We start from the raw sequence: 56,091 nt of genomic DNA on the forward strand, positions 1-56,091 counted from the left end.
CCCGGACCCCCTACCGGACCGATGCCGGTTACCGAGGCGAACTGTTCGTCCACCGCGCCCGCCTGACCGACCTGGTCGACGCCGCGCATCGCGCCGGCTGGGCGGTCGGCACACATGTCGTGGGCGACGCCGCGATCGACCTCGCGCTCGACGTCTACGAGGCCACACGCGCCGGTCTCGCGCTGCCGGACGTGCTCATCCACGCCAGTCTCATCCAGCGCGACCAGATCGACCGCGCGCGGGCGCTGGGAGTGCGGGTCGCCGCGCAGGTTCCGTTCCTGTGGCGCAACCGGGACGCGATCGCCGGGCATCTCGGTGACGAGCGAGCCGACGGCGCGGTGCCGCTACGGGACCTGGTCGACGGACTCGGCCCGGACGGCGTCGCGGCGGGGACCGACTACCCGGTCAACGACCTCGACCCGTGGCAGAACATCCATGCCATGGCGACACGGCACGACATCGGCGGCCGGGCCGTGGGTGCCGCGCAGGCGATCACCCGCCGCGAGGCCGTGGGCCTATACACGACCTCAGGTGCGGCGCACACCGGTGAGTGGGCGAGCAAAGGCAGGATCGCGCCGGGCTTGCTCGCCGATCTCGCCGTCCTCGACACCGATCCGTTCGCCGCCGCCGATCCTCGCTCGACGACGACGCTGATGACCGTGATGGACGGACGGGTCGTCCACGACACCGGCCGGCTCGACTAGGAGGTAGAACCGATGCACCCCAGCCAGATGCCCATCGTGGAGTTGCACAAGGCAGCCGATGGGCTGCGGGAGAGCGGCAAACGGGTCAAGGTGCTCTGGCAGGAGAGCGAGTCGCTCGCGTTCCTCGCCCGCGGCCGCGAGTACCGCAGCGAGTTCCACCTGAACCCGAGCGACGAGGTGATGTTCATGGTGCGAGGGTCGATGGATCTGCACTACCGCAAGCCTGAGGGCGGTTCGGACATCGCGGTGATTCCCGAGGGCGGCACCATCTTCACTCCTACCGGCATCGCGCACTCACCCCGGTTCGAGCCGGACGCCTTCGTGCTGGTGATCGAGCGGCTGCGCCGTCCCGGTGAGCTGGACCGGTTCCGCTGGTTCTGTCCCGGATGCGACGAGTTCCTGCACGAGGAAGCCGTGCATGTCAGTGACTACCGCACGGATCCGGTCGCGGGCGCCTATCAGCGTTTCTACGGCGACGTGGCCGCCAGGACCTGCAAGGCGTGCGGCACGGTCATGCCGGATGAGCGCCTGTGACACCGATCGGGGAGCTGGTCCTCGACGCGCTGCGGGCACACCCGCACAGGGTGGCGTTCGTGCACGCGGGCACCGCGTTGTCCTACCGGGACACCGAAGAGCGGGTGCTCGGGCTGGTCGAGCTGCTGGCGAAGCTGCCACCTGGCGACACCGTGGTGCAGATCCGCCGGAACGATCCGCTGCAGTGGCTCGTGAACGCCGCCTGCTACGTCGCGGGCTGCCGGTCGGCCGCGATTCCACCGGGGACGCTGTCGGAAGCCGGGATCGCCGAGCGGCTCGACCTGATCGGCGCCGCCACCGTGCTGACCGACGTCGACATACCCGCGCCGGGCGGCCCGGTCGCGGTGGCATCCGCGGACACGGTGGTGAGGCTGGCCTTCACCTCCGGCACCACCGGACCGGTCAAGGGCGTGGAGCTCTCGAGCGGCGCGCTGGGCGCGGTCGCGATCATGCTTCGCGACACGCTGCCGTGGCCGGACCACCCGCGCGTGCTGTGCCCGGAGCCGGTGTCGGGCGGGTTCGGCAACATGGTGGCGCCGACCTTGTCGCTGGGCGGGACGTTCATCATCCCCGAGCGGTCCGATGTGGACTCGGTACTGGACGCCGTGATCGAGTACCACCCCACGGTCCTGATGATGATGCCGCCGGTGTTGCGTGCCGTGCTGAACCATCCGCGATCCGGCGGTGTCGACTGGTCGGACGTGACGCTCGTGATCTACAGCGGCGCTTCGCTCACAAGTGACGAGGTGGACCGCGCACATGTGCTCTTCGGCGAGGTGCTGTGCCAGGTGTTCGGGCAGGTGGAGGTGCCGAAGACGATCGCGTGGAGCAGCCCGGCCGACCACGGCGGCGACCGGCGCTCGTCGCTGGGGCGGCCGTTCCCCGGCACCGAGATCCGGATCAGCGGCCCGGACGGCACGCCGCTCCCGGCCGGGCACGCCGGCGAGTTGTGGGTGCGCGGGCCGAACACCGCCTCGTCCTACGCGTTTCCCCCCGGGTCGCCGGTCCACGACGGATGGCTGCGCACGGGAGACGTCTGCCGTTTCGACGACGACGGCTACCTGCATTACGTCGACCGCGTCCAGCACGTGCTGCGGGTCGGCGGCGCCTACGTGTGCCCCGCCGACATCGAGGCGGAGATCCTGGCGCGGACCGGGCGACCCATCGGGGTACTCGCCGCCGGTCCGGAGACGGTGAGGTTCGTCCCGGGCGGGCTGCCTCGCGACGTCATGGGGCGGATCGATCGCAGGAGGCCGGAATGAGCCCGCGCGTCGTGGTCGACGTGCACACCCACGCCTTGCCGATGCCGCTGTTGACCTGGCTGGCGGGCCAGGGGCTCGCCGACGTCGGCGACGGGGTGGTCCGGATCGACCCAGTCGTCTCCGGAATGCCGGAGGACGCCCCGATTCCCCTGCCCGCCGCTCAGTACGACGTCGGCGAGCGGCTCGGCGACCTGGCGCGCACCGGGGTCACCCGGCAGCTCGTGTCCGTGCCGCCGTTCGTGACCTGCGCCGACGCCATGGAGGAGGACACGGTCCTTCCGGTCGTGCGGCGGGCCAACGACGAACTCGTCGCGTTGCTCGGCGGGCACCGGGGCGTGCTCGACCCGCTCGGCTCCGTGCCGCTGGGCACCTCCGCCGCGGTGAGCGAAGCCCGTCGCTGCCTGGAGGAGCTGGGCTGTGCGGGGATCGCGATCGGTACCCGGGGACTCGGCCGGGAGTTGGACGACCCCGTGCACGAACCGTTGTGGGCGTATCTCGCCCGGCGGCGCGCGTTCGTGTTCCTGCACCCCAACAGCGTGCCCGCCGGCGGCCGCCTCGCCGACTACTGGCTGCCGCAGCTCGCCGGCTACCCGATGGAGACCGCGCTCGCCGTCGCGCGCCTGGTCTTCGGCGGCGTCCTCGAACGGCACGACCTGACCCTGTGCCTCGCTCACGGTGGCGGTTGCGTGCCCGCGCTGACCGGCAGGCTGGACCTCGGCTGGTCCCGCAAGGCGGTCGCCCGGACGACTCCCCGTCCGCCGAGCGAGTACCTGCGCCGCCTCTACTACGACACCGCCACCTTCTCGACCCCGCTGCTGGGCAGGCTCATCGAGGACTTCGGAGCCGGGCACGTGCTCGTCGGCACCGACTACCCGTTCGAACTGGCCGACACCGACCCGCTCGGGACGGTCGACGCGCTGAACCTGACGCGGCCGGACGCCCTGAAGATCGAGTCGGGCACGATCACCGGTCTGCTCGGCGGATCGGCCTGACCTCCGCACCTGCGCCGATACCCTCGTAGCCCTTGGCCAGTTCCCGGGAAATCGACAGCGCCGCGAGCCGCAGGGCGGGCTCGACCACGGTCAGCGCCCGCGAGTGCGTGACAGTGTGCGAAACCACCGACAGCCCCGCGACGACCCGGCGATCGGGGCCGAAGATCGGAGCCGCCACCGATACCGTGCCCAGCGACAGCTCCTCCGCGCACCGGGCGATGCCCGTCTCGCGGACCTCGCGCAGTGAACGCATCAGCAGGCCCGGCATCACGATCGTGTGCGGTGTGTACCGCTTCAGGCCGGCGGCCAGCACGGACTCCTGCAGTTCCCGCGACGCGTGCGCCAGCAGCACCTTGCCCACTCCGGTGGCGTGCAGCGGAGAGCGTCCGCCCACCCGGCTGACGACGTCGACCGAGCGGCGGCCCCATACGCGTTCCAGGTAGAGCGCCTCGTCGCCATCGCGGACCGCGAGGTGCACGTTCTCCGCTGTCGCCTCGTACAGGTCCTGCATGAACGGCAAGGACACGTCCCGCAGGGTGCGCGGTGCCGGGCAGAGCGAGCCCAGTTCCCACAGGCGCAGGCCGATCCGGTAGACGCCGTCCCGTTCCTTCTTCAGCGCCCCGAGCTCGACCAGTTCGGCCGCGATCCGGTGCACCGTCGAGACCGGCATGCCGGTCGCCGCGGCCAGTTCGATGAGCCGGAGCGCGGGCCGGTCCTGCGAGAACGCGTTGAGCAGGGCGAAAACCCGGCCGGCCACCGTCCGGCCGGTGCCCGCCTCCTGCGAAACGCTCATGATCGGCACCGGTTCAGTCATGGCCGCCGCCCGGGTTCGCCCGGAGCCGGGGGCCAGGGTCCTGATCGGACGATGCTACCCCCGCCGCCGATCGCCGCAAGCCACGTGCGAACAGCTCATCATCGCTTGTCTCGTTTCTGCTCCCCGATGAGTCTTCTCGATCTTGTCGTCCTGCAACGTCTGTTCCGCCGAACATGCAAGCCAGGATGCCCTCCGGCTGCAGGGCACTGCGCTACGTTGGGCCGCAACCTGCGGTGTTAACTATTGGCGTGATATTATCACGCCCATGGTTCATGACCATGCTGAGCGGATCCGGTCCGCGATGCTCGACCTCTGTGAGCCTCTGCACGACGCCTTCACCTTCGCGGAACAGCGTCGTCAAGTGCTGCTTGCTGACCTCAAAGGCCCGGAGTACGTGTGGTTCGGGACGCACACGGTTCGCGCCTTCGCTCACCACCGTCTTCGACAGCTCGCCGGCGAGCTCGGCGACTGGAAACTGGTCGGCAATCACGCGCGCAACGGCGAGCTGTGGCTTACCGACGACCACTACCGAGTCCGGATGCTGCACAGCCCGAACGGCGGCGTAGTTCCCCCGCCCGGGTCAAATCTCCTGCGGAGGGCCTTCTACAGCAACCCTCCGTTGACTGGCATGATCCCGTTGTTCGGCGATCTAGGCGACAAGCTGCTTGGTCTGTGGCGCATCGACCCGGAGACCGCCGCACCGATCTTCCGGATTGTGCGCACGATCGGAGAGTGGAAGTGGGGCAACCATCAGAAGGCCGACCTGGACTTCCCGCTCCCCGCGACCGCGGACGAGCTGGCTGACCTGTCGTTCGAACCGACGGACGAAGACCTGGGGCTGGACCTGCCCCGTGACGACGAAGAAGAAGAGGGCGATTCCGATGCTGGCGGCTTCACCGGGTGAGCGACTGCGGACCCTGCGGGATCTGCTGGGTCTCACCCAGGAGCAGCTGGAGAACATATCCGGGGTGAAGCAGTCGTGGATTTCCCAGGTGGAGACCTCGGCACGCGACGCAACCGAGGATGGACTGCGGGCAATCGCCGACGCGACTGACACGCCGTTCGGGTTCTTCGCCGTCCAGCCGACGACGGTGCCTCTGGACTCGTTGCGGTTCCGCAAGCGGGCCTCGGCCAGCAAGGTGCTGACTCGCCGGGTAAAGACCTTCTACGCCGAGAGCTACCGCGTCAACGAGGCCTTGGTCGCGGCCGAGAACTATCCGGCACCGCCACTGCCCTACGCTACAGCCGAGGAACTGGCGCGCGAGGACATCGAGGAACTGGCCGCACAGACCCGTGAAGCGCTCCGGCTCGCGCCGGACAAGCCGATCCCGCACCTGACAAGGGCTCTGGAACGATCAGGGGTCGCGGTGGCGCCGTTCGTGCTGACCGACGACCCGGATGAGCAACCGGTCGCAGGCGGCCACTTCGGCGTCTCCTACTGGGGTGGTCTCGGTGAGCCGGCATTGATCGGGTACTTCCCAGGCAGCCAGGGCGACCGAGAGCGGTTCACGCTCGCGCACGAGGTCGGGCATCTCGTGCTCCACACATTCCGGCCCCGGGTCGCGAACGCGGAACGGGAAGCCGACCTCTTCGCGAGTGCCCTGCTGATGCCGCGGGAACGCGCCGAAGAGAACATCTCCGAGCGCGCCACACTGCGGGAGTACGCGCGTTTGAAGGCGACCTGGGGTGTGTCCATGCAGGCCCTGATCCAGCGAGGCTACGGCCTCGACCTCATCGGCGAAACACGCCGCCGGTCGCTGTTCGTGCAGCTGTCCTCGAAGGGCTGGCGCAAGCAGGAACCCGTGAACGTGGGACGGGAAGCCCCGCTGCTGCTGTGGACGCTGCTGAGCCGCAAGTTCGGGCAGCGTCCATACAGGCCTGCGGCCGAGGCGCTCGCGGTCCCGCCGACGATGCTGCGGTCGATCGCGCCGACGCCGGTGGATGCGACACGGCAAACGCGAGACGAGCAGGCGGCGGAGTCGCCAATCGTGGCAGTCCGCCGGATCGGCCAGGCCAAAGGTAGCTAGCGAGCCTCGTCTTTCACGCCACGGTGCTGCTCAGGACGGGCAGCTGAATCCCGCTCGGCGGGCGACGATGGTTGAGGGCGGGATGGTGGCGTCAAGGCCCGGCGCACCGACTCAGCCCACCGTTATCAGAGGCCCTCAACAAGTTGCTGCACGGCGGACGGCCCGCTGAAGTCCTCCGGCACTGCGTCCATCAGCGTTTCGCTCGCAGGCTGGCCGAGCCAGTAGCCGGAGTTGCGCTTCTCGCCGACGACCCGGAACCCGGCGCGTGCATAAGCGGCGATGGCGCTCTTGTTCGGGGAGAGCACTGACAAGTAGACGCAGCGCAGCGCGGTGATGTGGAAGGCGTAGTCCAGCGTGAGCCGGGTCGCGTCGGTGCCCAGGCCCTTGCCGCGGTGGTCGGGGCCGAGCTGAATGACGAACTCGCCGGTGCGGACGTGGTGGTCGATCAGTACTGCGGTCGTGCCGACCGGGGTCGCCGGGGTGGTGGTGATGTCGTAGACGGTGAACCGGAGCTGGTCGTCGGTGCCGCGGGCTTGGTGTTGGAAGCCTTCGCGCCGGTTTTTGAGCGAGTCGGGGGTCTGGCGGCCGTAGCCGACGAGGGTGCCGGGGTCTTGTTCCCACTGCCAGTATTGGTCGACGAGGTCTTCGGTGAACGGGCCGAGCCGGGCCCGCTCTCCGCGGATCCACACGATCGGTTCGGTGTGCTCGCTAATCGCTCTCGCCTCCATCGTCACGGGCCGGGATGGTGTTGAGCACCGCGAACCGCGCTGTGGACGGCGGTTCGGCTACCGGCTGTCGGTCGTCAGTCTCCACCCACGCGTGCAGCCGCACGGGATCGGCCGCCGCGCCGTGGCACCACATCACCCGTTGGCGCGAGGCGGCCAGCAGCACCAGCACAGCCGCCGACTCCTCCAGGCAGGCGACCCGGCCCGGCGCAAGCAGCCCGGCCCGGCGGACGGCGTGAACGGCCCGGCGCGCGTGCTCGATGGTGGCTGGGCGCTTTGCTCGGTGGGAAACCCGGTTCAGCAGCCGGGTCAGCCGAGCCAGGCGCCGGCGGCGATGACCGGCGGTCAGTGTGGCGAGCACGATGGCCAGCGCCACACCGGCGAACACCGTCGTGGTGAGCGGTACGGGCACGGGCTCGGGTCGTCCGGCGGTGAGTTCGTGGGTGCCCCAACTTGGTACCCATTCCGGTCCGACTGTCGGCGTGGGCCACGGTTTGGGTCGCGCCGTCGGCTTGAGCAGCCCGGCGGCGAGGAGTTGCTCGCGCAGTGTCTGCGCCGATGCCGTGTCCAGCGCGGCCGTCTTCTCCGCGTCGCCGGTGACGGCAAGTTCGGCCCACCACCGGGCGGCGGGGCCGATCAGGGTCTCGGCATGGTCGCCGCGGTAGTTCACGATCACCGTGGCGGGTCCGACGTCTACGGCCCGGACATGTGCCGCCGCGGTGAGGTACGGGTGGTTCATGCGGCGCCCGCTCGGGTACCGATGGCCGACCACGCCCCGCGGGGTGCGTCGGCGAGCGCGCGCAGCCACACCTCGGCGGCGATCGCGGGCTCGACAGTGGAAAACGCGACCGGCAACCCAGCGGCGGTCATGGTCAGCGTGCGGCGGAGCGCCGCCGGGTCGACCAGCCCGAGCGCGGCGAGCCGTCCGTCGGCGAGAGCGTGCAGCGCGGGCAGGTTGGCGCGCATCCCGCCGTAGTGGTCAGGATTGAAGTCGCCTTTCGTGGAGCGCGCGGCCAGCTTCGCCGGGAACAGGTCGGAGAGTGCGGCGCCCAGCACGGGTTTGTAGTCGGCCGGGCCAGGCATGGCGTTCAGCTGCACCGATAGGTAGGCGTCGATCACGCGGGAGTCGGTGAACGGGTTCGCCAGCAGCACGCCGGCGTGTTCGGCGAGCTGGATGTCGGCGCGGGCGGACCGGCCGACCTCGGCCATGTTCTCGGCGGTGACGGTGGTGGCGAACGTCCCACCCGGGAGGTCAGCGAGCCGGGCGGCCGCGCCGTGGGCGAGGGCGGCGGCTCGGCTGCGCGCCGCTTGGGTCGCCCACAGGGGCACGGGTTCCGTTGTGTACCAGCCGATGTCCCCGTCAGACCGGGTCATCGGGGCGGTGTCTGCCCGCAGGTCGTTCGCCAAGGTTGTCAGGGTGTCGACGCGGCTGGTGCGGGCGGTCCGGATCGCCGTGGTCAGCAACGGCCAGGTGGGCAGCCGTCGCAACCGTGCCCACCGCATGGTTTCGGTGACGGCGCGGCGGTGGTGGCCTGTGGAGACAAGGTCGGCGAGCATGATCGGCGGCGTGCACAGCAGGCTGTCGCCGCCGTCGCCGGTGAAGTGGCAGTCGGTCCCGAGGGTGTCGCGGATCCAGCGGAGCTGCCCGGCGAACCGGGCGTGCGCGATCGTCGACGGTGCGGGCTCGTCGGTTACCGGGACCTCGTCCAGCGCGGCGTAGGGGGCGTGTTCGCCGGTCAGGGGCATCAGCCGGTGCGCGAGGCCGGGCCGCTGCGCGGCCAGCCACGCGTAGTCCAGGTCCCGACCCGAGTTGCATCCGGCCGGGTGCACGGTCACCCCGGTCACGATCCGGCCGGGCCCGGCCTGCTCGGCCGCCAGCAGCGCCAGAGCAGTGGAGTCGAACCCGCCGGACAAATCGCTGGTCAGCATGGTCGCGGTGGCCAGACGTTCGGCCACGGCCGCCGCCAGCTCGTTACGCAACCGCCGGGGTGGCGAGCCTGCCCGTGGCCGGGGCTGCCACACGCGGTTGACTCGGCTGTTGTCGCCGTCGATGGTCAGCCGGTGTCCCGGCGGGACGAGGGCGATGTCCTCGAACGCGGATCGTTCGGCAAGCAGTACCGGAACCGACGGGGCGAGCAGCCAACCGGCGAGCCGGTCCAGATCCGGCCCCGCGCCGGTGAGCCCGGCGAGGGCGCGGGAGCTGGAGGCCCAGTAGACCCCGCCGTCGGCAGGGGTGGTGTAGATCGGCCAGGCTCCGCCGAGGTCGGTCCAGATCCGGGTGGCCGCGCGGGTGACCTCGACGGTCGTGTAGCTGCCCGGCCAGCGCCAGGCCACGTCATCGGGAACCCCGCCGGTGCCCAGCTGGGCCAGTTCGGCGGCCGCGATGCCGCAGGTGCCGACCACGGCGACGAACCGCGTGCCGGACCAGGTGGTGCGCACCTCGTTGCCGGGCCACGTCCCGACCGTCCAGCACCCGGGCATCGTGGGCCACAGCCGCGCGCCGCCGATCGGTCTGCGTGGCGGCGCCGACGGCGAGGAGAACCCGCCGAACCAGCGCATGGCTTCCTCCTTCCCTGACCGTGGTGGTGATCCGGTGCCCAGCACCCAGGGCGGGCTGGACACCGGATCGGTGGCCTAGTTGTAGGCCCGTCGCTTGTCCTCCGAGCTGCCCTTGCCCTGCCCCAAGGTCACCGCCGACGCCTCACCGAGGCTGACCAGCAACACCGGCGCATCCGTCGGCTGATCCGCATCGGGCTGGTCGTTCACGGTCTCCATGCCTGCCCTCCCTTCCTTGCCTCACACGGCCTTCGCCGCACTCCGTTGTTCCTTGCACACCCCCGCTGGACGGCTGATGGCCGCGCCAGGGTGAACCAGCGGGGCCGTTCGGGAAAGACCCGCGGTAGTGGAATGTCAGGACGAGGTCGGCGTCGCTGACCGGAAGTGGTGCCGCCCCGTGGCTTTGCCGGTCGCGGCGGGGTATTCGGCGGCGTCGGTGATCAGGTGGCGGTGCGCGGTCCGCCAGACCGAACAGCCCGCTCGGCCGAGCAGCCGCCACGACGAGCAGGCGCGGCAGCGGCCGCGGCCGTCGGGTTCGTGCGCCTCCAGCAGTTCCCGCCACGCCCCGGTCATCTGGCTGATGACGGTGTCGGCCAGTGCCGACTTGGACTCGTTGTCGGCCTTGTCCACGATCGTGTCGAGGTAGTCGAGGCGGCCGTAGACCGCTGTCCGCAAGGTGGAGTTCAGGACTTCATCCACGATCGGTTTCCTCATCTGTAATCGGACGGCCACGCCCGCGGGTCCGGCGAAGCGGGTGGTGGCCACAAGAGGGGTGCAGATCCAGCGGGACGACGTCGCCGACCCGCACCGGGGCGGTGTGCACGCGGTAGGCCGCGTCATCGAAGTACTCACACGCGGCCAGAGCCGGCCCACGCACGTCGGGCAGGCGTTCGGCTCGCCGGGCTCCGGCAGATGCCGGGTCAGGTCGTTGATGGCGTCGGCGGCGCGGTCGGCCGGACTGTCCGCCGCCACAACCAGCCCCTCCACCGGCCGGATATCTGTCCCCTCCACCGGCTCACGCCATTCCGGCGGGGCCGGTCGGTGTCTGCAGCGTCGGAAGACGGCGCCGCCCCAGACGGAGATCCGTGACCAGGTCGTCGTAGGCGCGGCCCAGTTCGCCGAGCTGCGCCGAAGCGATCCGCACTTGCGGGTCCCTTGCATCGAGGTGGGCGTCGGCCAGGAGCTGTCCGCGCATCCAGACCGCCACCATCCGATCGATAAGCTGCCCGAGCGACTCGGTGTGCAGCACCCCCGCGCGGCCTTCGGCGAGTTCGGTGGCGGCCCACCGGTCGACTCGGTCGATCAGTGCCGCACAGGCGGCATCGCGGGAACGCGCCGCCCGCGCGGCGGCGGCCACCATCGGATCGTCAGCCTGGGCATCGCTGACGAATCCGGTGAGCGCCGGCGCGCAACCGGTGCTCGGCGGCCAGCGCCGCCGCGGCCTCCAGCACGGGATGCCGGTAGCCGCCAGGCGGGACGGTGGTGAAGGCGCGGACCACAGCGGCCGCGCGCGGCGGAGCGGGCGCGATGCCCGCCGACGTGGCCATCGGGTCAGCGGCCGCGACGGTCACGATCCCGAGCCGTTCGTCCTGGAGGTGGCCGGGACGGGACGTCCGGTCATCTCCCACCTCGTGAAGTGGGCGACGATGCGATCCCACAGGCCCGGTTCGCCGACTTCGGCGACGTGCATCCGGACGCGGTGCGCGCGGTCGTCCCAGCAGGCCAGGACCCGCACGCCTGTCCGGGCTGGGGTGTCGAGGAACAGGTGCTCGTCGATGCGCCACTGGAGCGTGCGGCGCTGGTGCTCCACGGTCGGCATGCCAGTGCGCACGATCGCGGCGGCGGCCTGGTGCTCGATGCCGGGCACGAAGCACGCGGTCACCAGCTGGGCGGTCACCAGCTCGGCGATCAGGTCCGCGCGGTGGTCCATGCGGCGGGTCACCTGCGCGAGGGCGGTAGCGAGGCCGGACAGGGACCTCCTCGGCACGGTCAGGGGCATGGTCATCGCGCGGATACTCCTTCGCTGGAGGTGGCAGCGGCCCCGGACTGGTCGGGGGTCAGCGCCGGGGCCGCTGCCGGTCGGATCGCCCCGGGATGGCGCTCGACGGCGTTGAGATCGCCGGAGCACCACCCTGAGACGGGTACGCACCGCCCAGGTACCGTGTTCGCAATCTGAGTGACATAGGTCATGATGACGACAGTACATCTGACGATCGTCAAAACAGATACTCCGATCGGGTGCGCTCGCGCGTGCGAAAATTCGACGACCGCAAGGGCGCTACCAGGCAGAAGAGGAGCAGTGCGTGGCCACGAACAGCCCGACCGCGCTGAGATGGTGGTTCGCCGTCGCGATGCGGCGCCTGCGCGAAGCCGCCGGGATCAGCCGCGAGGCCGCGGCCTCCGAGATCCAGGGCAGCGTCTCGGCGATCGCGCACATCGAGAACGGCCGCTCGCTCCCGAAACCCCTGGAGCTAAGGAGCTTGCTCGCGCTCTACGGGGTCGCCGGGCAGAACGAGAAATTCCAGGGCCTACGAGAGCGCGCCCGCAAGGGCAAGGACTGGTTCATCGGCTTCGACCAGCACGAAGTTCCCGCTGACTTCGGCCTGTTCCTCGGCATGGAATCCTCCGCCAGCCAGCTGGAGAGCTGGGACGCCCACGTCATCCCCGGCCTGCTGCAAACCCGCGCCTACGCTGAGGCGATCATCCGCGGCAACGACACAGAACTGCCCGACGACGAGGTCGCCAGCCGCGTGGAACTGCGCATGGCACGCCAGCGCATGGTCTTCGAAGAAGGCGAACGCCCGCTCGTCTGGCGGGTGATCGCCCAACCTGCACTGGACTGGCTCGTCGGTGGAGTCGAGGTTATGCGCGAGCAACTGGAACACCTCGCCGTCCTCGCCGCGCGTCCCGGGATCAAATTGCAGGTGCTGCCCACATCGATCGGCGCGCACACTGGTGTCGAAGGAACATTCACGATCCTGTCCGCGCCGCCGGAACTCGAGGACTACCCCGGCTGCGTATACGTGGAGACACTGGTCGAGCCCTACTACTACGAGGAGTTGACGAAGATCAGGGCCTACCGCAACGCCTTGGCCGAACTCCGAGTCAAGGCCAGCGAGCCGGAGAAGACACCGGCGCTGTTCCGTCAGCTAGCAAAGGAACTGTGAGCACCATGAACAACGAGGACGCCGTCGCCGCCCTCGCCGACGCGACCAATTGGCACAAATCCTCCTACAGCAAGGAAAACGGCTGCGTCGCGGTCGGGTCCGTTCCCGGCGTGATCGGGGTCCGCGACACCAAACTCGGTGCCGCCAGCCCGATCCTCGCGTTCGACCCCGCCGAATGGGCCGCGTTCATCCTAGGCGTAAAGGACGGCGAGTTCGACGAGCTGTAACTCAAGCCCGCGACCAAGGAATGCCCTGACCATCGTTGCTGGCCAGGGCATTCTCTCTGTTGAACCCAGCCGATCATGCCCCGCTCCCGCCGCTCGCTGCACATCTCCACGAGGCGCCGTTCACGTGATTGGGCTCGGCAGGCGGCAGTGCCAGCAGAATTCACGACCATGAGCGACGAGAACGAGCTCGGCAATCTCAGTCGCGAGGGCACCGCCCAGCTGGTCGTCACCAGCTTTTCACGCTGCTGCGGTGGCGGCGACCATCTCGCCGTGTGGCCACTGGCCACCCGCTCCAGCGGCTGTGCTGGGCGCAGTTCTGGATCCACGCCAACGAACATGCGATCGTCGGCACCGTCCCGCGCCGGCACCGGCCGAGACTGAGACCCGGCTGGCCCACGAGTTCGCCGAGGAGGTCCCGAGCCATCCGCTGTGGGAGCACTTCGCGTGGGTCTCCAAGCACAACCTGGCACTGCGCCGATCAAGGAATCGGGGCGGCAATGAAACCCGTCCAGTCACAAACAAAGCGAGCACAGGCCGCCCAACTACGGGGCGCCGGTCAGCAGCGCTCGACACCATCGGTACACCCCGATCGGCGGGCGCGGCAGCCCGGGACCAACTTCGAACAGCAGCTCGTCGCCGACGAGCACTGGCATCCCGTCCAGGCCGCGGTGCCCAGAAGGCAAGACTTCAATTCCCCAACCACGCGCGGCAAAGAAACTCCAAGTACATGAGGTATCGCCTCTCCTGAACGAGACACAGAAGGGCGCGAGGAGTTAGAGGACCCGAGGCAGCAAGCCGGGTTTGGAACGAGACCCGTCAACCAAGCGGAGAGAACAGAGCATGAGGGCGGCGACGGCGGTCATCGCGATGGCGAGCACGCGAAGGTCCGGCGGGGAACCGGGGGAGCGGGGAGCGGTCGCCCCGACCACGCCGACGGCGAGGATGGCGCCGACGTAACGGGTCGACTGGAAGAGCCCGGCGACCACCCCGGACATCTGCTCCGGAGCCCGCTCGTACATGAGGCGTTGCAGGCCGAGGTTGCACAGCCCGTACGGGATCCCGAGCACGATCCCGTCGAGCACGATCAGCCACGCCGGGGTCGACGGGCCGAACGTCGCGAGCGCGGACACCCCGACCGGCAGCAGGGCGCCGGCGAACAGCAGGGCCCGGCCGACGCCGAGCCTTCGCGTCACCGGTCCGCCGAGCACGGTCGCCACCACGCTGGTCGCGGCGATCGGCATGACCAGCAGTCCGGCTTGCGCGGCGTCATACCCGAGCGTGGTCTGGAGCCAGGGCGGTAGACCGTAGAACGCGCCGTAATAGGCCAGGTTGAACAGCAGGAACGTGGCGAGTACTGCCACTAGCCCAGGTGTGGCGGCCAGTGCTCGGACGTCGACGAACGGCGTCGCCGCGCGCCGCTCCCACCACAGGAACCCGGTCGTCGCGACGGCGAACAGTGCCGCGGCGGGCCACGAGAAGCCGAGCATCAGATCCAGCAGGCCGACCACGGCCGCCGCGAACAGCAGCACCCCCGCCGGGTCCAGCGCGCGGATCGCCCCGCCGGTCCGCGGCCGCGGCTCGTCCGGCCCGATGGCTCGCCACGCCAGCAGCAGCGCCCCGAGCATCAGCGGCAGGTTCACCCAGAAGACGGCCTGCCATCCGGCCCAGGCGGTGAGCAGCCCGCCCAGTACCGGGCCGACCGCGCCCGCGGTGGTGTTCGCGGTGGCGACGGCCGCGAGCCGCGCGGTCCCGAGTTCCCCGGTGCCGCGGCGGATGACGAGAACCGCGCACGGGAACGCGGCGGCCACACCGGCGGCTTGGAGACCACGGCACAGGATGAGCGCCGGTACCGATCCGGCGGTGGCGGCCGCGGCCGAGGCGACCGCCGCCACCGTGAGCCCGGCGGTGAACAGCCGGCGCGGGCCGATCCGGTCCGCGACCCGGCCGAGCACCGGCTGGCAGACGCACGCGGTCAGGTAGAACACGGTGACCACCCAGGTCGCCGTGCCCAGCGGGAGGCCGAACTCCCGTCCGATCGGGGTCAGTGCGACCGCGACCATCGACGAGTTCAACGGTGCCAGCAGCGTCCCGGTGATCAGTGCGGCGAGTGCGAGCCCGGTCCGGGTCATGCCGTCACGCGCAGCAGCAGTTTGCCTTCGACCTTGCCCGCCGCGAGGTCATCGAGCGCGCGCCGTCCCTCAGCGAGCGGCAGAATGTCGTGCACACGGTGACGCAACCTGCCCGCGCCCGCCCATTCGAAGATCACGCGCAGGTTCGCCTCGTGGGCTTCGCGGGCCCGCCGGACGAACTCCCCGAAGAACACACCCACCACCGACGAGCCCTTGACGAGGGGGATGTTCAGGCCGAGTCGCGGGATGTCGCCGGACGCGAAACCGACCACGAGATACCGGCCCTCCCAGGCCACGGCACGTACTGCCGCCTCGCCCACCGCGCCGCCAACCGGGTCGAAGACCACATCCGCGCCACCGCCGGTCAAGTCCTTGATCGCCGTCTTGGCGTCGGTGTCACCGTAGGAGAACGCCTCGTGCGCGCCGTACCCGCGGGCCGAGTTCGCGCGGTCCACAGTGGACGCTCCGGCGATCACCCTCGCGCCTAAGAGGTTCCCGACATCGACAGCGGCGGAGCCGACACCGCCCGCCGCCCCGAGTACGGCGAGGGTCTCACCCGCTCGTAACCCCGCCCGCTGGACGAGGGCGTGGTACGCCGTCGAGTAGGCCACCAGGATCGCCGCCGCCTGACGGTCGGGGACGTGGTCCGGCAGAACGGTGACGCGGTCGGCTCGGACGACTACGGTCTCGCGCGCGCATCCGTATTCCTCGTTCCCGGTGACCCGGTCGCCGACTCCCACCGACCGCACACCCGCACCCACGGCCACCACGGTGCCCGCGTACTCGCTGCCGGGAGAGAACGGGGGTTCGGGCCGCACCACGTGTCTGCCCGCCACGATGAGCGTGTCGTGGAAGTTCAGCCCGATATGGCTCACCTCGACCACGACCTCACCCGGTCCGGGACGCGGTGACGGCAGGTCGAGCAGTTCGAGCTCGCCGAGACGGGTGCAGACGAGCGCGCGCATCAGTCCTCCCCGCCGAACACCACGCCCGCGGCCCGCAAGCCGTCGATGTCGCCGGCGGAGAACCCGGCGGCCGCCAAAACCTCCGCGGTGTGCTCGCCGAGCCCGGCGGGGGCGGTGCGGATGCCGGGAAGCTCGCCGTCGTACCGGACCGGATGCCGCAGGACCGTGGCCCGCTCACCGTCCACATCGAATTCCCCGAGCAGGCCCTCGGCCGCCACTTGAGGATCGGTGCGCACGTCGTCGTAGCCCGCGACCCGCTCGAACCAGAAACCCTTGGGGCCCAGTCGTTCCGCGACGTCGGCGTAGGTCATTCCGGCGAGCACGCCCGCTACCGCCGAGGTGTACTCGTCGCGTTCGGAACGGCGGGCCTGCTGGTCGTAACCGGTGAGCACGGGCGAGCCGAGCGCGTCGCCGAGGTCGTCCATCGCCCCGTGCACCGCGATCACGATCGAGGCGTCCTTCAACCGGTAGACGCCGTATGGCGCGTCGATCGACCAGCACGCCAGCTCGGCCGGACGCCGCAGGTCTTCGGGTCCGCGATGGCCGGAGAAGTACAGCGCGAGTGATTCGGCCTGCAGGTCGAGGCCGGCGCCGAGCAGGCTCGACTCGACGCGGGTGCCCTTGCCGGTGGTGAGTTTGCGGGCGTAGGCGGCCAGCACCCCCATCGCGAGCAACGCGGCTCCGTGCTGGTCCACGACCGGGGTTCCGGCGGCGGTCGGCCGGTCGCCGGTGACGCCGACGAGTCCGGTCCGCGCCTGCACCAGCAGGTCGACGCCGGGCCGCCCGGCCATCGGGCCCCGCGAGCCCCAGCCGCTCGCGGAGGCGTAGATGATGTCCGGTTTGATCGCCCGGACCGCTTCGTACCCGAGGCCGAGCCGGTCCAGCGCGCCGTCCCGGTAGTTCTCCAGCAGTACGTCCGCCCGCTCGATCAGCGGGCGGAGCACGGCCGCCGCGTCCGGGTGCTTGAGATCGACGGCGATCGAGCGCTTGTTCCGGTTCACCGAAAGGAACGTGACACTGCGCCCGGCGAGGCGGATACCGCCGCTGCCGACCCTGCGCTCCCACGCACCGCCGGGCGGTTCGACGGTCACCACGTCGGCGCCGAGATCCGCGAGGTACTGCGCGGCGGCGGGTCCCTGGACGAAATGCGTGAAGCTCAGCAACGTCATCTCATCGAGCATGCGGTCTCCTCGCGGGGCTTTGGTTCCGTCCGACCCTAGGAACGTCCGCCGCCGATCCCTACGCATCGTTTCCGGTGAATGGAAACCGAGCCGGCCGCCGTGGGTGAGGTTCCGGCAAGGTCGTCCCATGGCACGACTCAGGGTTCCGGGATGTGTGATCGACTGCGCGGTCGTGGGTGACGGGCCCGCGGTCCTGCTGTTGCACGGATGGCCGCAGACCGGGTACGCGTGGCGGCAGGTGGTCCCGTTGCTGGCCACGCGATACACCGTCGTGGTTCCGGACTTGCCCGGTTTCGGTGCCAGTTCGCGGATGACCGGCGGCTACGACAAGCGTTCCGTGGCGGAGGTGCTGCATCGGCTGATGCTCGTCCTGGGCTTTTCGCGGTACCACGTCGTCGGGCACGACGTGGGTGGCCAGGTCGCGTATCCGCTCGCGGCGCTGCATCGGGAGTCGGTGGCGAGCCTGACCTTCGTGGAAGCGGGGATCCCCGGCCTGGGAGACAGTCTGGCCGCGGCGAACCCGCTCACCGGTGGATCGTGGCATTTCGGCTTCAACATGGTGCCCGACCTGCCCGAATTCCTGTTGTCCGGGCGCGAACGCGGCTATCTCGAGTTCATGTTCCGCCGTGACTCGATCGGGCTGTACGTCTCCGACGCGATCAGGGAGGCGGACCTCGACGTGTACGCCCGCGCGCTGGCCGCGCCGGGAGCGGTGCGCGCGACGATGGGGTACTACCGCGCGCTGCCGGACGACATCGAGGACAACCGCGGGTTGTGCGTGGCCGGTCCGGTCACGGCGCCGACCCTCGTCGTGGGTGCGCGGTACGGTGTCGGACTCGGCTGGCTGGACACCGTCGAGGCCGCGGCGCGGGACGTGTCGTCGTGCTGGGTGGAAGAATGCGGCCACTACGTTCCGGAGGAGCGGCCCGCCGAACTGGCGGGGATCCTCATGGAGAGGTGGGCGGCATGAGCGACGTGGTGCTGATTCACGGCGCCTGGCACGGTGCCGGGCATTTCGCGGCTTTGGCGGCCGCGCTGACCGTCCGCGGCCACCGTGTGCTGGCCGTGGACCTGCGTGGCCACGGGACCAGGGCCCGCATCCCGGCGAGTTATCTGGCCAGGGACACCGAGGCCTTGCGCACGGAGCGTTCGCCGCTGGCGGATCTCACGTTGGACGACGTGGCGGCCGATGTCGTGGCCGTCTTACGCCGGTGTGCCCGGCCGGCGGTGCTGGTCGCGCACAGCATGGGCGGCACCGTCGCCACCCGCGTGGCCGAGTCGGCTCCGGACCTGGTGGCGCATCTGGTCTATCTGGCGGCGTTCGTCCCGACGCGCCTCGGCCCGCCGGCCGCCTATCTGGCCTTACCGGAGGCGAAGACCGCGCTGGGCGGAGGCCTCTACCTCGGCGACCCGGCAGCGATCGGCGCGGTGCGCATCGATCCCCGGAGCACCGACTCCGCGTACCGGAACGAGTTGCGCGCCGCGTACTTCTCCGATGTGGACGATGTGGATTTCCGTGCGCTGGCCGCCACGCTCAGCCCGGACCAGCCGCTGTCCTTCCTCACCACCGCGACGGGGGCGACCGAGCGGCGGTGGGGGAGCGTCCCGAGGACCTATCTGCGCACCGCCGCCGACCGCGCATTGCCGGTCGAACTCCAGGACGTGATGATCCGTGACGCCGACGGCCTTGCTCCGGGGACCGCGTTCGACCAAGTGACCATGGACGCCGGGCACGCGGTCTTCGCCGCGCACCCGGACGAGGTGGCCGACGCGATCGAGCGATCAACCCGGCGTCACCGCACCGGACAATCCACCCGGGACGGCGTCGAGTAGCTCCCGGGTGAACGGCGCGGCGGGCGAGGACAACACGTCGCCGGTCGGTCCCGTTTCGACCAGCCGTCCGTTCCTCAGCACCACGAGGTGGTCCGCGGCCGACGCGACCACCGCCAGATCGTGCGAGATGAGCAGATACGCCAGCCCGTGGAGGTCCCGGAGTCGCCGGAGCAACGACAGGATCTGCGCCTGCGTCACGACGTCCAAGGCGGAGACAGGCTCGTCGAGCACGATCAGGTCCGGTCTGGGGGCGAGCGCACGGGCGATCGCCACCCGTTGCCGCTGCCCACCGGACAAGGTGCCCGGTCGTCGCGTGGCGTACGACTCGGGCAGGGCGACGTCGGTGAGCAGCCCGAGCACCCGGCTTCTGCGCTGGGCGCGGCCCATTCCTCGTGCCCGCAACGGTTCCGCGATGATCCGCCCGACGCTCCACAGCGGATCGAGCGAACTGTACGGGTTCTGCGCCACGAACTGCACCCTGCCGTTCCCGAGAGCGGGCGGATCGCCCGCGACCAGGACACGGCCGGCCGTGGGCTCGGCAAGGCCGGTGACCATCCGCGCGATCGTGGACTTGCCCGAGCCGGATTCGCCCACGAGGCCGAGCGCGCCTGCTTCGCCCAGGGCGAAGGACACACCATCGACAGCGACCGTCTCGCCATAGGTTTTGCGCAGCTCGCAGGCTTCCAGCAGCGGTTCGGTGACAGGTCTGGCCGACGCCAGCGGCCGGGGCACCGAGTCGATCAGCAGCCGGGTGTAGGCGTCCTGTGGGTTGCCGAACACCTGGGTGGCCGGGCCCTCCTCGACGATCCGGCCACCGGACATGACGGCCACCCGGTCGGCCCGGTCCGCGGCGACACCGAGGTCGTGGGTGATCAGCAGGACACTCGTCCCGTCAGCCGCCATCGACCGGATCAGGTCCAGGACCGCCTTCTGCACGGTCGTGTCGAGCGCGGATGTCGGCTCGTCGGCGATCACCAGCGCCGGGCGACCGGCGAGCGCCATGCCCAGCAGCACGCGCTGCCGGTACCCGCCGGACAGTTGATGCGGGTGGCAGGCGAGTACCCGGTCCGGGTCGGGAATGCCGGCACGCGCCAGCACCGTGGCAGGGGCGGCCGAGTTCCCGTTGAGCCGCAAGGCTTCCGCCACCTGCGCACGGATGGTCATCAGCGGGTTCAACGCGGTCCCCGGGTCTTGCGGCACGTAGGCGATCCGTCGCCCGCGCAGCCGTCGCCACCGCCGGTCCGTGAGCCGGTCGACCCGCGCTCCGTCGAACGTGATCTCGCCGCGCACATGCGCGGCTGGTGGCAGGAGACCGACGAGGGCCTGAGCCAGCGTCGACTTGCCTGACCCGGACTCGCCGACCACCGCCACGACCTGTCCGGAGTGGATGGACAGGTGGGCGTCGGCGACGGCGGGCGAGCGTCCATAGTGGACGGTGAGGCCGCGGACCGTCAGCAGGGTCATCGGTTCTCCGATCTCAAGGTGTGGCCCAGGTGGTTGACCGCGAGGACCACGGCCACGATGACGAGGCCGGGAAGCGTGGTGAGCCACCACGCGGAGGCGAGGAACTGGCGGCCGGCGGCGATCAGGGAGCCCCACTCCGGATCCGGCGGCGGAGCGCCGAATCCCAGAAAGCCGACCGCGGCGACGGTGAGGATCGCGTTACCCAGTTCGAGTGCCGCCAGCGCGGCGACCGGACCCGCCGCGTTGGGCAGCACGTGCGTCACCAGGGTCGCCCGTCGTCCGGTGCCGGACACCGCGGCCGCTTCCACGTAGCCGGCGCCGCGGACCCGGATGACCTCGGCCCGGGTGATCCTGGCGAACACCGCGGTGGCGGAGACACCCACGGCGATCGCCACCGGGCCGGTACCCGGGCCGAGTACCGCGACCACGATCAGCACGAGCAGGAACGACGGCACCGCGAGCAGTACCTCCACCGCCCGCATGACCATGTCGTCCAGCACGCCCCGGGCGGTGCCCGCCACCAGGCCGAGCACCGAGCCCGCCAGCACCGCGATGCCCACCGCCACCACGGCCGCGGACAGGGACGCCGCCGACCCGTGTGCCACACGCGCCAGCAGATCTCGTCCGAGTTCGTCGGTGCCGAACGGATGTCCCGCGCCGGGTGGCCGCAACCGTTCGGCGAGGTCGTCGGCGAGGGGGTCCGCGGCGGTGAACAGACCCGGTGCCAGCGCCGCGGTCACGGCCACCACCAGGACGGCGGCGGATATCAGCGTCCCCGGCCTGCGCAGCGGGCTCACCATAACCGCTCCCGGACGTCCACCACCGGATGCAGCAGGTCGACGGCCAGGGCGAGCAGGGTGACGAGCGTCGTGGTGACCACGACGAGTCCTTGCAGTACCGGCAGATCCCGTGCCGTCACCGCCGATTCGACCAGCCTGCCGAGCCCGTTGCGGGCGAACACCGTCTCCACCACAACCGATCCGGACAGCAGCCAGCCGACCAGCAGCGACACCATCGTCAGCGCGGGCATCGCCGCGTTGCGCAGCGCGTGCGCCGTCACCACCCTGGCCCGCGACGCACCCTTGGCCCGCGCCGTGTTCACATAGGCCTGGCGCATTTCCGGCAGCAGCCGCGCCGACAGGACTTGAGCCACGAACGCCGACGACGGCACAGCCAGTGTCACCGCGGGCAGGACCAAGGCCTCGAGCCCGTCGCCGCGGGCCGGGAACAGCCGCAGTCCGAACGAGAAGATCTGCAGCAACATCAGGCCGAGCCAGAACGTCGGCACCGACAGCGACAGGCCCGGCACACCGCCGAGCAGACGGCGAAGCCACGGCCTGCCGGTGTGCGCGGCCGCCCAGGCGAGCAGGAATCCCAGCGGGACGGCCACCAGTAACGCGGCACCCGCCAGCGCCAGCGTCCGGGGTGCCGCTTCGGCGATCGTCGCGCCGACGCCGTGTCCTGTCTGGAAGGACGTGCCGAAGTCGCCGCGTAGAGCGTCCAGAAGCCCGTCGAAGTACCGCACGACCGCGGGCCGGTCCAGGCCGTACTCGGCGCGCAGCGCGGCCACACGGGCCTCGTCCACCACGTTCTCCGGACCGATCATGATTCGCACCGGATCGGCGGGTAGCAGGTAGAAGGCCGCGAAGGTCAGGGTGTAGGCCGCCAGCACCACGACGGTGGCCTGCCATGCCCGCTTCAGGATGAACCGGCGCACGGTCATCCCCGGACATCGAGGAGTACGGCCGGTCCACCGACCTCCTGGCCGGTATAGAGAACGACGTTCCCCGGCCGCAGCTTCCCGAGCAGCGCCAGCGCGAGCGCCCGCTGGCCACCGGTCGGGATGAGCCCGCCGTCGGGCACCGTGACCGCGCCGTCCTCCCGTAGCACCGCGCATCCGGACCAGGTCGCGCTGTCCGGTGTGGACTCCTGTGGAGTACCGCCCGGCCGGGCGGCGTACCGGTGTCCGCGCAGCGCCTGTCCGAGGTCCGCCGTCCACTCGTGACCGTCGAAACCCACGGCCAGTGTGAGCGTGCGCGTCCGGCCAGGCCCGGGAGCGCCGGGAACGAGCCTGTCGGACAGGGCGACCACGTCGATGTCTTCGGCCGCCTTCGCCGGTGTGGACAGGGTGGTGGCGCGCTGGTCTTCGCCTGGCACGAAGAACGAGACCTCCTCGGGCACCAGCGTGATCTCGCGACGCGTCAGCAGATACGCCGGTCCGAGCAGCGGGCCGTCCAAGGCGACCGGAGGCAGCACCACCGCGCCACCGTGCTGGAACCCGTACGCGCCGTCGGCCCGTTCACCGGCGACGACTTCGGCGGCGAACCGCACGATCGCCTCGTGCGGGATGCGACGGGTCATGACCTGCACCGCGAACCAGTCGCGAGCTTCCCGCAGCCGGGTCAGCCCGTCGGCATCGGCCAGCACCGGTATCTCGGCCGCGTTGGTGAACGGGATCAGCGCGTCCCGCAGCAGCACGAGCTGCCAGAGCCACTCGTTGTACAGGTTGCGCGCGGGATGCAGTTCCGGTCCGGCGATGAGCCTGCGGACCACGGGCGGGATCCAGGAGTAGCCGACGCAGCTACTGTGGATGTCGGCCGGGCCGGGGCGGCCGGCGGGCGGAGCGTCCCGGACGAGATCCAGGACCAGAGCGGAGACCGCGTCGGCGTTCGCCGCCACTTCCGCCCGCACCTCCTGACCGGCCGGCCCGGCGTCCAGCCGGAGAGTCGCGTAGGGACCCGTGGTGGACAGGCACGCGGCGAGGCCCGAGACGAAGTCGGTCCGGGTTTCCGTGCCGCCACCCGCGGCGGCGACCGCGGCGTCGAGCAGGGTCCGCGCGGCCGTGACGAACGTCGCGGCGTCCACCGCCCGGCCGTCACCGAAGTCATGCCAGCTCATGGCGTCACCTCTGCTTCCTGGAAGATCGGACGGCCCGACGCGTCCAGCCGCACACCGGACACCCGGGACGCGACGCCGATGGAGGAGGACTGCTCGAAGAGCGGGATGCCGTGCCCGGCGGTGAGGATCGCCTTCGCCGCGGTGTCCACGGCGCGTGCCCGCTCGACGGGATCGAGGAGGGTGGCGACCCGCGCGATCGCGGCGTCCACCTCGTCGGGTGTGCTGCGGCGCAACGGGTTCGCGCTCTTCACCGGGTACAGGCTCGCGAGTACCGTCGGGTCGCCGCGGGTCACCGCCCACGACACGAAGTCGTAATCGCCCGAGCTTTGACGCGCGCTGTTGGCGGCGTCGTCCAGTGGGGTGGGACGCAGCTCGATTCCGGCCTCGGACAACTGCCGGGCGATCAGCTGGTAGAGCGCGCCGTACCGTTCGGTGGTCGAGTACACCAAGGTGAAGGACAAGCGCTCGCCGCTCTTGGCCCGTACTCCGTCGGCGCCTGGCCGCCAGCCCGCCGCATCGAGCAGCCGGAACGCCCCTTGCCTGTCGGATGCGAGATCCGCCGACCGGTCCGCGTAACCGGGCGTGGTCCTGGCGAGGACGTCGGTCGCTGGGCCTTCGCCCGCGGACAGCAGCGGTTTGAACGCCGCCCTGTCCAGCGCCGCGCCGACCGCGCGGCGCACGGCGGGATCGCTCAGCGCGGGGCGGGATTCGTTGGGAAGCAACGTGTACACGACTCCGGGCCGCGTGCTGGACAGCAGCCGTGCCCCTCCTCCGCCGAAGGACGGTTCGTCCTGCTGGAGCACCTGCAGATCGGCGTCGAGCTGGCCGGAGACGAGACTGCCGTGCCGTGCGCTCGGGTCGGTGACGATGGCGAAGGCCAACGTCCCGACCCGGGGCGAGCCCTTGTGCGCGGACAGGTCACTCGCCCAGGCGTAGTCCTTTCGAGCGGTCAGCCGGACCTCTTCGTTGAGCGCCACCCGGTCGAGCAAGAACGGACCGGAGCCGGTGAGCGTGCCGGCGCACCGCTTCTCCGGTGTCTGCGCCAGCGCACCGGGTGAGAGGAGACCGAGCGTGACCATCGACGTTGCTTGCAGGAACTGGGCACTCGGGGCGGAGAACCGCACTTCGACGGTGTGCGGTCCGGACGCGGTGGCGCCCGCGTATCCGGCGAGGTAGGTGGCGCCGAGCGGGGAGCGCGCGCCGAGGGCGGCCACATCGTCGAAGTTGGCGACGACGGCGGCGGCGTCCAGTGGTGTGCCGTCGCTGAAAGTCACCCCCTCCCTCAAGGTGAAGACGAATTTCGTGGCCTGCGCCTCGACCGTCCAGGATTTCGCCAGCCAAGGCACGATCTTGCCGGTCGCCGGATCCTGGTCGGTGAGGGAATCCACCAGCTGGCGGGACACCTGCAGGTTCGGAGTCTGTGGCGTCTGGTGCGGATCGAGGCAGCCGACAGGTGCGGAGAGCCCCGCGGTGAGAGTGGCAGCCGTGCCGTTCTCGGCACTGCCGGTGCCGCAGGCGACGAGCATCGCGGCGGCACTGGTGAGAAGAAGCATTTGTCTTAGCACGATCCCGAGTCTGTGTGTTCGGGCAGGCGGAACACCGGTCCCGTTTTCACTCTCCGGAAACCGCTCACGGATTGGGACGGAGGCCGGCGTGCCTTGTTTCGTGTTAACTTCCGCGCCGGGACAGGGAAGGAGCGGACCATGGCTCCTCGAAGTGTCGCGGCGCGCGTGTTGTCGGTACTGGACGCCGTGGAGCGGGCATCCGGGCCGCTGCAGATCACGCAGATCGCCGAACGTACCGGGCTGCCGGTCGCCACGGCGTGGCGCATGGTCCGTGAACTCACCGAATGGGGTGGCCTCGAACAGCAGGCCGACGGCCGCTACCGGCTCGCCACCCGGGTCTGGGCGATCGGCAGTTCCGCCCCGTGCGTGCGCCGGATCCAGCGTTACACCTCACGGCACATCAGAGAGCTGGCGGCGCTGACCGGGCGGACGGCCTACCTGAGCGTGTTCGATCAGGACGAAGCGCTGGTCGTCAGTCTCGCGCAGGCCGGCGGTGGCCAGTCCGATGTGCACGAAGGAAGCAGGCTCCGCGCCGGTGCCTCCTCGGCGACCCTCCTCTACCGCGCGTTCGACGGCCCAGGCACCGACCCTGATCCCGTGCGGAGCACACGGATCTCGGTACATCAGGAGATCACAGGCCGTTCATCGATGTCCGCCGCGATCACCAACCAGGCGGGGGCGGTGGTCGCCGCACTCACGCTCGCCGGGAACCGGGGCGAGGCGTGGCATCAACTGCGCCCCACTCTCGCCGACGCGGCCCAGGCCGTACGGCACAGCATCTACCGCGACGAGTTGTTCGTTTAGGACACGGTGGGTGTACTGGTCCGGGACGCATTATGGCAGCCGAATCGAGACAATTTTCGCTGCGACTTCCCTGGAGTTGTGGTCTACGGACAAGTGACCAATTCTGGTTGATTGAGTCGAGGGTGGTTACGGGTAGGAATGTCAATCAATTCGGAGGTTTATCCCGCTGATGTCCGTTCGGGAACAGCGTGCGAACTGGTCGCGTCGGCCGCGGCGAATGTTGTGGGCTGAGGAGCTCTGTGCGGAAAATTCTTGTGTCAGCCGAGTGGTGGATCTGTCGGCTTGAAATAAAAAGTGTGCTGAACACCCCCTCAGTTGACAGAGTCGCGTTGAGCGCGACTGGGCGGCGCCATAGCACAGAAACATTCAGCTTCGATCAGTACATTGCACTGCTGGCAGGAATCTGGAAGTATCCCTCACGAATCGCAGAGGCTCTGCCCAGCTGACAATTTAAAGAATTTCAAGCGTCCAAATGGGTGGCTTGAAAGGTTGTAGCGTCGGCGGTTGACTTACCGAATGATTTGCCGATAGCCTGTCGGCTCCGCACGATTGATTGCGTCGAGGGTGACGCCTGTGTTATTTCATGACGGGGATTCCTCATGTCTCAAATTGTTGACTTGCTCGCTTTGTCGGGGAAGGTGCGATCGGGGCTCATGCTCGAACATTCGATTGAAATGCCCACGGAAAGAAGTCTTCTGGGAAGGGTCATCTTTGGTGCGAACGGATTTGCGCCAGAGATACTCGACGGTGTGCCGGCGTTAGGTGTTCCGATGATCGCAGGGGCCGAACCGGGGTTCCAGGAGATCTTCACCGCTGTCGGGCCGGTGATGGCGGGCCGGGATGGCGGATTGGCCTATGCCGCAGACGGTCGTCACTTGTTCTGCGCTGTACAGGTGGCTGAACGAGACATCTACAGGGATGCGGCCCGGATAGCCTATGATTCGGCCTTTGAGCTTGCCACCCGGCTCGGCTATCCGAACATCCTGCGCATGTGGAACCTGGTAGGCGGGATCATCGACAGCAACGCCGACGGCACGGAGATCTATCGAGACTTCTGCGTGGGGCGGGCCGAAGCATTTGCTTTATGGACCGGCCGGATCGGTCGGATCCCGGCTGCCACCGGGATCGGCACTCGAGGGCGAGGCGTGTACCTGTATTTCCTTGCAGGACGCGCTGATGCAAACGTGCACCATCTGGAGAATCCCCGGCAGACCCCAGCTTATCATTATCCGGAGCGCTACGGCCCGAAAGCGCCAAGCTTCGCACGAGCGACCCTTGCTGACGGAACATTGTACATTTCGGGCACGGCAAGCATCATCGGTGATGAGACTGTCTGTCAGGGTGACATCGCCGGTCAGCTTGAGGTCACCCTGGACAACATCATGGCATTGATCAGTGCCGAAAACCTGCGTCAGGTGCAGGCAGTCGGCGGTTACGCCCTTCGTGATCTTGATCTGATCAAGGTTTACGTTCGCCATGCCGCCGACCTGCCGCTGGTGCGCTCCCGGTGCGAAGAGGTCTTCGCGCCCGACGCCCGAGTGGTCTACCTGAATGTCGACATCTGTCGGCCTGACTTGCTCGTCGAGATCGAGGGGATAGTGCCGTGAACCTGGCCGGCCACCTCGCCGCACTCGCTCGGGACAACGGCTGGTCTGATCGATTGGCTTACCAGGCGGACGATGCCGCAGTGTCCTACGCCGAGCTGTATTCGGGTTCGGCCTGCTTCGCGGGCGGTCTCGCCGCCCGCGGTGTGACCGCGGGCGACCGCGTCCTGCTGGCGCTTCCCGACAGCGTCGAATTCGTCCAGGCCGTCCTCGGAACGATTCAGCTCGGGGCAGTGGCGATCCCTGTGAACACGTTCATGCACGAGACCGCCGTCCGGCGGGCCGCCGAGATCGCCCTTCCTCACGTGACGATCGCAGAACGAGGAACGCCCGGCCTCGAGCACGTCAGGGCGGTAACCCCAGGACAACTCGGTGCGGCCAGGCCGTTGGCCGACCATGTCGCCACCGACGCGGGCTCAGTCGCCTTTGCTTTTTTCACCTCCGGTACGACCGGAACCCCACGGCTCTGTTACCACACCCACGGTGACCCGGCGGTCTACGATCAAGCCATCGGTCAGGTGATCGGCTTGAAGCCCGCGGACACCACGCTGTCGGCGTCGCGCATGTACTTCGCCTACGGGTTCGGCAATTCCCTGCTCTTCCCGTTGCTTCACGGCAGCTCGACAGTGCTGAGCCAGGAGCGCTTGACCGAATCCGTGGCGCTGAACCTCATCGATCGCCACCAGGTTTCGGTGTTCTACGGGCAGCCCAGTTTCTACGCCAGGCTGCTCCAGCACTCATCCGTGGCGACACTGGATACCTTGCGACTGGCCTTGGTCGCGGGTGAACCGCTGCCCGTCAGCGTCGAGGTCGCGCTGCGCAAGACCCTGGGCGACCGGCTCCTCAACATCTTCGGCACCACCGAAGTCGGACACGCGTTGATCGCCAACACCCCGACTGCTCATCGAGAAACCACGATAGGCCGCATCCTGCCCCCGTACCGCATGCGGGTGGTCGACAAACTGGGCGAGGAGGTTGCTCCCGGAGCTGAAGGGGCCCTGGAAGTACGTGGTCCGACGATCGCGCCAGGGGTCGCGCGCGCGTCCGATACACCGCTGAGGATGCCGGACGACTGGTACGCGACGGGCGATGCGGCAACTGTCGATCGCGACGGCTTCGTGCGACTGCACGGGCGGCTGGACGACATCGAAATCGTCGGGGGACAAAACGTGCATCCTGCCGAGATCGAAGACCTCTTGGTGGGTCACTCCGCCGTCCATGCGGCGGGCGTGTGTTCTGTGCGGCGCGAGACCGGTGTCACCTCGCTCCGGGCGCACATCGAACTGGCTGGCAGCGCCGAGCCCAGCCGGGTGATCGCGGAGCTCGCGGCGCTGGCACGAGAAGAACTGAGCTGGTACGAGATGCCGGAGGACATCATCATCGTCGAATCACTTCCCCGCACCCCGGTCGGCAAGCTGGATCGCCGTGCGCTCAGGACGCTGGCAGCCGGCTGATGAGCACTAGGACCGACGTCAAACTCGACGTCAAGACCGTCGCGGCGATCGCAGTGACGATGCTCCTCTGGGCATCGGCCTTCGTCGCCATCCGCTTCGCCGGCACCCACTACGAGCCTGGAGCACTCGCCCTCGGGAGACTGGTCGTGGGCGCTCTCGCTCTGGGGACGATAGCGACCTGCAAAGGTGTGAAACTCCCGTCACGAAGGGCCTGGCCCGGGATTGCCGGTGCCGGAGTCTTCTGGTTCGGCCTGTACATGGTCGCCTTGAATTGGGGCGAACGTCACACTGACGCTGGAACGGCGTCACTCGTGGTGGGGATCGGCCCCGTCCTCGCCGCGATCCTGGCCGGCGTCGTGTTGAAGGAAAGATTGCCCGGCCGTCTCGTGACCGGTCTCGTCGTGGCATTCATCGGCGCGGCGATCGTCGGGCTCGCCTCACAGCACGGAACGTCCACAGCAGGCGGCGTCGCGCTCTGTTTGCTCGCTGCTGGTGGATACGCCGTGGGTGTCGTGTCTCAGAAACCGGCACTGAACCACGCCACCGCACTACAAGCCACAACTTTCGGTTGCGCGGTGGGTGCGGTCGCATGCCTGCCGTTCACCGGGCAACTCCTCCACGACATAGCGAGCGCACCGGCGTCGGCCACGTGGTCGGTTGTCTACCTGGGGCTGCTGCCCACAGCGCTGGCCTTCTATACCTGGGCTTACGCCCTGTCTCGGACACCGGCAGGAAAGCTCGGTGTTACCACCTACGCGGTTCCGGCGATCGTGATCGTGCTGTCGTGGCTGGTTCTTGACGAGGTCCCCGTGGCATTCGCCGTGCTCGGCGGTGTGCTTTGCCTCGCCGGGGTCGGGATTTCCCGAAGCAAATCCCGGAGGAAAAGTAAATGAGCACCGTTCCACCCGACGAACTGCTGCCCAGCCCGGCGGAATTGTCCGGCGAGTTGACGATATCCGCCCTTGTCGCCGAAGAGATCCGTCGGCATCGTTCGGCGATCGCAGACGTGCTCGCGGGACGAGACGGACGTGCGCTGGTCGTTGTCGGCCCCTGCTCGATCCACGACCCGGCAGCAGCCCTCGACTACGCGTGCCGACTCGCTGAGGCTGCTCGTTCGATGAGCGACCAGCTGCTCATCGTTCTGCGTGCCTATTTGGAGAAACCGCGAACGGCGGTCGGCTGGAAGGGGTTGCTGCACGACCCAGGGCTCGATGGATCCGAAGACATCGCCGGAGGACTGCGGACAGGCCGGGAGTTCCTGATCGCAGCCGCGGCCAGTGGACTGCCGCTGGCCGGCGAGTTCGTCGAGCCAATGCTGGCACCCTACGTCAGCGACGTCCTCAGCTACGGCGCGATCGGAGCGAGGACGGTGGCCGGCCAGTCGCATCGAGAACTCGGCTCGTCAGCGTCGATGCCGATCGGATTCAAGAACGGCCTCGACGGCGACCTGTCTATGGCGACTGCCGCTGTCCTGTGCGCGAGCAGGCCACAGCGACATCCAGCTGTGGGCGACCACGGTGCCGTTGTGGTGCGAAACGCGCCTGGCAACGCATCGGCGCACCTGGTGTTGCGCGGCGCGAGAGGAGGTCCGAACTACGACACGGCATCCGTCGGCGAGGCCGTCAGACAGCTTCGTGCCGTAGGGTGCGTGGAACGTGTCTTGATCGACGCGTCACACGGCAACTCGGGAAAGGACCATCGCCGCCAGCCTGGTGTGGTGGTCGACGTCGCCGGCCGAATCGCGAGAGGTGAACGAGCAATAGCCGGGATCATGCTGGAATCCTTTCTGGTAGAGGGGCGTCACGACCATCCCGCACCCTATGGAGTCAGCGTCACCGACGCCTGTCTCGACCTGACCGATACCATCGCCGTGCTCGAGTCTCTCGCCGACGCAGTGCGTATGAGTCGGCCCGTTCTTCACTGGTGATCTCTGCTGCAGCGGTATTCCCGTTCCCCGCACGGGAATGCCGCGGTAGAGAGAGTTGACGGCGTAGACGACCTGGTCCTGGGTCAGGCGTTGGCGGTCGGCGGTCGCGCGCAAGCGCCGGAGGTGGTGCCAGGTGGCGAAGCTCTGGAGGATCTTGCGCCTTGTCGGGTCCTTGACGCGGGTGACACGGCGTTCGGATGCAATTCCGTGCAGAGTACGCGAAGCGCAGACGCCGTCACAACCCGATGAGTATCAATGACGCGGCCGCGAATCCGAGGCCCAGTAAATGCAGCGATCCGATCCGCTCTCGATCGATGATCACGGCCAAGAGGACGGTCGACACCGGGGACAGCGAGACGATCGGGCCGACCACACTGAGCAGGCCGTGTGAGGTCGCGTAGAGGTAGAAGACGTAGGCCGCGGTATCGAAGATCCCGACCAGGGTGATGAGCGGCATACGCAGAGCAGTTTGGCTCGCTTTACCTCGCGCGCGCAACACGATCACCGCGGCACAGAGGATCGAGCACACTCGCGCTCCTGCCAGAGGCCACAGCCCCGCTGCTGGGCCCGGCAAAGTGAGCAAGAGCAGCTGCAGGCCGAGCGCGCTTCCCGCGCTGAACGCGATGGCCACCGTTCGCATCGAAGCCTTACTCGCGTCGCCGCGGACGACTTTGCTCACCAGCGCCACGGAAACCACGGCGGAAAACGCGCCGATGAGGGCGAGCGGCTCTGGAGCCGTCTGCAAGAAGAGTCCTGCGATCAGGGGGACCAGCGCTGTGACCACCGCGGTGACGGGAGCGACTGTGGCGGCTCCGTCGGTGGCGAGGGCACCGTAGAGCAGAACCGTTCCGAGCAGGCCGAAGCCTCCGGAGACCGCACCGATAACGAGATCAAGTGGTCGCGCGCCACCGGCTGAGGTCATCGCGAGAAATAGGGCGAGGATCGGCGCCGAGATGACCTGCGACAGCAGTACCACCGTGATCGCCGGCGCCGTCCGGGCGGCCCTGCCGCCGAGATAGTCGGCGCCTCCCCAGCCGAAGGCCGCCGCACCTGCCAGTGGAATCGTCACCATGCGACCGATCGCCGATCTCCGGTAGGTCCTGGAACGAAGGTCGCGATCTCGACTCTCGCCGGTGCCGTCTGTGTGAACTTGGACAGGGCTACGATCACGCCGGCGTCCAGGAGGGGAAAGCCGCGATGATGATCATCTTGCGAATCATGTCGAACTCCACTGCGGATTGGATGAGTCCAGGTAGGGGTGGGAAGACTTCGCCTGCTCGCGGGTAGCCATTAAAGGAGAGTCCGGTGATCGGGGAGACCGTCGTGCGCCCCTCGGATGCGGACTGTGGTGGATACCCTCATGAAACGCCGCGTACCAACCGCACGCATAATAGAAAGAACCGGCAAAGGTCTTGCCAAGATCTGCACGTTTATGCGGCCGGTCCTGCCCTTTTGTGTCCTTCTTCGGCAGGCATCGACGTTGGTGGGATCAATTGTGACGGACGATCAGCAGGGCAAGCGAACCGATACTGGTCACCGCGAGGAGGTGGTCCAGCCAGGACCACTCGAATGCGACGCCGCTGGCGAGCATCACCCCGACAGTGGTCACCAGGTACCAGCTCGCTGCCTGCAGGCTGACGCCTATCTCTCCGAGTTTCGTCAGGTAGCGCAGGGTAAGGAGGTAGCAGGCCAGTCCGGCGGTATTGGTCACGACGGACATGGCCACGGCGTCCCAGCGCGGGCCGCCGTTACTCCATATGCGGCCGGCCCATACGAAACCGTAGGCATCGGCCGTCGCGCCGAGGGCGGTGAACGCGGTGATGGCGAGATAGGTCGTGAGCATCGTTTCTCCGCGCCGGGTAGTTGTGGATTTACGAGTGCAAGTTCCTTGCTGAACCACTGTCTCCAACAGTACTTCACAATTAATTGGTATCGGGATCGCCGGGTGGTGGCAAAATGCAGCGAATCGCACAGGTAGCCGGTGCCGGGGTTGCCGGGCTGACCCTGGCCACGGCGCTCGGACGGCGCGGCTGGCGGGTCATCGTCCATGAGCGGTCGGCGAGGTTGAGGGAAATCGGGGCGGGCATCACTTTGGGTCCCACGGGTATCGAGGTTCTCACTCGGGTCGGCGCCCTCGATGACGCCATCGCCGACGCGGCGCGCGTCGGGTACTGGTCCATGTATGACGAACGGGGATGGACCGTGCAGTCTCAGCGAGTGAGGCGTGACATGTACTGCTGTCATCGCCGGTCGTTGCACCGATCGCTGGCGAACAGCGCCCGCGCTGCGGGAGTCGAGATCCGGACGAGTTCGCCGGTGACTGGCGCGACGGGGGACGCGTTGGTGTTCGGTGGCAGAGATCCGGAGGTGCTGGAGGGTGACCTCGTCGTCGGTGCCGACGGTGTCGACTCCGTGGTGCGGCGTTCGCTGGACGGAAACGGGCTTGACGTGACCTGTTTGGATCTCAACGCGTCCAGCCTCCGATACGTGCTTCCGCGCCGGTCCGGCGAATGGATCTCGGATCAGCCCGAATGGCTGCGGGACAGCAGACGGGTGGGAATTCTTCCGTTGGGCGATGCCATGGCGGTCTTCCTGTCCTGCCGCCGGGACGACAAGCGCGCGCGGACCGACCCGCTCGACCATGATCACTGGATCTCCGTGTTCCCCGAGGCCCGCGATGTCATCGAGCGCGCACCGGAGAAGGTGTTGTGGCATAACTTGAAGGAGGTCCGCTGCTCCCGGTGGTCGGTGGGAAGGACGGCGCTCCTCGGTGACGCCGCGTTCGCGATGGCATCGAACTTGGGGCAGGGCGCGGTGTCCGCCATGAGCGCGGCGCTGGCATTGGCCGACGAGGTGACGGACTCGGACGATGTCCAGGCGGCTTTGGCTCGCTGGGAGGCACGTGAGCGTCCCGGGATCGAGTACAACCAAGTGTGGTCGCGGCGCTACAACAGCATGGCGACAGCGTGGCCGAAGTGGCTGTATCCGGTGCGATCGGCCACCTATTGGGTCCTGGGCAAGTCCGATGAACTCAAGGTGCGGTTCGGTGGCGCATGATCACGCGGTCTGTGCGGGCAACAGCCAGCTCTCCGCGGGGCGCCACGTCACCGGCGTGATGGAGCCGATGGCGAGGTCGTCCGCGGCTCGCGCCGCGATGGACACCGTGAACTCGGAACCTTCCCCCAGCCGGGCGCAGATTTCCGTGACGGGGCCTTGAAAAACCAGATCGGTCACGGTCGCGTCCATGGTCACGGAGTCCGTCCTGGGCTGGTCCAGCGTCAAGTCTTCCGGACGCACCAGGATCGCGACCGGACTACCACGCAGGAGGCCTGGCGCTCCGGGCACCATCACCATCCGCCCGGTGGGCAATAGCACGTCGTAACATCGCCCGCCGTCGCGTACCCCGCACACCGTGCCGGCGAACCGGTTGACCTCGCCGACGAACGAAGCCACGAATCCGTTGGCCGGGCGCCGATAGACTTCGCTGGGCGTCGCCACCTGCTGGAGCCGGCCCTCGGACAGGATCGCCACGCGATCGGACAGCATGAAGGCTTCCGCCTGGTCGTGTGTCACCTGGACGAACGTCGTCGCCGTCTCGCGCTGCAGCCTTCGCAGCAGAACCTGCATCTGCTTGCGAAGGGACAGGTCGAGAGCACCAAGCGGTTCGTCCAGCAGCAGCACTTCGGGGCGCAGGACCAGGGAACGAGCGAGAGCGACTCGCTGGCGCTGACCGCCGCTGAGTTCCTGTGGACGCGCGCCGGCGCGCCCCGAAAGTCCTACTTGTTCGAGCATGGCGTCTACCTGGGCCCGAGCCGGCCGGCCCCGGATTCCCCGCTGTCGTAGGCCGAACGCGACGTTCCCGGCGACGTCCAGATGCGGAAAGAGAGCGTAGTCCTGGAAGACGGTGGTGACCGGGCGCCGGTGCGCAGGAAGACCGGTCATATCGGTTCCGCCCAGCCACACCGTACCGCTTGTTTCCGTCAGCAGCCCGGCGATCATCCGGAGGATGCTCGTCTTCCCGCATCCACTAGGGCCCAGCAAGGAGAAATACTCGCCACGGGACACGTCGAGATCGACATCGTCGACCGCGGTCACCGGCCCGAACCGGCGGGTGAGGCCACGGATACCGACCGCGGACGAGATCGGCGGATCAGGAGGCATCGGCCGGGCCTTCCGGTGGCCGGCCACGACGTCCTGGCACGGTCAACCGGCCTTTGCTCAGCAAGAAGATGACCGGAAGAGCGGTCACCAGCATCAGAGCCGTGCCGATCGCATTGATCTCAGGTGAAACGGTGAGCCTGATCTTGCCCAGCAGTAGCACCGGGAGGGTTTCGGCTTCGGTGCCCCCGAGGAATTGCGCGACGACGACGTCGTCCAAGGAGAACGTCAGTACCATCAGCCCCGCGGCCAGGACACTGGGTGCCAGCACCGGCAGGGTTACCCCGCGCAGAATCCTTCCAGGCGGGGCGCCGAGATCGGCTGCGGCGTCCTCCAGCTCGGTGCCCATTGTGGACAGTCGCGCTTGGATCAGGACGGTGGCGTACGCCGAGCAGAACACGGCTTGCCCGATCACGATCGCGGCGATGCCCAGCGGTACGCCGAATTGCTCCGCGCCAAGGAAGAGACCCAATGCGAGAACCACTTCCGGAAGCACGATACGGGCGAAGACGACGCCGTCCAAAAGGCGTCGTGCCCGCGAGGACGCTCGCCGCCACCACAGCGCGTCCGCCAACGCCAGCGAGACCGAAAGAATCGTCGTCGCTGACGCCACGATGAGACTCAGCCAGAGATCCTCGAGTATTCTGGTGTCGTTCATGGCCTCGACCCACCACCGAAACGTCACTCCACCCCAGGAAGCGAGCCGCTCGTCCGCGTTGAACGAATTCACCACGACGAGTGCGATCGGAGCGTAGAGGGCGGTGAGAACGAAGCCGGTCAGTACCGACGCGATCCTCGGGCCACGGCGTCCTGTCATGCGGCGCCTCCGGAACGGACGCTGACCCTGCGTACGACCAGGAGGCTCACTGTCACCAACGTCGTCATCATGACAGTCAAGGCCGAGCCGAGCGGGTAGTCGCCTGCTTCTTGGAACTGGTAAGCGATCACGTTGCCGTACATCAAGGTCTTTCCGCCACCGAGTACCGTTGGAACGACGTACTCGCCCAGCATGGGAATGCTCACGAGCAAGGAACCCGCGAGAATCCCCGGTGCCGCCAAAGGTATTTCGACTCGACGGAGCCGGGACCACGGGCCCGCGCCGAGATCGGAGGCCGCCAGTAGTTGAGCCGGTTCTATCCGTTCCAACGCGACGAACAGTGGCAGCACCATGAGCGGCAAATAGGCATAGACCATGCCGATCACCACCGCGGCCGGGGTGTGGAGCAGGCTCAGCCCATCGGGCGTCAGTCCGAGCAGCCCGAGCGCTTGTGACAGCGGGCCGTGGTCGGCGAGGACCCCCGCCACGGCGTAGGTGCGGACTATGAATCCGGTCCACAAGGGGATGATGACGGCGGCGAGCAGAACGCGTTGCCGGTGCCCACTTGCCCGACTGAGTGTCAGTGCCACCGGGAACCCGATGACCAGGCAGGCGAGCGTGCTCGTGGCCGACATCGCCAAGGAACGGAGGATGGATTGGAGATACAGAGGATCGAGTGCCCGGGCATAGTTCGAAGGGTTCCAGCCGACGTAGGTCCGGTAGTCCGCCAGATCCACCTTTCCGAAGGAGAGCACAAGGAGCAGGGCAAGCGGCGCTACGAAGAACAGCGACGTGAAGGCCGCCGACGGTACGACCAGCAGCAGCCGGCCCGGACGCCGGCTGCCCCGTGTCATACGCCGATCACACGCTGGAACGCGTCCGCGCGCCTGCGTGCGCCGTCCGGTCCGTTGTAGACCGCGAACTGTACCGACGACGCCTTGCCGACGTCGAGACGGAGGCTCGTGTTGTTCTTGATCGAATCCTTGATGAACGGCTCGGCCGATGGAAGCAGGTAGGCCGAGCCGGTGGTGTTGATGAAGTCCGCGTACACCTGCGGTGTGAGATGGTGGTTCATGAACGCGTACACGGTGGGGAGATTCGTGCTGCCCGCCAGAGGGACCCAGCCGTCGACGTATCCCGGCATACCTTCGCTGGGGCCACCCACACGATGGCGGGATTCTTGTCCTGCGCCGACGCGATGTCGTAGTCGTAACTGACGGCGGCCACGGCGTCGCCGGTGATCAGGTCCTTGGAGAAGTCAGTCGGCAGAAAAGCACGGACGTTGCGTTTGAGCTCCAGGAGCGCGTCGACCGCGCCCGCCAGGGACTTCTCGTCGTCCGCGTTGGCGGACTGCCCGGTGCGCAGGAGCGCCATGGAGACCACGTCCTCGGCGTACTTCAGCACGGTGACTTTGCGGGGGTGCGCCGCCGCCAACTGCCACAAGTCGGCCCAGGATTCGGGGCGCTCGTCGATGAGGTCCTTGCGATAACCGAAGCCGACCTTGCCGATGTCGACCGGTACGCCGTAGGGGAACGAGCGCCGGTAGAACTCGGGAATGCCGGAGAGCAGGGGCACCTGGGACGCGTCGAACTTCGCAGCCAAGCCCGCGGCCTGGATCTGTCCCGCGGCGGCACCTCCGGCAAGGGTCAGGTCGTACGACTTGAGATTCTGCCGGATCTGGGTGATGGCCTGTGCGGCGCCGGAGGTCAGCCCCGAGACCTGTTTGACATCCGCGCCGGGGAACGCGGCTCGGAAGCTGGCGATCTCGTCCTTTCCGATCCAGTCCGGATAGTTCATCATCGTGATCGTTCCGCCGACCTTCGCGCCTGCGGGTGACTCGTCGGACTTGCCGCAAGCGGGCAGCGCGCCAGCGGCGGCGAGAAGCAGCGCGACATCCAGGCTGCGGCGCAGGAACTTCCGGCGTGTGGTCGTGGGACCAAGTGTGTTCATGACGGCACCCACCATCTCCGCGCGATCTTCGCGCTGCATCACTTCGGCCCCGCGTAGGCCCGCCGATTCGCCGAAGCGACCGAATACGTTGGCGACTGCGGTGCCTGACCTGTCCGGTAAGCGGGTTGTGATCCTCCTCCACCTCGTGTTCGGCGGTGCCGCGTTTTGCGTCTTGGAGCCGAACAGGAATGGGGGATTGCCTTTTCGGCCCCACGCTGCGGTTGAGTCCGCCAGGCGGTTATTCACCTGCGGGGATAGGCGGTAACTTTGAAGGCTGGTCGCCAGGCAACATGTGTCCCGAGGATACCCACGGTTATAGCGGGTCAGTCGATGTCGAGTCTGTGAACGGCAAGTAACGGTTCGCGGCTCGATCTCGGAAGGCGTCGTGCTTGCCGGTACTGTACGGCTTGGTCTGGTCTGACCGAAATTTCGCGTGGAGTCTCCTCTTGTTTATTCTTGGCATCTGCGAAATTTCGCAGCGGGTGAGGAGTCGTCATGCCGACAGCCATCAAGCGTGTTATGAAACTGCATCCATTCGGGGTTGTCGTGCTTGCGGAAGGAAATGATCACGAACTGGCGGAGGTGTCCGGAATATTCTTGCGTGGCTTGCTTGATCGCCATCCGTTCGTTCTGCTTCGAGGTTTCGAACCTATGGGTAAGGTCGAGATGGAGCAGTGTTGGCGGGATCTCGGTACGGCCTTTTCGTCGCCGAGGGAGTTCGTCGCGCGCGATTGGCCGATGAGCCACCTGTTCGGCCGTGAGCGTGTTCCCCTGCACTGTGACGAGATCCTGACAGGGCGCTCGCCGACCTTCTCGGTGATCCAGTGTTACGGGGCCCAGGAGCCGGGCGGCGGCGGTGAAACCTTTTTGTGCGACTCCAGCCGAGTGCTCGGCAGGGCGACGGCGGAGCAGCGGCGGCGATGGGGTGGGATCACCCTCGAGTATCGAGTTCCAGGGTGTGTCTCCGTGATTTCCCAACCTCTTGTGGCGCTCCATCGAAACGGCAGGACGCCTGTGCTGCGGTACGCTGAGCCGTTTGACCGCGGCGAGCTTGGAGCCCTGTGGTATTCCGGCGTCGGAATGTCCAAGCGGGCTTCCGATGCTCTCGCCTCGGAGTTGAAGGCCGCACTTTTCGCCGCCCCGGTTACCATCTCGCTCACCTGGCGGCTGAATGACATTTTGATTACTGACGATCACCGGACGTTGCACGGCCGTTCCGCACTCGAGGGACCTGAGCCTTACCCGTTCCACTTGCGGCGGACTCAAGTGTTCTATTGAGAGGCAAGGCAAACGTGGCGTGATCGAACCCTGTCGCGCAGGCCGTCTTCACCGACTTGGCGATGAGCTGACCACTCTGGACAGCAGGGTTGTGGACCGACATGCGAGTTCAACCCGATGTGGAGTGTCCACAAAAGACGCATCGCGTCGATTGCGTGCCCGATTGGTGTCACAATGTCCGGTCTCGACCCGCGCTTGACCAGGGATGAAGGCTCCCTTCACGGCATTAGACGCGGCGAAGGGAGCCTTCATCCCACCGCCGACCCACCCGAGAACACGCCACGTTTGACTTACCCCTCAATAGCCTGACTCGGTCAGCCGAACGTCTCCTTGAGCTCTTTCCTGCCGAGGGTGAGGAGCTCGCTGAAGCTGTCGCAGGGTTCGGAGAGGGTGCCGTACTTGACGGCGAGGAGGTAGGCCCGGTACTCGCCGTTGTCCAGGACATCGCTGGTGTCCAGCAGAAAGAGATCTTCACCTTCGGCAACGATCAGGCCGTACTTGAAAACGTCGTCGCTTTCGTCGTCCTCGTCGACCCACCCGTCGTGCACGTCGGTGAACCATTCGATGCCGGCGCAGGAGTGCAGGGACTCGATCCACCCCGCGACGCGACCCCAGCCATTGCTGGTAAGCAGAAAGGCCCGCAGACTTGGCGGCAGGGGAACCCCGAGGCGCTCCTCGGTCTCTTCGATCAACTGCACGTCGGCAGGCTCGTACCCTGCGCGTCCGTCGTTCCGCAGCTGCGCCAGATTACTGTCGTCCGCGAAGCTGAGAATCCAGTCGCGGTACTCGGCCAGATAGGCTCGCCAGTCGTCCGGTGTCCCGGGACACGGAGCGGGTGGCACGCTGTTGTGCTCATCGTCCGTCATCGAACCTCTGCCTTGCTCCTGGGGGAGTGCTCAGACGGGAGGCTCTGAGCGGGGGCTATGGCAATCCAAGGGCAGCGTGAGACGGCCGCCTTGCCACCTCACGGTCACGAAGGCGGCCGTCGTGACTCAACGCCTCGCCGGCCTGGTGAAAGAAGATCAAATCACTCCGGCGCGCATGGCGTACGCCACAGCCTGTGGCCGGTTGCGAAGCTGGAAGCGATTCGTGACGGCGTAGAGAATGTTCTTCACGGTTCGTTCCGAGTACTTCAGCTCCGTGGCGATCTCGGCGGTGTCCAGCCCGTCCGCCATCAACCGGAGCACGGCGATCTCACGTACTTCCAGGCCGCCTCGGTTCAGCCCACCGGCGATGAGTTCCTGGCGTACGAGTTCCGTCTGTTTGAACAACTGGCCGAGAAGGTCCGGCGGGATGTGGGCGCCGCCGTCAGCCGTTGACCGGATGCACTGCATCAGACGATCGTCCGCGGAGGCGGCCCGCGGCAGAATCGCCGTCACCTGGCATTCCACGGCGACGATCAGGTCCACATCCTTGACCTCCTCGACGATCAGCAGGATCGGCTTGGCGAGTTCTGCGGCGGTCTGGCGCAGTAAACCGACACTGCTCGAGGAGAACCTGTCGAGAGCGATGATGACGACTTCGGCTTCGTGCTCGTCGCCCTCGAAGAGCAGGGTGCAGTCCTGCTGGGTCGCGAGGAACGTCTTGAGGCCGATGACCGTCAGGTGATCGGGCCCGCGGACGGCCAGCCGTACACGTCTCATGAGAACCTCCTCTAACTGCTCCTCCTTCGAGTATCGGCAGCGGCTCTTCATGGAGTCTTGATGTGCCTGTCCTGGGTTCGTCGCGGAAGGTGACGAATCGCCCCGTCAATGCCTACGGATGCGACAAGGGTGATCACCCCGCGTGATATTCCCCGTTGAGCATCGCGGTGGACAGTTCTATCCGGGATCGATATCCGGTCCGGGTGAAGAGCCGGCTCAGCCGTCCTTCGACGCTCTTCTCGGTGGTCCGGAACGCCATGGCGAGCTGTTTGTTGCTCAGACCGTCGGCCGCGAGCATCGCCAGCAGTCGTCCGTTCTCCGTGACGGCCTCCTGGCGGCCAGGGATCCTGACATTGTGTACGCGCATCAGGTTGCGCATCCATGCCCGGTACAGCAAGGCGTCAAGCCCGCCGAGGATGTCGTAGGCCTCGTTCAGGAGTTTCGGGTCGCAGACCGCGTGAGTGGTCAGCCGTTCGATCACCACGGCCAGTTCGAACGGCTGACCGCGATCGCGTACCTGATCAAGGCACTCGGCGGCCATGGTCCTGTTCTTCGTGACAGTCGCGCCTACGAGCTTCGCGTACGCCAGAGTGCGACTGGTCGGCATCTTTCCCGCCAGTTGCTCAAGCGCTGAAAGGCATCGTGTCGCCAGCGGCTCGTCGCCCGCACGCAGGGCGAGGTCCGCGAGTTCGGCCCAAGCGGTCTCGGTTCCGGCGAGCAGGCCGTCCGCGGCGGACGAATCGAGGGAGTCCCGGAGGCGTGACGCCGCGCTCGCGGTCTCGCCGAGCGCGCGGTCGAGCAGGGCGTCGGCGGTCACCAGGAGATGACCGAGCAGCGGGGCTTCGCTTCTCGCCGCCGCGAGCAGCTCCCGCGCTGTCGCCAGCTTCCCCTGGGCCACGAGCGCCGAGGCGACGAGCTGGTGCATACCGGCGGAATTCGGGTCGGGACCGCGGCTCACGGGGCGCACCGTCCCGAGCCGGCAAAGCTCGACAGCCTGGCCGAACTGCCCCCGCATCGCGGCGATCATCGCCCGATCACGGAGGCGGAGACTCTCCACCGCGAGCTCCTCGTCGGTGATGAGCTGTTCGGCGCGGCGCAGATCGCCGATCACCAGCAGGGCGGTCAGATGGGAATTCACCTGGTCGGTCCGGTGCCGTCTCTGCTGGCGCAGGGGCCATCGTGTCCGGTCGTCGAGGCTGTGGTCGAACTGCTCGATCTCGCCCGTCCACAGCCTGGCCAAAGTGGACAGCAGGCCGCCGACCATGACTGAGGTTTCACAGCCCGAGCGCCAGCGTCGCGAGTCTTGAGTGAGGATCGTGTCCGCCTCGGCCCAACGATCGAGCATGCCGCAGGCGAGCGCCCTGGTCACGATGTGGTGCGCGTTGTCCCCAGCCCAATTGCGTCGCTGTTCGATCACTTCCTGGAGTGCTTCGGTGTCGCCGAGCCCGCTCAGCGCACAGACCGCCATGATCTGGACTTCCTGGACGGCGTCCGGTGACAAGTGGTCCGCCAGGTCGTTCAGTAGCGTCTGCGCGCCGCGGAGGCTTCGTTCGTGGTCGCCGAGGAGGTGACACAGCGACGTATGGGTCAAGGACACCATCGCCCGTTGCGCCTGGTCCGCCGCGAGGTCCACGGCAGCGCCAAGCCACCGCGCCGCCTGCGCGGTCCGGTCTTCGCCGACTGACACCGCGTGATGCAGCAGGTCGCCCAAGGCCCGCTGGGGTTCGACAAGGTGTCGTGCGTCGGCGACGCGGTCGGCGAGATACCCCGGATCCGCGCTGGTCGCCTGCCCCGTCCAGATGGCGGTGACCGCGCTCGCCGCGATCTGACGACGTTCGAAGGGGCCAAGACACGCTCTGAGCGCTGACGCGACCGCGGGGATGGTGAACCGCCATGATCGGGCTGCTCTGCCATTGTGCAGGACGCCCGCCCCGCGAAGCTCCTTGAGCAGACCCAGTGCTTCGGGCTCGGTCTTGTCCAGTGCCACGGCGACCAGCCGAGGTACCGCCTCGCCGAGCGGAGCGAGAACCGCGACAGCCTTCGCGGCGCGCCAGACTTCGGGACCAAGATCCCGGATCTCCCGCACGTACCGGCTTTGCGGGGACGGGCAAGCCTGTTCGGCTTCTCCCACAAGGTACGCCCGCCGGTCGATCACCGTGATCGCCCCACCGCGCCGAAGTGTCTCGATCGCGTCGTTCAGCGCTCTAGGGATACCCCGGCTGATCCGGCGCAATTCCGAGACCATCTCGGGATCAGGGGTGCCCTGGGTGGCGGCGGTCGCCACCCGGGTGATCTCCGTGGTGGACAGAGGAGGTAGCCGTACGGAGTGGAGCAGTCCGTCACGCCGAAGCTGTCGGACTCTCGCGAGGTGTCCGGCTGCGTCCTCACCGGATATCGGGGTTCGGACGGTACAGATACACCTGACAGAGGTGCCGGCGAGTCTTCTGACCAGCGCTTCGAGGACGGCGGCCGAGTCGGGATCGATCCACTGGGCATCGTCTACCAGGAGGGCCGTGCTCCGGCCGTCGCGCAGAAACGGTGCCGCGGCCGCCGCCGCCGCGCCGCCCGCGACGTCCGGATTGTCGCGAGCTCCGACTACCGGGCCGATCCAAGTCCATGGCATCCCGATCCGGGCTGGTGGTGGCAGTTGAACCACTGGAGCAGAGGCACCGTCCGTGCGCGATTCAGGACTCAGGGTGATCTTCACGGGTAGGATGTCGTGACTCGGCGTGAGTCGCAGGGCCGAGACCTGCCAGTCGTGATTGGCCAGTTCTTCGCCCAGGCGGGCGAGGAAGGTCGTCCGGCCGATTCCGGACGGCCCGGTGATCAGGATCAGGGGCCTGTTCGTTGCCATGACGACGTCGAGAAGAGGTCGCATGTCGGCATGGTCCGCCTTGCCGAGAACGGAATTGTCCGTGGAATGGCATGAGGGTACATTCGGGACCAATTATGTGTCCTCGATGACGCGGTCCCGTATTCGACTGGCTATTGTTGCCTGACGTTGACCTTATGGTCGCCCTGGGGTCTGACCAGGGCTTTCGTGGAATTATAGCGAGCTCACTGCCCTTTTTTGCGCATGGCGTTGCACGAAACTACCTTGCTGTCACTCTGCTCTCGGTGGCGAAATAGAAGCCACACAGGTCGTCGTACGGTCGATCGGTGCCGGCGGGTTCCCGTCACTGCCGCATTGCTCAGTGGCTCCCTCGTACCCAGGCACGGTCGGCCGCTGATTCCGCCGGGGCATGGGCCGGCGGGGACTCGATGCTGGAAAGGGACCGGGATGGCGCGGCAGCGTACTGAATTCGTGGGCCGAGGGGAGGAACTCGACGCCCTGAGGTGTGACAGGGGAGTACCGGCCCTGAAGATGGTGCGTGGCGCCACCGGCAGCGGCAAGTCGGCCCTGCTGAAGCAGGCCTCCGCCGAGTTGACGGCGAGCGGGGTGCTGGTGCTGGAGGTCGCCTGCTCGATCGGGCACCCGGAATGGGACCAGTTCGGTGTCCAGGCGATCCTCGGTGCGGTCCGCGAGAAATTCGAGAGCTTCGACCCCGATCCCAGACTGGCCGACGCGATTTCCGCGGTCAGTCGTTTGTGTGTTCCGACGGCCTACATATCGGCTTGGTCAAGGTTCAGCCTTCTTCACGCTCTGCACGGGCTTTTCTCCAGACTGCGGGCGAACGGGCCCCTCGCTCTCATGATCGATGACGTTGACCGGCTGCCCCAGCCTCTGCCGACGTTGTCGGCGGTGCACCGCGCGGGTCATCTCATAGTCGCTTCCCGCACTGGTGAACCCCAAGGGGAGCCGACCGAGCTGGAGGAGGTGGCGGACCGGACGGTGGACCTCGGACCGCTACCTGCCGACGACCTCGACTCGGTTCTCCGCCTGATCGCGCGGGCTCCCGTCGACGAGACCCTACGAGCGGCGCTGAGGGGGATCTCGGCCCTCTGTACGGAAATCCGGGCACATTGGTGTCCACAATGGCCGACCTGCGGGCCAGGGGACGGCTGGTGCGCGTGCACGCACATCTCTGCCTGCGTGAATCGAACGAGCCCATCGCGCTTGCCGACGATCACCCCCAGCTCGCTGAAGTCGCCGCGCTCGGCGAGCTCGCCCGGGCTTTGGCCGCCCTCTCCTGCGGCGCCGACGGGTTCAGAGTCGATGAGCTGCCGTTGCTGGCCGCCGCCACCGGGCATTCGACGGCAGAGTGTGGGCAGGTGGCCGACCGGCTGGTGCGTGCCGGTGTCCTCGACAACGACCGAGCCGGGTTTCTGAGGTGCCGTTCTCGTGCGCTGGGCAATGCGGTGACCCGGCAGCTGGGCAAGGATGAGATCCAGCGCTTCCACCGGTCCATCGCCGAGCAGCTGCTGGACGCCGGCGACCTGAGCACGCGTTTCACCGCCGCACTGGCAAGCCACGTCGCCGAGGCCGGTTCGTCGATGGCTCCCCGGCCTGAACTCGCCGAACTGCTGAGCGACACGGTATGCACGGCGCTGGATCCGTCTCAGCGCGCCGTATATCTGTACGCGGCGTGGTGGCACTCTGAAGCGGGCGTCGCCCGGACGAGCCTGTGTTCGCAACTGGTTCGCTTGCTCGTCCGGTGCGCCGGTTACGCGCGGTTGGCCGAGTTCGTCGCGGAGGTTGTCGCGGATGAGCGCTCTGGTTCGGCCCTGAGCAGCGACGCGCGGGCCGAGTTGGCCACGGCCGCTGCCCTGGCCGCGATCCATTGCGGCCGGCCGCTGTCCGAACCGGTTCGGACAGCGCTGACGTGCTCCGAAGGCGTGCCGGACCCGATCGGGTTCTGCGACCGCTGGTTCGGTGAGGAAGCGATCGACTGGTGCGACATCTCCTCCGCCTTCGCCCCAGTATGGCTGGGCAAGGGCAGCTCCTCGTCGGCGATGGGCCGGCGGCGTCACCGGCAGGGGGATGTGACTGTCGAGATGGCTTTCGCGGTGCGAAACCTGGTACCGGTCTTCGAGGCGGTTCTCGGTCCGGACTATCAGGTCCCGGATGACGGCCCGGTGGCAGCTTATCACCGGGTTTGCCATGGATATGCCCAAGGTGAGTGGTCGGCCGCGCTCAGCGCCGCACGGGAACTGCGCCTGGTGAACGCCGATCCGGAGAGCCGGCATCGGGCTTCCTTGCTGGCCGCCGAGATGTGTGGTTGGCGAGGAGAAGACCGCCAGGCGTCGGAGTGGCTCGCCTCAGTGCCCGAGGACGCGTTCCCGGTCCTGCGGGGCTGGGCGGCGTCCGGGCTCCGGTACCACGATGGCGACTTGACCGGTGCGATCGAGCAAGGTTGGGAGGCGTACCGGCGCGAGGGGCGCGAAGGGGCGGCGCCGGGTTCCTCTCGTCTGCTACGCCGGCTGGCCGGGATCGCGATGGAGGCCGGGCAGTCGTACTGGAGCCGGCGCCTGCTGGCCGAGGTCGAGGTTCGGCACGACCGGCTGAACACCGCGGAGTCGTTCGAAACCGTGTCGTACGTACGCAGCCTCATAGGGGTCCCGGGTGCGTCCCCGCATGACTCCGAACGGACCGTCCGGCTGCGCGGGAACAGGTTCGAACTGGCGCTCGCCTGCCAGGTCATGGGAAGCACGTCGGATCGGCCGCACTCGTGGCTGCGTGAGGCCTACGACGTCGCGTTGGGTGTCGGCGCGTCGAGGCTGATCGCCAGGACCAAGCGGGCACTCGAGGAGTGCGGCGGCGCCGTCCCGTCGACCCGCGTACGCCAGGACCACCTGACCGAAAACGACCTGCGGATCATCGCCTTGATCAGGATGGGGAAGACCAACCGGCAGATAGCTCTCGAGCTGCGGACGAGTGAGAAGTCCGTGGCGAGGTACCTGACGAGGTTGTACGTCAAGGCAGGTTGCCGGACCCGGCATGGTCTGGCCACCTCCGGTCTGGGCAGCAGCCTCGAACAGGTCGGTGCGTGATGGGCGGGGGCTTGCCGATGATCACCGAGGGGCCGGGCAGGTGAATCAGAACGCCGTAATGGTCAACCAGACACCCGGCCGGGGGCATCGCACGATCGGCGAGGCACTGGCCACCGCGCCTGAGGGCGCTGTGGTGGTCGTGGGCCCGGGACGGTATACGGAGAACCTGGTACTCAGCAGGGCCGTCACGATCACTGCCGAGGAAGGTCCCGGCACCGTGGAGGTCCGTGCCACCAGCGGAGTCACCGTCGTGATGAACACGGAGTCGGCGGCGCTCGCAGGCCTCACGGTAGTGGCGACGGACTCGGACAGCCCGGCCGTTTTCGTCGGCCGGGGGCAGCTCGGTATCACCGAATGTTCGCTCGAGTCCTCGAGTTGGACGGTGGTGTTCGCCCGTGATGAGGGCACCCTGCTGATGCGTGACTGCCAGGTTCGCAACGCCGTGGGCGCGGGCGTCGTGGTGACGGCGCCCGATGGCGGGGTACTCGACTCGTGCCGGATCGAGGAGCTCGGCACTTCCGGTGTCGTGGTCGCCGAGAACGGCATGCTGCGGATACGTTCCTGCGCCATTCGCGCCACCGGCGGCAACGGGATCTGTCTCAACGGCAACGGCCGCCTCACCGCGGAGGACGTCGTCGTGGAGGGGGCCGCCAAACCGGGGGTGGCGGTCGAGCAGGAGTCCGGGCTCTTAGCCACCCGGCTGACTGTCTCGGGCACGAAGACGATCGGGTTCTATCTGGCCAGTTCGCGCGAGGTACGCCTGGAGGACTGCTCGGTGGAGCGTGCGGGTGCCGAGGGGATCTTCGTCGCGGATGGCTGCGCGCCGGACCTGCGGGGTAGCCGGGTTCGCGAGACTCATGGCCGTGGGATGCACTTCGCCGGCCGCGCGGGCGGGACGGTGACCGGATGTGAAGTGTCCGATGTGGACGGGGTCGGGATCGCCGTGACCGAGCGCAGCGTCACCGAGTTCGACCGGACCACCGTGAGTGGGTGTACCGAGTTCGGCGTACTGATCGACCACGGTTCCGACCCGTTCTTCCGCAAACTGCAGGTCCGCGGGTGTGATGGTGCCGCGATAGAAGTGTCCGGCGGAGCGCGCGGACGACTGGAGAACATCGAGATCGACGGCGGAGGCACCGTGGGGCTGGCGGTGTCCGGCGAGGCCAGGCCTTCGGTCAGCGGGCTGAGTGTCCGCGGCACCCCGGACGCCGGGATCACCGTCACCGGGGCGGCTTTGGCGCTGGCTGACACCGAGATCAGTGCTTGTGGTGTCGGGGTGTTCGCGGGCGCGGGTGCCGATTTGTCCTTGCAACGCGGTCGCGTGCACGGCAGCGCGGGCATGGGACTGCTGTTCGCCGAGGGTGCCTCGGGCACGGTCACCGACTCCGAGTTCTCGGGAGGGGCCGCGGACGGAATCCATCTGGACACCGAGGAATCCGTCCGAGTGTCGGGCTGCACGGTCCGGAACAATCACGGCAGCGGCGTGCGGCAGACCCGGCCCGGTACGACGATCGAGGTCATCGACCTGATCAGTGACGGCAATCTGGTGCGCGACGCGTATGGGACCGCCGCGACCGCGAATATCGGTGCGCCGGCACCCGCCGGGACGGTCGAGCGGGCGCGGGCGGTATCCGCCGCCGATCCGCTTGACGACCTCAACAGACTTGTCGGGCTCGCCGGCGTGAAGAGTGAAGTGACTTCCCTGATCAACCTGAACAAGGTGGCCAAACGCCGGATGGACGCGGGCTTGTCCGCCCCGCCGATGGCGCGTCACCTGGTGTTCGCCGGTGCTCCTGGGACGGGGAAGACCACGGTCGCCCGGATCTACGGACAGATTCTCGCGCAGCTCGGTGTGCTGCGAAAGGGACACCTGGTCGAGGTCGCTCGCGCCGATCTGGTCGCCCAGATCATCGGTGGCACCGCGATCAAGACCACTGAGGCGTTCACGACCGCGCTCGGCGGCGTCCTGTTCATCGACGAGGCCTACACGCTGAGCGCGGGCGGCGGTGGCACCGGTCCCGACTTCGGCCGGGAGGCGATCGACACGCTGGTGAAACTGATGGAAGACCATCGGGACGACGTCGTCGTGATCGCGGCGGGCTACTCCGCCGAGATGTCGCAGTTCCTCTCCTCCAACCCGGGGATGGAATCCCGGTTCAGCCGCACCATCGAGTTCGCCAACTACACGGCCGAAGAACTGGTGACGATCGTGCGTACACAATGCGCCAGGCACGACTACCGTCTCGCCGAAGACGCCGAGGGCGCGCTGTTGCGCTACTTCGAGGAGATCCCGAAGGACGGAACCTTCGGCAACGGCCGTACCGCGCGCCGGGTGTTCGAGCGGATGACCGATCGGCAGGCGTCGAGGCTGTCCATGGCCACCAGCACGGCGTCAGCGGATCTCACGTTGCTGACCGCGGAAGATTTCCAGCCCGGCGTATGAACGGGCGGCGGCGACCGGGTCGCCGTATCAGGAACACGAGCAAAGGCGGGAGGAAGATGCGGCAGGGAATCGCGCGGAAGCCGCCCACCGAGCTGGTCGCCGAGCGACGCGGTCCGCATGTGCTGATCCGCCGCCGTGACGAGACCGGTCAGGACCATGGCTTTCTCAGCGGGTCTCCGTCCGCGCCGGAGCAGTTGTTCGTCTTGGCCACAGCCGAATCCCGGCGGCATCCGGAGTTCTCGGCAACGGTTTGCGAGCTGCTGCGTTCGTTGCCCGACGTCCTTTCCGGGGTGAGGTCGGTGTGGCTGGGAGCGACAGGTCTCGTACCGGGCGCCGCGGTCGCCATGGCCAGGGTTCTCGCCTTGGACGTGTGCATCCCGGACGGCGAGTTCGCCGCGGTCGCGGGGGCGGCGATGTACGCGGGTCACGGAATGGGCGGCACCGGGTGGAAACGGTTCAGGGCGGAGGGGCCGGCAGGGCACGCGGGTACGCGGTTTCCCCCGCCTGCGTGGGAATTCTCGATGCCCACGGAGCCGGCGATGGTGGCGGGAGCAGTCGTCCAGCCGATACCGGCGGGAGTGCTGGTTTCGTCTTCCGAAGCGGGGAAGGACGGCTTCGCCTTCGGTGTCGCCGTCGACCAGCGGTTCCCCAAGCTTGTGGTGGGTGGCACTCCGTCACCGGCCGCGGTCGCCGCGGTGCTCGACCGGCTGCCCTCGAAGCCGTTTCTGGTGGTCCCCGCGGCTGCTGAGACCGCTTCGCATCTTTGGCAGGTCGAACTGGCGATGCTGCGTTCTCGTGACGTCATGTTCGGTACCGAGGCAGGCACGGACCTGTTCCGCCCTTTCCCCGCCGTGCTGCGTCAGCCCGCCGGTGGTGGTGACCAAGAAGTGCTCGACATCGCTCCGGCGCCTCCGGGGTGGGTGCGCGATGGGCGCCACAGCTATCGGTTCACCGACGGCGAAGCCGAGGTGCTGGCCGATGTCGTACCCTCCGGGCTGGTGCTGCGGTCGTCGGAGTCCCCGCAGCCGGCCGAACCTGCTCCGTTCGATCCCGCATGCTGGACGATGCACCTGGGGGTTCGGGGCGAAACGGTGGGTTTGCCCGTCCTTGTCGCAGCTGAACGGTTGTTGGACGTGATCGGTCCGGTGCAACGGGCGGTCGTCCGTGTCCGGCTGGCAGGATCGCTCGACGAGCGAGCGAAGGCCGTTTTCTCGCGAACCGTCATCCCGGCGGGTGCCGGTCAGCCCAGGGGCACGGCGACGGCGACCGGCCATGGGACCGCGCCCGAGGTGGATGTTGCCGAACGGCGTGAGATCGAGGCCGCCGAACAGCCCGTGGCCGCACCGGTGGAGATGAGATCGTCTCCGGCGATCTCGATTCCGGTGATACCGGCGATCATGACGATGTCGAGCACCCCGGTGCCTACAGTGTCCAGTTCGCCGAGCCGTTCCGCCGAGCCGTACGTTCCGCTCGACGACATCGAGCAGCAGCCGGAGCAGGCCGTGTCCGGTGATGTCGAGTCAGTGGTTCCCCCGACGTCCGAGCCCCTTGGCAAGGCGGAGCCGGCCCCGGCCGGAAACAGGGTTGTGGAACAGCGTGTCGCCGAGACACTGAGCGAGCCCGGTCAGGACACGCAGCCGTCTGTGCCGCCTGTCGGTGTGCAGGAGTCCACGTCGGAAGCGGCGCCGCTGTCACCGCTGGTGATATCGGATCGTCCGAGTAGTCCCGCCGAACAGTCCCGGTTCACCACCGCCGCCGGAGATGCCTTCGGCGAAGCACTGGCGATGGTGAATTCGGCATTGGCCACGTGGCCGTCGATGCGGCAGGAGAACACACTGGGCGTCAAGGCCGACTATGTCGCCGTGTGCCTGTTCCTCGGCCGTTCCGAGGGGAACATGGCGAGCTTGAACGGAGCGGTGCGGGCGGGACGCGACGGCCCCATCGACGGCCAGGTGCCGTGTGTCGTCTCCGGGATCCGGCGGCTCCCGATCCACCGGCGCGCTGTACTGCGACAAGGGAAAGTGGACGAATCCCTCGAACACCGCAGCGCGGTGGGGACTTTGCTCACCGAGCCGGGTTTCCTCACCGCCAGCATGGACCTCGACGTGACCCTGCCGGGTGCCGACCTGGATGTGCTCATCTGGCCATCTTCGGCACGGCGGACATCGGAACTGCTGATGAACCACCCGATAAACGAGGCGGTTTTCCTGGCGGGGGCCAGGTTCAAGGCCTTGGCGGTGCGGACCATGGAGGATCGCGACGACGATGCGACCGGAGGAGAAGGCGCGGCCGCGCCCAAGGTCGCTGTGCTCTACCGCGAACTCGCGCCCGGTGAGTCACCGACCACTGACGAACTCGACGCCCGCGACCTCGCCGTCCTGGCCAAACTGGACAGGGTTCTGGCCGCCCGGCAAAAGGGTGGCCTCCGGCTCGTGGAGGACCCGGACGCCGTCGCGCGACTCACCACGTCGATGATCGAGTGGAGTGAGCGGTACGCACAACCTGGCAGTGACTTTCGACCGACACTGGCGGCGTCGTGAAATCGCGCCGGACCGCGGCCCTAGTCTGCCTGGCCGCGGTCGGAACGTTCACGTTCCCGCCGTTGCCGTCCGCGCACGCCCAGTCTGTCGTGCCCTCGCCTCCCAATAGCCAGGGCCCACAGCTCCCCGCACAACAGCAAGCGTGCTTGCCGCCACCGAACGGCGCGGACGCCTCGATACCCTGGGCTCAGCAACAGCTCGCGCCGCAACGAGTCTGGCCGCTCACCAAGGGTGGCGGTGTCGTGGTCGGGGTGGTCGACACCGGCGTCGACGCGTCGACCCCGCAGCTTGCCGGTGGCAAGGTGCTTCCCGGCTTCGATGTCACCGCGGCCGCGGGTCGGCCGGCGGATGACGACTGCGTCGGGCACGGCACCTTCCTCGCCGGAATAATCGGCGCCTCTCCCGCATCGGACACCGGTTTCGCCGGGGTCGCACCGGACGTGACGATTCTGCCGGTCCGGGTCGCGTCGTCACTCGTGGAAGGGGCGCCCGGCGCGCTGAACCCGGCCGCGATCGGACGCGGGATCAGGACGGCCGTGGACTCCGGCGCACGGGTCATCAACGTATCGGCCAGCACTTCGGTCCCGGACAAGGAACTCGCGTCCGCCGTGGCTTACGCGGCCGAACGTGACGTCGTTGTCGTCGCATCGGCCGGGAACGGGGCGAAGGACGGCGATCCGGCCACCTATCCGGCGTCGTATCCCACCGTGATCGCCGTCGGTGCCGTCGATTCGGCAGGGCAGCAGGCCCCCTTTTCCCCGACCGGGTCGCATGTGTCTCTGGTCGCCCCTGGCGTAGACGTGACCAGCGTCGGCCCCGGTGGGCCCGGACAGTGGCAGGGAAGCGGGACCAGTTACGCCGCGCCGTTCGTGACCGGCACCGCCGCGCTGGTGCGCGCCTACCACCCCGGCCTGACCGCACCCCAGGTGAAGCGCAGGCTCGAGACGACCGCGAATCATCCGGCCACCGCACTGCCCGACCCGACTCTCGGCTGGGGCACGGTCAATCCGCTGGCAGCGGTGACCGCGGTGGTGCCCGAAGAGGGGGCGAACGGCCAGCCAGTGCTGGTCGGTCCACCCGCGGCGCGTGCGGCCGACATCACTCCGCCGGACGAAGTGGGCCCGATCCTCGTGACCGTCGCCGTCTTGGGCGTGATCGGGACCGCGTTCGTCCTGGTGTGGGTGTGCCGGCTCTGTGGAGCCGGCAACAGGCGAGGCTGGGGTCCCAGCAGGGTGATGCGGGTCGTGTCGCACAACCCCACGCCGAAGGAACGTCGTGATGCACCGGCACGGGGGAAGTCGGCCTGAGAGGGCAAGGCATATTTCCCTCACGCTCACAGCGCGTCGGAAGTCGATTCAGCTCGACTAGCATGAAAGCGAAGGCCGCGGGTTCCCTGAAGTCCATTATTGCGCGCACTTTTGGGCAATCGGCCATCGAGCGTGATCGTTCGCTCGGATGAGGCCTTTGAAAGAAGCGAAATTCGGTTGAACCGAATCGACACCGCACCCGTGTTGAGGGCGTAGGGGAGTTCCGGAGAACCTGGAACCCAGAGGTGCAGGGAGAAGAACGTGCTGAGTAAACGAGTTGTATCGGTCGCCGTCCTCGTCGCTTCGGGAGCGTTGGCGCTCGCGGCTTGCGGCGCCGAGAACGCGGTGCCCGCGGCCGCGCCCCCTTCCGCGTCATCCGCCGGAGCGGCCCCGAACGCGGATGAGAGCCTGTCTTTTCTGTCGGGCACCGCGAAGTCGAACAACGCGGAACCGAAGACCGGCGACTGGGCGACCGGGTCCGACGGGACACTGAATACCGCGAAGCAGGACGTGGCCAAGAAGTGGGTGCAGCTCAGGGCGGCTGAGGCCGGGACGCTCGACCCGGTCGTCGTCAACGGTGCGGGCCTGACTCTCTATCGCTTCGACAAGGACACGGCCAAGCCGTCGAAATCCACGTGCAACGGAGAGTGCGCGAAGACCTGGCCGCCGGTTCTGGTGACCCCGGGAAGCAAGGTTTTCCTCGCCGGTATCAAGAAGGCCGCTGTCGGTACCGTCAAGCGGGACGACGGCTCGCTGCAGATCACGATCGGTGGCTGGCCTGTCTATCGGTTCGCGAAGGACACCAAGCCGGGCCAGACCCAAGGCCAAGGTGTCGGCGGGACCTGGTTCGGGATCGCGCCGACCGGGCAGAAGGCCCCGGAGCGGAACGCCCCTGCCGAGACCGCTCAGCCGGAGCAGCCTGCTCAGCCGGATCTGACGCCCGCGACCAGCGCGACTCTCTTCGACGGGAAGAATTTCAGCGACAATGAGCCGTCGCAAGGCGTCGCCGGTAAGGGATGCCAGAATGTCCCGCGTCCCGCGGTGACGTCATCGATCTCCGTTTCAGGCTCTTTGAAGCTGTGGACCGAGAAGGATTGCAAGGGCAAGTCGGTAGTCGTCAACGGTGATGTCGCGGATTTGGGCAGCATCGGTTTCGACAATGCTCTTCGTTCGGTCTTCTTCAGCTGACCAAGGCTGATGCTCGCGGGGAGGGAATAGTGTGATGAAGCCTCGGCAGGTTTGGGCCACGATGGTGACCTTGTTCGCTTCAGCGCTGTTCCTCTTCGGCTGCGTCACCTCGGTGGGTGGGAACGCGCAGCCGGTGGACCCCAACAAGGTCGCCGGGCTTGACATCACCAACGGTCCCAGTGGTGTCAAACCCGGCGCACCCGACGCCGGTCTCCCCGTGGACGGAGGCGACGGCGGAGAGATCGACCGCCTCGCCGCCAACGCCGTCGCCGATGTCCAGAGGTATTGGCGTGAGCAGTCGCCGGCGGCGTTCAACCGGAAGTTCGAGCCGATAGCCACCCTCGTGTCGTACGACTCGACCGGAAGCGGGCGGACGATCTGCGGCGCGTCGACCGCCGGCCTGGTGAATGCCTTCTACTGCTCGCTCAACGACGTCGTTGCCTGGGACCGGGGCGAACTCCTGCCCATGTTCAAGGAGTCGATCGGCGAGACGGCGGTGCTGGCCGTCCTGGCCCACGAAGTCGGCCACGCTCTCCAGTTCCGCCTCGGCTTGGCACGGGAGACGCCTTCCATCGTGAAGGAACAGCAGGCCGACTGCTACACCGGTGCCTACTTCCGCTGGGTCGCCGAGGGCCGCTCCCCGGCGTTTCAGGTTTCAACCGGGCAGGGACTCAACGAGGTGTTGACAACCCTGTTCCAGATCCGTGATTCCGCGGGAGTGACCTTCAGCGACGACGGTGCGCACGGCAATGCCTTCGATCGGGTTTCCGCGTTCCAGTTCGGGTTCGCCGACGGACCCGCTCGATGTCAACGGATCGACGTCGCGGAGATCGCAAGCCGGAGCACTCAGGGAATCGGCTCCACCGAAGGTGCCGAGGCGGAGGAGCAGAACCTCCGCCTTGACGATCGGCAAGCGATGAAGGACCTGACCGACAGTCTGCTCCGTGCTTTCAAGTTGGCCGCTGCTCCGCCACGGCTCACCGCCGGTGTCGACTGTGGGGCGACTACGGTCGACAGCCTCGCCTCGTACTGTTCCGAGTCGAATCAGATCACTCTCGACCTCGACGGCCTGGTCCGAATCGGAACCCCACCACAGCGTGGCGGGGAAGGCGGCATCGGTGACTTCGCCGCTTTCGCCGAGGTCGCCTCCCGATACACGCTGGCGGTGCAGCAGGAAGGCGGATTCCGGCTCGACGGTCCCGCCGCCGCGCGACGAACGGCGTGTTTGACCGGTTACTGGGCGTCGACGATCGTTGCGGGGAAAGGAAGTACCCTCAGTCTGTCACCTGGGGATCTCGACGAAGCCATCGCCGAGATGCTCGCGCGGGACAGTTTGATAGCGGCCGATGTCCGCGGGGAAGCACTCGCCGCCGGTTTCGCCAGGGTGGAAGCCTTTCGCGTCGGCTTCGCATCCGGGCGGCAGGAAACGTGTGGGAATACCTATCGGTGAAGCCCGCGAACATGGCGCCCAAACCGTCGAAAGGGCCACGCCTCATGGAGATGGAAGACCTATTGTGGCGCTTGACCGACAAGTACGCGCCCGCCCCGCCGGCGTACTCCGTCGCGTCGAGGCCTACGTGGTTCGATCATGCTGGCGATCTTGTCGTGGTGGACAGCCCGGTAACCTGGGAAACCCCGTGGCGCACCGAGGGCGGGTTCACCCACCGGCTCCCCGCGGGCAGCCATCCGGTGTATGTGGGCTGGTGCACCGATGCCCCGCTCGGCGAGGACTCCGGTGCCCTCTGGCCCACTGTCACCTTGGTCGTGATTCCGGTCGCCGATCCCTCTCGGATCGCCGAGGCGGACTGGAACGTCCCGCGCTACCACGACGTCCACTTCATCGAGGACTATGCGGTCCTCTGGGGCGAGGAGGCCATGCGCGCGTCGCTTCCCCACGTGGACGGGATGCCTTCCTTCGTCCGAGACGCGTGCGAGGACATCCGGGCCAGGGGCCCGCGTCACCGGCCGGTCGCCTGGGCGAACGTGATGCTGGATCGGGAAACC

General features: G+C 67.9%; 52 protein-coding genes and 2 pseudogenes (2 of these 54 cut by a window edge). 26 read left to right on the forward strand and 28 right to left on the reverse strand.

Features of this window, described 5'->3' with window-relative positions:
- The 4 genes in view from MJQ72_RS19660 to MJQ72_RS19675 are tightly spaced (at most 12 nt apart) and all read left to right on the forward strand, a layout consistent with a single transcriptional unit that may run on beyond the window.
- On the forward strand, positions 1 to 704 hold the final stretch of the coding sequence (locus MJQ72_RS19660; RefSeq protein WP_240600820.1) for an amidohydrolase. Its footprint begins 862 nt before the window's first position; only the last 704 of its 1,566 coding nucleotides appear in the window; the start codon falls outside the window, past its left edge; the stop codon is at positions 702 to 704.
- A gap of 12 nt (positions 705 to 716) precedes the next feature.
- Entirely contained in the window at positions 717 to 1,238 is a 522-nt protein-coding gene (locus MJQ72_RS19665; protein WP_240600821.1) for a 3-hydroxybutyryl-CoA dehydratase, read from the forward strand.
- Entirely contained in the window at positions 1,235 to 2,500 is a 1,266-nt protein-coding gene (locus MJQ72_RS19670; protein ID WP_240600822.1) for a class I adenylate-forming enzyme family protein, read from the forward strand. Before MJQ72_RS19665 ends, MJQ72_RS19670 begins: the two co-directional genes overlap by 4 nt.
- Positions 2,497 to 3,492: an amidohydrolase family protein gene (locus MJQ72_RS19675; protein ID WP_240600823.1), complete on the forward strand. Its 996-nt coding sequence runs from the start codon at positions 2,497 to 2,499 to the stop codon at positions 3,490 to 3,492. The genes MJQ72_RS19670 and MJQ72_RS19675 overlap by 4 nt, the downstream gene beginning before the upstream one ends.
- On the opposite strand, the gene MJQ72_RS19680 is transcribed toward MJQ72_RS19675, so the two are convergent.
- Positions 3,464 to 4,285, reverse strand: a complete 822-nt coding sequence (locus tag MJQ72_RS19680; protein WP_240600824.1) for an IclR family transcriptional regulator — start codon at positions 4,283 to 4,285, stop codon at positions 3,464 to 3,466. The two genes, MJQ72_RS19675 and MJQ72_RS19680, sit on opposite strands and share 29 nt — an antisense overlap.
- A gap of 286 nt (positions 4,286 to 4,571) precedes the next feature.
- On the opposite strand from MJQ72_RS19680, the gene MJQ72_RS19685 reads away from it, so the two are divergent.
- Positions 4,572 to 5,210, forward strand: coding sequence for a hypothetical protein (locus tag MJQ72_RS19685; protein WP_240600825.1), 639 nt, complete (start codon positions 4,572 to 4,574; stop codon positions 5,208 to 5,210).
- The gene (locus MJQ72_RS19690; RefSeq protein ID WP_240600826.1) at positions 5,158 to 6,333 is read left to right on the forward strand and encodes an ImmA/IrrE family metallo-endopeptidase; all 1,176 of its coding nucleotides are present in this window, start codon (positions 5,158 to 5,160) and stop codon (positions 6,331 to 6,333) included. The genes MJQ72_RS19685 and MJQ72_RS19690 overlap by 53 nt, the downstream gene beginning before the upstream one ends.
- Positions 6,334 to 6,458: 125 nt before the next feature.
- Here the strand turns inward: MJQ72_RS19690 and MJQ72_RS19695 are convergent, their stop codons facing one another.
- The 8 genes from MJQ72_RS19695 to MJQ72_RS19730 form a co-directional block, all read right to left on the reverse strand.
- Complete coding sequence (locus tag MJQ72_RS19695; RefSeq protein ID WP_240600827.1) at positions 6,459 to 7,022, reverse strand: GNAT family N-acetyltransferase; 564 nt, start codon at positions 7,020 to 7,022, stop codon at positions 6,459 to 6,461.
- A 19-nt stretch (positions 7,023 to 7,041) separates the two neighbouring features.
- Positions 7,042 to 7,797 (reverse strand): lasso peptide biosynthesis B2 protein, encoded by a 756-nt coding sequence (locus MJQ72_RS19700; protein WP_240600828.1) that lies wholly within the window; start codon positions 7,795 to 7,797, stop codon positions 7,042 to 7,044.
- Positions 7,794 to 9,617 carry an albusnodin/ikarugamycin family macrolactam cyclase gene (locus tag MJQ72_RS19705; protein ID WP_240600829.1) on the reverse strand — a complete coding sequence of 608 codons (1,824 nt, stop codon included), beginning with the start codon at positions 9,615 to 9,617 and terminating at the stop codon, positions 7,794 to 7,796. Before MJQ72_RS19705 ends, MJQ72_RS19700 begins: the two co-directional genes overlap by 4 nt.
- Before the next feature lie 75 nt (positions 9,618 to 9,692).
- Positions 9,693 to 9,833 (reverse strand): albusnodin family lasso peptide, encoded by a 141-nt coding sequence (locus tag MJQ72_RS19710; RefSeq protein WP_240600830.1) that lies wholly within the window; start codon positions 9,831 to 9,833, stop codon positions 9,693 to 9,695.
- Positions 9,834 to 9,968: 135 nt separating this feature from the next.
- Complete coding sequence (locus MJQ72_RS19715; RefSeq protein WP_240600831.1) at positions 9,969 to 10,313, reverse strand: hypothetical protein; 345 nt, start codon at positions 10,311 to 10,313, stop codon at positions 9,969 to 9,971.
- A 316-nt stretch (positions 10,314 to 10,629) separates the two neighbouring features.
- A complete protein-coding gene (locus tag MJQ72_RS19720) occupies positions 10,630 to 10,974 on the reverse strand; it encodes a DUF4254 domain-containing protein (protein WP_240600832.1) in 345 nt (114 codons plus the stop codon).
- Positions 10,975 to 10,981: 7 nt separating this feature from the next.
- On the reverse strand, positions 10,982 to 11,185 hold the full coding sequence (locus MJQ72_RS19725) for a hypothetical protein (protein WP_240600833.1): 204 nt from the start codon (positions 11,183 to 11,185) through the stop codon (positions 10,982 to 10,984).
- Entirely contained in the window at positions 11,182 to 11,619 is a 438-nt protein-coding gene (locus MJQ72_RS19730) for a hypothetical protein (RefSeq protein WP_240600834.1), read from the reverse strand. The genes MJQ72_RS19725 and MJQ72_RS19730 overlap by 4 nt, the downstream gene beginning before the upstream one ends.
- 298 nt (positions 11,620 to 11,917) lie before the next feature.
- On the opposite strand from MJQ72_RS19730, the gene MJQ72_RS19735 reads away from it, so the two are divergent.
- From MJQ72_RS19735 to MJQ72_RS19745, 3 genes are all read left to right on the forward strand, one after another.
- On the forward strand, positions 11,918 to 12,781 hold the full coding sequence (locus tag MJQ72_RS19735) for a helix-turn-helix transcriptional regulator (protein WP_240600835.1): 864 nt from the start codon (positions 11,918 to 11,920) through the stop codon (positions 12,779 to 12,781).
- Between the two features lie 5 nt (positions 12,782 to 12,786).
- Positions 12,787 to 13,008 (forward strand): DUF397 domain-containing protein, encoded by a 222-nt coding sequence (locus MJQ72_RS19740; RefSeq protein WP_240600836.1) that lies wholly within the window; start codon positions 12,787 to 12,789, stop codon positions 13,006 to 13,008.
- Positions 13,009 to 13,176: 168 nt separating this feature from the next.
- Positions 13,177 to 13,389: a hypothetical protein gene (locus tag MJQ72_RS19745; RefSeq protein WP_240600837.1), complete on the forward strand. Its 213-nt coding sequence runs from the start codon at positions 13,177 to 13,179 to the stop codon at positions 13,387 to 13,389.
- Between the two features lie 392 nt (positions 13,390 to 13,781).
- On the opposite strand, the gene MJQ72_RS19750 is transcribed toward MJQ72_RS19745, so the two are convergent.
- The 3 genes from MJQ72_RS19750 to MJQ72_RS19760 are packed head-to-tail and all read right to left on the reverse strand — an operon-like array spanning position 13,782 to position 17,283.
- Positions 13,782 to 15,137, reverse strand: a complete 1,356-nt coding sequence (locus MJQ72_RS19750) for an MFS transporter (RefSeq protein ID WP_240600838.1) — start codon at positions 15,135 to 15,137, stop codon at positions 13,782 to 13,784.
- Positions 15,134 to 16,102 carry an NADPH:quinone oxidoreductase family protein gene (locus MJQ72_RS19755; RefSeq protein WP_240600839.1) on the reverse strand — a complete coding sequence of 323 codons (969 nt, stop codon included), beginning with the start codon at positions 16,100 to 16,102 and terminating at the stop codon, positions 15,134 to 15,136. The genes MJQ72_RS19750 and MJQ72_RS19755 overlap by 4 nt, the downstream gene beginning before the upstream one ends.
- The gene (locus tag MJQ72_RS19760; protein WP_240600840.1) at positions 16,102 to 17,283 is read right to left on the reverse strand and encodes a CaiB/BaiF CoA-transferase family protein; all 1,182 of its coding nucleotides are present in this window, start codon (positions 17,281 to 17,283) and stop codon (positions 16,102 to 16,104) included. Before MJQ72_RS19760 ends, MJQ72_RS19755 begins: the two co-directional genes overlap by 1 nt.
- A gap of 127 nt (positions 17,284 to 17,410) precedes the next feature.
- On the opposite strand from MJQ72_RS19760, the gene MJQ72_RS19765 reads away from it, so the two are divergent.
- Both MJQ72_RS19765 and MJQ72_RS19770 read left to right on the forward strand, forming a co-directional pair.
- On the forward strand, positions 17,411 to 18,253 hold the full coding sequence (locus tag MJQ72_RS19765; RefSeq protein ID WP_240600841.1) for an alpha/beta fold hydrolase: 843 nt from the start codon (positions 17,411 to 17,413) through the stop codon (positions 18,251 to 18,253).
- Positions 18,250 to 19,116, forward strand: a complete 867-nt coding sequence (locus MJQ72_RS19770; RefSeq protein ID WP_240600842.1) for an alpha/beta fold hydrolase — start codon at positions 18,250 to 18,252, stop codon at positions 19,114 to 19,116. The genes MJQ72_RS19765 and MJQ72_RS19770 overlap by 4 nt, the downstream gene beginning before the upstream one ends.
- Here MJQ72_RS19770 and MJQ72_RS19775 read toward each other — a convergent pair.
- From MJQ72_RS19775 to MJQ72_RS19795, 5 genes are read right to left on the reverse strand one after another with little or no spacing between them, the layout of a single operon-like run.
- On the reverse strand, positions 19,066 to 20,580 hold the full coding sequence (locus tag MJQ72_RS19775) for an ABC transporter ATP-binding protein (protein ID WP_240600843.1): 1,515 nt from the start codon (positions 20,578 to 20,580) through the stop codon (positions 19,066 to 19,068). The genes MJQ72_RS19770 and MJQ72_RS19775 overlap by 51 nt on opposite strands.
- The gene (locus MJQ72_RS19780; RefSeq protein WP_240600844.1) at positions 20,577 to 21,380 is read right to left on the reverse strand and encodes an ABC transporter permease; all 804 of its coding nucleotides are present in this window, start codon (positions 21,378 to 21,380) and stop codon (positions 20,577 to 20,579) included. Before MJQ72_RS19780 ends, MJQ72_RS19775 begins: the two co-directional genes overlap by 4 nt.
- Entirely contained in the window at positions 21,374 to 22,297 is a 924-nt protein-coding gene (locus MJQ72_RS19785) for an ABC transporter permease (RefSeq protein ID WP_240600845.1), read from the reverse strand. The genes MJQ72_RS19780 and MJQ72_RS19785 overlap by 7 nt, the downstream gene beginning before the upstream one ends.
- A gap of 2 nt (positions 22,298 to 22,299) precedes the next feature.
- Positions 22,300 to 23,478: a hypothetical protein gene (locus tag MJQ72_RS19790; protein ID WP_240600846.1), complete on the reverse strand. Its 1,179-nt coding sequence runs from the start codon at positions 23,476 to 23,478 to the stop codon at positions 22,300 to 22,302.
- Positions 23,475 to 25,031 carry an ABC transporter substrate-binding protein gene (locus MJQ72_RS19795; protein WP_240600847.1) on the reverse strand — a complete coding sequence of 519 codons (1,557 nt, stop codon included), beginning with the start codon at positions 25,029 to 25,031 and terminating at the stop codon, positions 23,475 to 23,477. The genes MJQ72_RS19790 and MJQ72_RS19795 overlap by 4 nt, the downstream gene beginning before the upstream one ends.
- Positions 25,032 to 25,181: 150 nt before the next feature.
- Here MJQ72_RS19795 and MJQ72_RS19800 point away from each other — a divergent pair, with 150 nt between their 5' ends.
- The 5 genes from MJQ72_RS19800 (at position 25,182) to MJQ72_RS19820 (ending at position 30,832) form a co-directional block, all read left to right on the forward strand.
- Positions 25,182 to 25,847 (forward strand): helix-turn-helix domain-containing protein, encoded by a 666-nt coding sequence (locus MJQ72_RS19800; RefSeq protein ID WP_240600848.1) that lies wholly within the window; start codon positions 25,182 to 25,184, stop codon positions 25,845 to 25,847.
- A 653-nt stretch (positions 25,848 to 26,500) separates the two neighbouring features.
- On the forward strand, positions 26,501 to 27,454 hold the full coding sequence (locus MJQ72_RS19805) for an FkbO/Hyg5 family chorismatase (RefSeq protein WP_240600849.1): 954 nt from the start codon (positions 26,501 to 26,503) through the stop codon (positions 27,452 to 27,454).
- Positions 27,451 to 28,905, forward strand: coding sequence for a class I adenylate-forming enzyme family protein (locus MJQ72_RS19810; protein WP_240600850.1), 1,455 nt, complete (start codon positions 27,451 to 27,453; stop codon positions 28,903 to 28,905). The genes MJQ72_RS19805 and MJQ72_RS19810 overlap by 4 nt, the downstream gene beginning before the upstream one ends.
- Positions 28,905 to 29,798, forward strand: coding sequence for a DMT family transporter (locus MJQ72_RS19815; RefSeq protein WP_240600851.1), 894 nt, complete (start codon positions 28,905 to 28,907; stop codon positions 29,796 to 29,798). The genes MJQ72_RS19810 and MJQ72_RS19815 overlap by 1 nt, the downstream gene beginning before the upstream one ends.
- On the forward strand, positions 29,795 to 30,832 hold the full coding sequence (locus MJQ72_RS19820; protein ID WP_240600852.1) for a 3-deoxy-7-phosphoheptulonate synthase: 1,038 nt from the start codon (positions 29,795 to 29,797) through the stop codon (positions 30,830 to 30,832). Before MJQ72_RS19815 ends, MJQ72_RS19820 begins: the two co-directional genes overlap by 4 nt.
- Positions 30,833 to 31,067: 235 nt before the next feature.
- Here the strand turns inward: MJQ72_RS19820 and MJQ72_RS19825 are convergent, their stop codons facing one another.
- Both MJQ72_RS19825 and MJQ72_RS19830 read right to left on the reverse strand, forming a co-directional pair.
- Positions 31,068 to 31,904 carry a DMT family transporter gene (locus MJQ72_RS19825; RefSeq protein WP_240600853.1) on the reverse strand — a complete coding sequence of 279 codons (837 nt, stop codon included), beginning with the start codon at positions 31,902 to 31,904 and terminating at the stop codon, positions 31,068 to 31,070.
- Between the two features lie 417 nt (positions 31,905 to 32,321).
- Positions 32,322 to 32,675: a hypothetical protein gene (locus tag MJQ72_RS19830; protein ID WP_240600854.1), complete on the reverse strand. Its 354-nt coding sequence runs from the start codon at positions 32,673 to 32,675 to the stop codon at positions 32,322 to 32,324.
- 113 nt (positions 32,676 to 32,788) lie between these two features.
- Between MJQ72_RS19830 and MJQ72_RS19835 the strand changes: the two genes are divergently transcribed.
- Positions 32,789 to 33,889, forward strand: coding sequence for an NAD(P)/FAD-dependent oxidoreductase (locus MJQ72_RS19835; protein ID WP_240600855.1), 1,101 nt, complete (start codon positions 32,789 to 32,791; stop codon positions 33,887 to 33,889).
- Here the strand turns inward: MJQ72_RS19835 and MJQ72_RS19840 are convergent, their stop codons facing one another.
- The 5 genes from MJQ72_RS19840 to MJQ72_RS19860 are packed head-to-tail and all read right to left on the reverse strand — an operon-like array spanning position 33,890 to position 37,796.
- Positions 33,890 to 34,993: an ABC transporter ATP-binding protein gene (locus MJQ72_RS19840; RefSeq protein ID WP_240600856.1), complete on the reverse strand. Its 1,104-nt coding sequence runs from the start codon at positions 34,991 to 34,993 to the stop codon at positions 33,890 to 33,892.
- The gene (locus MJQ72_RS19845) at positions 34,983 to 35,807 is read right to left on the reverse strand and encodes an ABC transporter permease (protein ID WP_240600857.1); all 825 of its coding nucleotides are present in this window, start codon (positions 35,805 to 35,807) and stop codon (positions 34,983 to 34,985) included. Before MJQ72_RS19845 ends, MJQ72_RS19840 begins: the two co-directional genes overlap by 11 nt.
- A complete protein-coding gene (locus tag MJQ72_RS19850) occupies positions 35,804 to 36,661 on the reverse strand; it encodes an ABC transporter permease (RefSeq protein WP_240600858.1) in 858 nt (285 codons plus the stop codon). The genes MJQ72_RS19845 and MJQ72_RS19850 overlap by 4 nt, the downstream gene beginning before the upstream one ends.
- Positions 36,658 to 36,882: a hypothetical protein gene (locus MJQ72_RS19855; protein ID WP_240600859.1), complete on the reverse strand. Its 225-nt coding sequence runs from the start codon at positions 36,880 to 36,882 to the stop codon at positions 36,658 to 36,660. The genes MJQ72_RS19850 and MJQ72_RS19855 overlap by 4 nt, the downstream gene beginning before the upstream one ends.
- Positions 36,879 to 37,796 (reverse strand): PotD/PotF family extracellular solute-binding protein, encoded by a 918-nt coding sequence (locus tag MJQ72_RS19860; protein WP_240601371.1) that lies wholly within the window; start codon positions 37,794 to 37,796, stop codon positions 36,879 to 36,881. Before MJQ72_RS19860 ends, MJQ72_RS19855 begins: the two co-directional genes overlap by 4 nt.
- Before the next feature lie 456 nt (positions 37,797 to 38,252).
- Here MJQ72_RS19860 and MJQ72_RS19865 point away from each other — a divergent pair, with 456 nt between their 5' ends.
- Entirely contained in the window at positions 38,253 to 39,035 is a 783-nt protein-coding gene (locus tag MJQ72_RS19865; protein ID WP_240600860.1) for a TauD/TfdA family dioxygenase, read from the forward strand.
- 314 nt (positions 39,036 to 39,349) lie between these two features.
- Here the strand turns inward: MJQ72_RS19865 and MJQ72_RS19870 are convergent, their stop codons facing one another.
- The 4 genes and pseudogenes from MJQ72_RS19870 to MJQ72_RS45110 all read right to left on the reverse strand — a co-directional run.
- Positions 39,350 to 39,901: an SMI1/KNR4 family protein gene (locus tag MJQ72_RS19870; protein WP_240600861.1), complete on the reverse strand. Its 552-nt coding sequence runs from the start codon at positions 39,899 to 39,901 to the stop codon at positions 39,350 to 39,352.
- Positions 39,902 to 40,057: 156 nt separating this feature from the next.
- Positions 40,058 to 40,729, reverse strand: a complete 672-nt coding sequence (locus MJQ72_RS19875; protein ID WP_240600862.1) for a response regulator transcription factor — start codon at positions 40,727 to 40,729, stop codon at positions 40,058 to 40,060.
- 82 nt (positions 40,730 to 40,811) lie between these two features.
- Positions 40,812 to 42,962, reverse strand: coding sequence for a hypothetical protein (locus tag MJQ72_RS19880; RefSeq protein WP_240600863.1), 2,151 nt, complete (start codon positions 42,960 to 42,962; stop codon positions 40,812 to 40,814).
- Positions 42,963 to 43,124: 162 nt separating this feature from the next.
- Positions 43,125 to 43,556: pseudogene (locus MJQ72_RS45110) on the reverse strand (ATP-binding protein); the annotation flags it as partial.
- Between the two features lie 402 nt (positions 43,557 to 43,958).
- Between MJQ72_RS45110 and MJQ72_RS45115 the strand changes: the two are divergent.
- The 8 genes and pseudogenes from MJQ72_RS45115 to MJQ72_RS19915 form a co-directional block, all read left to right on the forward strand.
- A pseudogene (locus MJQ72_RS45115) lies at positions 43,959 to 44,387 on the forward strand (ATP-binding protein); the annotation flags it as partial.
- Between the two features lie 266 nt (positions 44,388 to 44,653).
- Positions 44,654 to 46,609, forward strand: coding sequence for a helix-turn-helix transcriptional regulator (locus MJQ72_RS19885; RefSeq protein WP_240600864.1), 1,956 nt, complete (start codon positions 44,654 to 44,656; stop codon positions 46,607 to 46,609).
- Between the two features lie 40 nt (positions 46,610 to 46,649).
- Positions 46,650 to 49,052, forward strand: coding sequence for a right-handed parallel beta-helix repeat-containing protein (locus tag MJQ72_RS19890; RefSeq protein WP_240600865.1), 2,403 nt, complete (start codon positions 46,650 to 46,652; stop codon positions 49,050 to 49,052).
- Between the two features lie 56 nt (positions 49,053 to 49,108).
- Complete coding sequence (locus tag MJQ72_RS19895; RefSeq protein WP_240600866.1) at positions 49,109 to 51,592, forward strand: hypothetical protein; 2,484 nt, start codon at positions 49,109 to 49,111, stop codon at positions 51,590 to 51,592.
- Positions 51,593 to 51,738: 146 nt separating this feature from the next.
- Positions 51,739 to 52,899, forward strand: coding sequence for a type VII secretion-associated serine protease mycosin (mycP, locus tag MJQ72_RS19900; RefSeq protein ID WP_240600867.1), 1,161 nt, complete (start codon positions 51,739 to 51,741; stop codon positions 52,897 to 52,899).
- A 312-nt stretch (positions 52,900 to 53,211) separates the two neighbouring features.
- A complete protein-coding gene (locus tag MJQ72_RS19905; RefSeq protein WP_315860884.1) occupies positions 53,212 to 54,087 on the forward strand; it encodes a hypothetical protein in 876 nt (291 codons plus the stop codon).
- A gap of 34 nt (positions 54,088 to 54,121) precedes the next feature.
- On the forward strand, positions 54,122 to 55,537 hold the full coding sequence (locus tag MJQ72_RS19910; RefSeq protein ID WP_240600869.1) for a neutral zinc metallopeptidase: 1,416 nt from the start codon (positions 54,122 to 54,124) through the stop codon (positions 55,535 to 55,537).
- A gap of 158 nt (positions 55,538 to 55,695) precedes the next feature.
- Positions 55,696 to 56,091, forward strand: partial view of a hypothetical protein gene (locus MJQ72_RS19915; RefSeq protein ID WP_240600870.1) — the 5' portion only. It continues 111 nt past the right edge of the window; only the first 396 of its 507 coding nucleotides appear in the window; the start codon lies at positions 55,696 to 55,698; its stop codon lies beyond the right edge, outside the window.

This window comes from Amycolatopsis sp. EV170708-02-1 (genome assembly GCF_022479115.1).
GTDB lineage: Bacteria > Actinomycetota > Actinomycetes > Mycobacteriales > Pseudonocardiaceae > Amycolatopsis.

What these genes read in the sequence shown, in the direction of transcription:
- MJQ72_RS19740 (WP_240600836.1), top strand. Translation starts at nt 12,787, where the DNA reads ATGAACAACGAGGACGCCGTCGCCGCCCTCGCCGACGCGACCAATTGG.
- MJQ72_RS19840 (WP_240600856.1), bottom strand. Translation starts at nt 34,993, where the DNA reads ATGCCTCCTGATCCGCCGATCTCGTCCGCGGTCGGTATCCGTGGCCTC.
- MJQ72_RS19705 (WP_240600829.1), bottom strand. Translation starts at nt 9,617, where the DNA reads ATGCGCTGGTTCGGCGGGTTCTCCTCGCCGTCGGCGCCGCCACGCAGA.
- MJQ72_RS19865 (WP_240600860.1), top strand. Translation starts at nt 38,253, where the DNA reads ATGCCGACAGCCATCAAGCGTGTTATGAAACTGCATCCATTCGGGGTT.
- MJQ72_RS19795 (WP_240600847.1), bottom strand. Translation starts at nt 25,031, where the DNA reads ATGCTTCTTCTCACCAGTGCCGCCGCGATGCTCGTCGCCTGCGGCACC.
- MJQ72_RS19805 (WP_240600849.1), top strand. Translation starts at nt 26,501, where the DNA reads ATGCTCGAACATTCGATTGAAATGCCCACGGAAAGAAGTCTTCTGGGA.
- MJQ72_RS19665 (WP_240600821.1), top strand. Translation starts at nt 717, where the DNA reads ATGCACCCCAGCCAGATGCCCATCGTGGAGTTGCACAAGGCAGCCGAT.
- MJQ72_RS19895 (WP_240600866.1), top strand. Translation starts at nt 49,109, where the DNA reads ATGCGGCAGGGAATCGCGCGGAAGCCGCCCACCGAGCTGGTCGCCGAG.
- MJQ72_RS19745 (WP_240600837.1), top strand. Translation starts at nt 13,177, where the DNA reads ATGAGCGACGAGAACGAGCTCGGCAATCTCAGTCGCGAGGGCACCGCC.
- MJQ72_RS19885 (WP_240600864.1), top strand. Translation starts at nt 44,654, where the DNA reads ATGGCCGACCTGCGGGCCAGGGGACGGCTGGTGCGCGTGCACGCACAT.
- MJQ72_RS19875 (WP_240600862.1), bottom strand. Translation starts at nt 40,729, where the DNA reads ATGAAGAGCCGCTGCCGATACTCGAAGGAGGAGCAGTTAGAGGAGGTT.
- MJQ72_RS19815 (WP_240600851.1), top strand. Translation starts at nt 28,905, where the DNA reads ATGAGCACTAGGACCGACGTCAAACTCGACGTCAAGACCGTCGCGGCG.
- MJQ72_RS19770 (WP_240600842.1), top strand. Translation starts at nt 18,250, where the DNA reads ATGAGCGACGTGGTGCTGATTCACGGCGCCTGGCACGGTGCCGGGCAT.
- MJQ72_RS19860 (WP_240601371.1), bottom strand. Translation starts at nt 37,796, where the DNA reads ATGCAGCGCGAAGATCGCGCGGAGATGGTGGGTGCCGTCATGAACACA.
- MJQ72_RS19910 (WP_240600869.1), top strand. Translation starts at nt 54,122, where the DNA reads ATGAAGCCTCGGCAGGTTTGGGCCACGATGGTGACCTTGTTCGCTTCA.
- MJQ72_RS19775 (WP_240600843.1), bottom strand. Translation starts at nt 20,580, where the DNA reads ATGACCCTGCTGACGGTCCGCGGCCTCACCGTCCACTATGGACGCTCG.
- MJQ72_RS19720 (WP_240600832.1), bottom strand. Translation starts at nt 10,974, where the DNA reads ATGGTGGCCGCCGCCGCGCGGGCGGCGCGTTCCCGCGATGCCGCCTGT.
- MJQ72_RS19830 (WP_240600854.1), bottom strand. Translation starts at nt 32,675, where the DNA reads ATGCTCACGACCTATCTCGCCATCACCGCGTTCACCGCCCTCGGCGCG.
- MJQ72_RS19750 (WP_240600838.1), bottom strand. Translation starts at nt 15,137, where the DNA reads ATGACCCGGACCGGGCTCGCACTCGCCGCACTGATCACCGGGACGCTG.
- MJQ72_RS19835 (WP_240600855.1), top strand. Translation starts at nt 32,789, where the DNA reads ATGCAGCGAATCGCACAGGTAGCCGGTGCCGGGGTTGCCGGGCTGACC.
- MJQ72_RS19685 (WP_240600825.1), top strand. Translation starts at nt 4,572, where the DNA reads ATGGTTCATGACCATGCTGAGCGGATCCGGTCCGCGATGCTCGACCTC.
- MJQ72_RS19755 (WP_240600839.1), bottom strand. Translation starts at nt 16,102, where the DNA reads ATGCGCGCGCTCGTCTGCACCCGTCTCGGCGAGCTCGAACTGCTCGAC.
- MJQ72_RS19855 (WP_240600859.1), bottom strand. Translation starts at nt 36,882, where the DNA reads ATGAACCACCATCTCACACCGCAGGTGTACGCGGACTTCATCAACACC.
- MJQ72_RS19675 (WP_240600823.1), top strand. Translation starts at nt 2,497, where the DNA reads ATGAGCCCGCGCGTCGTGGTCGACGTGCACACCCACGCCTTGCCGATG.
- MJQ72_RS19710 (WP_240600830.1), bottom strand. Translation starts at nt 9,833, where the DNA reads ATGGAGACCGTGAACGACCAGCCCGATGCGGATCAGCCGACGGATGCG.
- MJQ72_RS19730 (WP_240600834.1), bottom strand. Translation starts at nt 11,619, where the DNA reads ATGACCATGCCCCTGACCGTGCCGAGGAGGTCCCTGTCCGGCCTCGCT.
- MJQ72_RS19790 (WP_240600846.1), bottom strand. Translation starts at nt 23,478, where the DNA reads ATGAGCTGGCATGACTTCGGTGACGGCCGGGCGGTGGACGCCGCGACG.
- MJQ72_RS19800 (WP_240600848.1), top strand. Translation starts at nt 25,182, where the DNA reads ATGGCTCCTCGAAGTGTCGCGGCGCGCGTGTTGTCGGTACTGGACGCC.
- MJQ72_RS19765 (WP_240600841.1), top strand. Translation starts at nt 17,411, where the DNA reads ATGGCACGACTCAGGGTTCCGGGATGTGTGATCGACTGCGCGGTCGTG.
- MJQ72_RS19825 (WP_240600853.1), bottom strand. Translation starts at nt 31,904, where the DNA reads ATGGTGACGATTCCACTGGCAGGTGCGGCGGCCTTCGGCTGGGGAGGC.
- MJQ72_RS19845 (WP_240600857.1), bottom strand. Translation starts at nt 35,807, where the DNA reads ATGACAGGACGCCGTGGCCCGAGGATCGCGTCGGTACTGACCGGCTTC.
- MJQ72_RS19850 (WP_240600858.1), bottom strand. Translation starts at nt 36,661, where the DNA reads ATGACACGGGGCAGCCGGCGTCCGGGCCGGCTGCTGCTGGTCGTACCG.
- MJQ72_RS19820 (WP_240600852.1), top strand. Translation starts at nt 29,795, where the DNA reads ATGAGCACCGTTCCACCCGACGAACTGCTGCCCAGCCCGGCGGAATTG.
- MJQ72_RS19680 (WP_240600824.1), bottom strand. Translation starts at nt 4,285, where the DNA reads ATGAGCGTTTCGCAGGAGGCGGGCACCGGCCGGACGGTGGCCGGCCGG.
- MJQ72_RS19700 (WP_240600828.1), bottom strand. Translation starts at nt 7,797, where the DNA reads ATGAACCACCCGTACCTCACCGCGGCGGCACATGTCCGGGCCGTAGAC.
- MJQ72_RS19870 (WP_240600861.1), bottom strand. Translation starts at nt 39,901, where the DNA reads ATGACGGACGATGAGCACAACAGCGTGCCACCCGCTCCGTGTCCCGGG.
- MJQ72_RS19760 (WP_240600840.1), bottom strand. Translation starts at nt 17,283, where the DNA reads ATGCTCGATGAGATGACGTTGCTGAGCTTCACGCATTTCGTCCAGGGA.
- MJQ72_RS19780 (WP_240600844.1), bottom strand. Translation starts at nt 21,380, where the DNA reads ATGGTGAGCCCGCTGCGCAGGCCGGGGACGCTGATATCCGCCGCCGTC.